Origin of the sequence: Burkholderia plantarii, from assembly GCF_001411805.1 — a bacterium.
In the GTDB taxonomy this organism is placed as follows: Bacteria; Pseudomonadota; Gammaproteobacteria; order Burkholderiales; family Burkholderiaceae; genus Burkholderia; species Burkholderia plantarii.
The window spans coordinates 4,045,070-4,101,019 of sequence record NZ_CP007212.1 but is presented as its reverse complement, the minus strand read 5'-3'; the positions used below and the strand labels follow the sequence as shown (position 1 = coordinate 4,101,019).

Below are 55,950 nucleotides of genomic sequence, written 5' to 3'. Positions count from 1 at the left end.
GGCGCGCTGATCCAGATGGCGATCTCGCGCGCCCGCGAATTCGAGGCGGACCGCGGCGGCGCGCAGATCTCGGGCGACCCGCAGGCGCTCGCGACGGCGCTCGACAAGATTCATCGTTATGCGTCGGGCATCCCGTTCCAGACGGCCGAGGCCCATCCGGCCACGGCGCAGATGATGATCATGAACCCGCTTTCGGGCGGCACCATCCAGAACCTGTTCTCGACGCACCCGGCCACCGAGGAGCGCATCGCGCGTCTCATGGACATGGCGCGCACCGGGCGTTTCGACTGAAATACCGGCGCCGCTGGGGGTTTCGCGTCCCGGCGGCGCGTCAGGAGCGGCACCCGGACGGCCCGGCGGCGCATGGCGTGCCGCCGGGCCGTCGTCGTTGTCGTTGGCGCGATGAGCTGTACCGCCCGCCGCGTCGGTTCGAACCACGGGCCGGCATGCGGCGCGTCGCGGGCCGTGGTTTTTCCGGTCGGAGCGGGACGCCCGGCGCGCTACAATGCCTGGTTTGACGCCGTGCTCGCCCGGAGCGCGGCCCGCGCCGTGCCAGTGCGCTCGCTCCCGTATCCGATGACCCAGCCCCGTCCTGCCCGCCCGTCCCGTTCCCGCCAGCCGAAGCCGTCGACGCCGCCGGCCGCTGCATCCGGCGCGCCTGCCTCGCGCGGGCCGCGCCTGTCGCCGCTGCACCTGTCGCCCGACTCGCTCGGCTTCGCGCTCGACGGCGCGGCCCGCGCGATCACGGCCGTCGCGCACGGCACCGCGCTGCCCGCCGCGCTCGCGGCGGTGCAGGCCGCGCAGCCGGGCGCCGCGCAGTCGATGTCGCGCGGTGCGATCCAGGACATCGCGTATCGCACCATGCGTCGACTCGGCACCAGTGACTGGCTGATCGGCGCGCTGGTCAGCAAGGCGCCGCCCGAGCACGTGCGCGCGCTGCTTGCCTGCGCATTCGCGCTGCTCGTCGACGATCCGGCCGAGGCGGCCTACACGCCGTTCACGGTGGTCGATCAGGCGGTGACCGCGATCGGCGCGCGGCGCGAGTCCGCGTTCGCGAAGGGGCTCGTCAACGCCGTGCTGCGCCGTTTCGTGCGCGAGCGCGAAACGCTCGTCGCGCAGGCGCGGGCCGATCGCGTCGCGCGCTGGAACTATCGTCCGTGGTGGATCGAGGCGGTCGAGCGCGCGTGGCCCGAGGCCTGGCAGTCGATCCTCGCGGCCGGCGACGTGGCCGGCCCGCTGACGCTGCGCGTGAACGCGCGGCACGCGAGCGTCGAGGCTTATCTCGCGACGCTGCGCGAACACGGCATCGAGGCGGCCGCTGCCGGCCGCCACGCGGTGCGGCTCGCGGCGCCGCTGCCGGTCGACCGGATTCCCGGTTTCGCCGACGGCGTGGTGTCGGTGCAGGACGCCGGCGCACAGCTCGCGGCCGAGTGGCTCGGCGCGACCGACGGCATGCGCGTGCTCGACGCCTGCGCGGCGCCGGGCGGCAAGACCGGGCATCTGCTCGAACTGGCCGACGTCGAGGTGGTCGCGCTCGAAAGCGACGCGTCGCGCGCCACGCGCATCGGCGAGAATCTGGCGCGCCTGAAGCTGGCCGCCGAGGTGCGCGTGGGCGACGCCGGCGCGCCCGACGCGTGGCACGACGGCCGGCCGTTCGACCGGATCCTCGCCGACGTGCCGTGCTCGGCCTCGGGCATCGTGCGGCGTCATCCCGACATCCGCTGGCTGCGCCGCGAGACCGACATCGCGGCGCTGGTCGTCGAGCAGCGCCGCATCCTGCAGGCCCTGTGGCCGCTGCTGAAGCCGGGCGGCGAGCTGCTCTACGTGACCTGCTCGATCTTCCCCGAGGAAGGCGAGGCGCAGGCGCGCTGGTTTGAAGGCGCGGTTCAAGATGCGGTACGATTGGACGCGCCCGGGCAACTGCTGCCGCGGGCCGCCGCGGGCCGGCTGCCGGATGCCGGCCACGACGAGGCCGCGCGGCAGGCCGATCACGACGGATTCTTCTACGCGCGCTTTCAGAAACGGTGACGATCTCTCGCCTCCTTCCACTTCGGTTCGCGGCCGCGCTGCTGGTCGCGATCACGCTGTGCCTCGGCGCCGCCGCGCCCGTCCATGCCGAGCCGGTCAACGTGCAGCGCGCCTCGCTGCAGTCGGACGGCAGCGGCTGGGCGCTCGACGCGCGCTTCGAGTTCGAGCTGAACGCCAACCTCGAGGACGCCGTCAACAAGGGCATCCCGCTCTACTTCACGACCGACTTCGAGCTGAGCCGCGCGCGCTGGTACTGGTTCGACGAGCAGCCGGTGTCGGTGTCGCAGACCATCCGCCTGTCGTTCCAGCCGCTCACGCGCGAGTACCGCGTCTCCACGGGCGGGCTCCAGCTCGGCTTCCCGACGCTGAAGGAGGCGCTCGCGGTGGTCCAGCACGTCACCTCGTGGCATGTGATCGACCGCAGCCAGGTGCAGGCGGGCGAAACCTACACGGCCTCGGTGCGCATGCAGCTCGACACGGCGCTGATGCCCAAGCCGTTCCAGGTCGACGCGGTGAACAACCGCGACTGGAGCCTGCTGTCCGACTGGAAGCGCTTCACGTTTACGGTGGCCGATCGTGCGAAATAGCCTGCGGCGCCTCGTGTTCGGCAGAAGCCTGATCGTCCGCGTGATCGTCCTCACGGTGGCGATCACGGCGCTGCTGCTGCTGGTGCTGCTCGCGGCCGCGAGCGCCAACACCGAGTTCTTCGATCGCTACTACTCGTGGCTCTACACGGCCAACATCCTGGTCGCGCTGGTGTTCCTGCTGGTGGTGCTGGCGCTGGTCGGGATGATCTTCGTGCGGCTGCGGCGCGGCAAGTTCGGCACGCGCCTTTTGGCCAAGCTCGCCGTGTTCTTCGCGCTGGTCGGCGTGGTGCCGGGCGGGATCATCTACATCGTCTCGTACCAGTTCGTCTCGCGCAGCATCGAGTCGTGGTTCGACGTCAACGTCGAGACCGCGCTGACGGCGGGCCTCAACCTCGGCCGCGGGATGCTCGACGCGTCGCTGTCGGACCTGCAGAACAAGGCGCGGCTGATGTCCGAGCAGCTCGCCAGCGCCGACGCCACCACCAACGGCACCACGCTCACGCTGCTGCGGCTGCGCGACCAGTTCGGCGTGCAGGACGCGACCATCGTCGAGCCGGGCCACACCGGCTCGGGCGCGGCCCCCGACCTGCACATCGTGGCGCAGGCCTCGGGCAACTTCGCCGCGCTGATCCCCGACGACATGCCCACGTCGCTGATGCTCGGCCAGGCGCGCGAGCACGGCGGCTATGCGGCGATCGAGGGCGAGGTGGACGGCGATCCGCGCGCGCGCGGCTCGAAGGGCGCGCTGCGGCTGCGCGTGGTGCAGCGCATCCCCGATTCGTCGACGGCGCTGCTGCAGCCGGTCGAGCGCTACCTGCAGCTGACCCAGCCGGTCTCGCCCTCGCTCGCGCGCAACGCCGACGCCGTGCAGCGCGCCTATCGCGAGTACCAGGAGAAGTCGCTCGGCCGCAGCGGGCTGCGCAAGATGTACATCGGCACGCTGACGCTCGCGCTGTTCCTCGCCACCTTCATCGCGATGATGATCGCGCTCGCGCTCGGCAACCAGCTCGCGCGGCCGCTGTTCCTGCTCGCGCAGGGCACCAAGGAAGTGGCCGAGGGCGACTACACGCCCAAGCGCGAGCTGAAGACGCGCGACGAGCTCGGCTTCCTCACGCAGTCGTTCAACGCGATGACGCGGCAGCTTTCCGAGGCGCGGCTCGCCGTGGAGCGCAACCGCGTCGCGCTCGAACATTCGAAAACTTATCTCGAAAGCATCCTCGCGAACCTGACGGCCGGCGTGTTCGTGCTCGACCGGCAGTTCCGGCTGACCATCGCGAACCGCGGCGCCGAGCGGATCTTCCGCCAGCCGTTCCTGGCGCAGATCGGCACCGCGCTCGACCACATCGTGGTGGTGGCCGAGTTCGGCGCGATGGTGAGGAAGGCGTTCGCCGACCGCGAGGCGGCGGGCCAGGGCGGCGGCGAGGATCGCGGCCACTGGCAGCAGCAGTTCGCGGTGGTGGTGCCGGGCGAAACCGACCCGCTCACGCTGCTGGTGCGCGGCACGCGTCTTGCGTCATCGGTGGCCGGCGAGGCCCATGATCCGCAGACTTCGGGCTACGTGGTGGTGTTCGACGACATCTCCGACGTGATCTCGGCGCAGCGCTCGGTGGCCTGGGGCGAAGTCGCGCGGCGCCTCGCGCACGAGATCAAGAATCCGCTCACGCCGATCCAGCTGTCGGCCGAGCGGCTGCAGATGAAGCTGGCCGACAAGCTGGCCGCGCCCGACGCCGAGGTGCTCAAGCGCGGCGCCACCACCATCGTCAATCAGGTGGCGGCGATGAAGCGCATGGTCGACGATTTCCGCGAATATGCGCGCACCCCGCCCGCGGTGCTCGGCAACCTGCAACTGAACGATCTCGTCAGCGAGGTGCTGACGCTGTACGGTGTGGGCGAAGGCAAGAACATGATCGTGGTCGAGCAGGGGCCGCTGCCGGTGATCCGCGGCGACGCCACGCAACTGCGCCAGGTGATCCACAACCTGCTGCAGAACGCGCAGGATTCGGTGGGCGAGGTCGCGCATCCCCGTGTGTCGCTCGAAACGAGGGCAGTAGAATATGGCGACCCCGATGCGAACGGCACGAAGCGCATCGCGGTGCGGCTGACCGTGTCCGACAACGGGCCCGGCTTCCCGGCGCGGATCCTCACGCGCGCGTTCGAGCCTTACGTGACGACCAAGGCGAAGGGCACCGGGCTCGGCCTCGCGACGGTGAAGAAGATCGTGGATGAACACGGTGCGCGGATCGATCTGCGCAACCGGATGCAGGGCGAGGTCGTCGAGGGGGCGCAGGTGTCGATCCTGTTCCTGCAACTCGCCGACGACACGACGGGCTCCGAAGGCGGAGCGAACAGCGGAACGGCACCCGCCAAGACAAAAGCAACAGTGCAGACAAGGGCAGCGTAAATGGCAACCATCCTGGTGGTAGATGATGAAATGGGCATCCGGGAATTGCTCTCGGAAATCCTCGCCGACGAAGGACATGTCGTCGAGGTGGCGGAAAACGCGCAGGCTGCGCGCGAGTATCGCCAGCGTCACGCGCCCGACCTCGTGCTGCTCGATATCTGGATGCCCGATACCGACGGCGTCACGTTGTTGAAGGAGTGGGCGAGCCACGGACAACTGACGATGCCGGTGATCATGATGTCGGGCCATGCGACGATCGACACGGCGGTCGAGGCGACCAAGATCGGCGCGCTCGATTTTCTCGAGAAACCGATCGCGTTGCAGAAGCTCCTGAAATCGGTGGAGCACGGGCTCGCGCGCGGCGCGGCGCCGGTGCTGCAGCACCCGGCCGCGAAGCCGGCCGCCGGCCCGGTGCCGGTCGCCTCGGCGGCCGCGCTGCCGTCGCTCGGCGAGGAGCCGGGCGTGCCGGTCGGGCTCGCGGGGCAGGCGGCCGCGATTCCGTTCGACATCCCGCTGCGCGAGGCGCGCGACGCGTTCGAGCGCGCCTACTTCGAGTACCACCTCGCACGCGAGAACGGCAGCATGACGCGCGTGGCGGAGAAGACCGGGCTCGAGCGCACGCACCTTTATCGCAAGCTCAAGCAGCTCGGCGTCGAGCTCGGCAAGAAGGTGCCCGAAGGCGGGCTTTGAAATTTTCTGGAAAAGGGCTTGCTCTCCATCGGGGAGCTCACTATAATCTCACTTCTTCGTTGGCCCGGTAGCTCAGTTGGTAGAGCAGCGGATTGAAAATCCGCGTGTCGTTGGTTCGATTCCGACCCAGGCCACCAAGTATTCAAAGGTCCAAAGGCTTCACGGCTTTTGGACCTTTTCCTTTTTCCGGAACGGGAAGCGGCGCGCGGGTTCCTTGCGCGAGTCGATGCGCGGCAGGCGCGCCGCGCGCGGCCTCACCCGGCGCAGGCGCGGGCCGCATGATAAAATCCCTGCCGACTCAAAGACTTGAAGGACTTGAGGACGCAGCTTTCCGGCGCCGCAAGTCCTTTTTTGTTTGGCGCCGAGCCGCCGCATACTCCGCTCACGCGGCGTCGGCCATGCTGGCGGCGCCCCCGGCATCGCGCGACGCGGGCCTCTTGATACACGGAGTACACGGTGATTCGGACAGACGCTAAGGGTGGCGCGCTCGTGCTGTTTTCCGGCGGCCAGGATTCGGCGACCTGCGTTGCCTGGGCGCTCGAACGTTACCAGACCGTCGAGACGCTCGGCTTCGACTACGGCCAGCGGCATCGCGTCGAGCTGGAGTGCCGCGAAGGCGTCCGCGAAGCGCTGCGCACGCGGTTTGCGCAGTGGGCCGGCCGGCTCGGCGACGATCACATGATCGACCTGTCGGTGCTCGGCGCGATCAGCGATACCGCGATGACGCGCTCGATCGAGATCGAGATGGCCGATAACGGGCTGCCGAACACGTTCGTGCCGGGCCGCAACCTGCTGTTCATGACGATCGCGGCGGCCGTGGCCTACCGGCGCGGGCTCAAGGTGCTGGTGGGCGGCATGTGCGAGACCGATTTCTCCGGCTATCCCGACTGCCGCGACGACACCATGAAGGCGCTGCAGGTCGCGCTCAATCTCGGCATGGACACGCGCGTGGTGCTCGAGACGCCGCTGATGTGGCTCGACAAGGCCGACACCTGGCGGCTCGCCGAGCAGCTGGGCGGCGCCGCGCTGGTCGAGCTGGTACGCGTCGAGACGCATACCTGCTACGTGGGCGAGCGCGCCGAGCTGCACGACTGGGGCTTCGGCTGCGGCGCGTGCCCGGCCTGCAAGCTGCGCCGGCGCGGCTACGAGGCGTACCGCAACGGCGAACAGGTGACCGAGGCGCCGGCCTGAGGTGCCGCTCCGGGGTGCCGCGTTGAGGATTGCCCTGGAAGCGGCGCCGGCCGGGCGGCTCTCGCGCGGGTCGCGCCCGACCAGTCGGGCATCAGTCAGTCGCGCGGGCATCCCGCGCACCAATGGAACGGGCGGCGTCGAGCCGCCGCACGAGCGATGACGTACACGGTCAAGGAAATCTTCTACACATTGCAGGGCGAGGGCGCGAACGCCGGGCGCCCGGCCGTGTTCTGCCGCTTCGCCGGCTGCAATCTGTGGACCGGCCGCGAGGCCGACCGCGACAGCGCCGTCTGCCGGTTCTGCGATACCGACTTCGTCGGCACCGACGGCGAGAACGGCGGCAAGTTCAAGACGCCCGAGCTGCTCGCCGATCAGGTCGCGGCGCTGTGGCCGGCGGGCGAGGCGCACCGCTTCGTGGTCTGCACGGGCGGCGAGCCGATGCTGCAGCTCGACCAGCCGCTCGTCGACGCGCTGCATGCGCGCGGCTTCGAGATCGCGATCGAGACCAACGGCTCGCTGCCGGTGCTCGACACGATCGACTGGATCTGCGTGAGCCCGAAGGCCGACGCGCCGCTGGTGGTGACCCGCGGGCACGAACTGAAGGTCGTGATCCCGCAGGACAACCAGCGCCTCGCCGAGTACGCGGGGCTCGATTTCGAGTACTTCCTCGTGCAGCCGATGGACGGCCCCTCGCGCGACATCAATACGAAGCTCGCGATCGACTGGTGCAAGCGCCATCCGCAATGGCGGCTGTCGATGCAGACCCACAAATACCTGAACATTCCCTGAGCCGCGAGCTTCACTCATCGTGCTGATTACCCGAAAACTCGAATTCGACGCGGGGCACCGCATCCCCGACCACCGCAGCCAGTGCCGCAACCTGCATGGCCATCGCTACGTGCTCGAAATCACGCTGCGCGGCGACCTCGTCGACGTCGAGGGCGCGCCGGACCGCGGCATGGTGATGGATTTCGCCGACGTGAAGTCGCTCGCGATGGAGCATCTGGTCGGCAAGTGGGACCACGCGTTCCTCGTCTACGCGCGCGACGAGGTGGTGCGCTCGTTCCTCGAGAAGATGGCCGACCACAAGACGGTCGTGCTCGACCGCATCCCCACCGTCGAGAACCTCGCGGCGATCGCGTTCGACATCCTCGCGAACGTCTACGACGCGCACTACGGCGTAAACCTTCGCCTTGAGCGCGTGCGGCTCTACGAGACGCCGAACTGCTGGGCCGACGTGGAGCGCGAGCCGGGCCGCTGAGAAGCGGTTGTACGAGCGCGCCGGCGGCGTTGGTGCGTGCCGGGTGCATTTACCCGCTCGTGGCGGCTCTGCCTGTCGATGCCTGTCGATGTCGTTCGGCGCAATTCATCTGGCTGTCCGGCGCGTGCGTCGCTGATGCGCGGCGTGCCGTGCTCACCGCTTTCTCCCGCCTTTGCGCGGTTTTTTCGCCGTTCCAGTTTGCCGCCGCGCTGGCGGGCGCCTTGCCCGCGGCGCCGTTGCCCGCTTCCTTTCCCCACCGTCGCGACCGCTTCGCCCGGCCGTTTCCCGCGCCGCGTCCGCGCCCGGCAGCACATTTCTGGCCGCTGTATGATCGTCGCGCGCGTGGTGCCGCGGGCCGATCCGGTCGCTCGCCGCCGCGCGCCGCCACCCGCTCGGGAGCCGGCAGCCGCCTCGCGTCGCTCACGCCTTCCCCCGATTACAACAACGACTTCGCCGCCCCGCGCGGCGAAACATCGGATCGCGCGCGCGCGGGTCGCGCGGGATCCGACGCGCGGCGGTCCGCGCGTGACGCAGGAGGAATGGACATGAACGGCTTACGGATGCGGGCGCGGCGCGCCATGCAGGAAATGCCCGCGCGTCGGCGCGTCGGCGGCGTGCTCGCGCTCGGCGTGGCGCTCGCGTGGTTCGCGGCGAACGGGCCGGCGCAGGCGGCCGATGCCGCGGCCTCGGCGCCGGCCGCCGCGGCCGCGAGCCGGCCCGCCGCGAAGGCGCCGAAACACGCCGGCAAGCCGAAAGCCTCGCGCGCGACCACCGAGTCGGCCGTCGCGGACTACAACGCGGGCGACTATCCGGCCGCGCTGGCCGGCTTCCGGCGTGAGGCGGCGCGCGGCGACCGGCTCGCGCAGTTCAACTACGCAATGATGCTGCTCAAGGGCGAGGGCACGGCCGCCAGCGTGCCGGACGGCGTGCGCTGGCTGACCGAGGCGGCCGGGGCCGGCATGACGCAAGCGCAATACGTGCTCGCGACGATGTACGACGACGGCCAGTTCGTCGCGCGCGACGCGACGGCGGCGCACGGCTGGTATCTGAAGGCGGCGCAGCAGGGCAGCGTGCAGGCCGAACTCGCGCTCGCCAACCAGTTCCTGGACGGTCGCGGCACGCCGCGCGACAACCACGAGGCGTTCGTCTGGTACCAGAGGGCGGCCGACGCCGGCGAGCCGGTCGCGCAATACGTGACCGCCTCGTTCTACGAGCACGGCGGCGACGGCGTCGCGGTGAACCTGAACATCGCGCGCGCCTATTACGCGGCGGCGGCGACGCAGGGCGACGAGGTGGCCGCGCTGAAGTATCAGGAGCTCAGCGGGATCCTGCGCGCGCAGGTGGCGGCGGCCGCTTCGCAGGCGTCGGCCGCGCAACCGGCCTCGCAGTGAACGCGCGGCGCCGCGGCCAGATCGCTGCGCCGCGGTTATCGTACGAGCGGCCGGCACGGGCGGCATGGCCGGCGCGCGGTGCGATCCGGTTGCCGCGCGTCGCGCGGTGAACCCGGCTGGCGATGCCCGCTGCGTGGCGTTGAACGGCATCGCCGGTGCCAAGACGGAAGCGATCGGCCCGGGCCGGGCCCTCGCCGTCGTCGGGCACGCCGCCCGGCGAAACGATCGCCCCGCGAACCGGCTCCTCGCGAACCGGCCCCTCGCCAACCGGTCGCCCCAATGAAAAATGCCCGCTCACGCGGGCATCCTGCACATCGACGCAAGCGGGGCCGGCCTGCTACGACTTCATCAGCCGCTTCTGCCGCCCGACGCTCATGATCAGGCCGGTCGCGACGCCGAGCGTGATCAGCGCGGTGCCGCCGTAGCTCATGAACGGCAGCGGCACGCCCACCACCGGCAACACGCCGCTGACCATCCCGACGTTGACGAACGCATAGGTGAAGAAGCCGAGCGACAGCGAGCCGGCCAGCAGGCGCCCGAACAGCGTCGAGCCCTGCGCGGCGATGATCAGCCCGCGCGTGATCAGCGCCATGTAGAGCGTGAGCAGCACGAGGCCGCCCGCGAGCCCGAATTCCTCGGAGTACACCGCGAAGATGAAGTCGGTGTGCTTCTCGGGGATGAACTCGAGGTGGGCCTGCGTGCCCTTCAGGTAGCCCTTGCCGAACGGCCCGCCCGAACCGATCGCGATCACCGCCTGGATCGTGTGGAAGCCCTTGCCGAGCGGATCGGTGGTGGGATCGAGCAGGGTGCAGACGCGGTGTTTCTGGTAGTCGTGCATCAGCGGCCAGACCACCTGCGGCTGGCAGATCTTGTCCTCGAAGGTGGCGATCGCGACCACGGCGATCACGCCGGCGACGAGCACCGGCACGATCAGCTTGAACGACAGCCCGGCCAGGTAGATCACGAACAGGCCGGCCGCCAGCACCAGCACGGCGGTGCCGAGGTCGGGCTGCTTGGCGATCAGCCCGACCGGCAGCAGCAGGATGCCGAACGCGACCAGATAGTCGTACCAGCGAATCCCGCCCTCGCGGCGCTGGTAGTACCAGGCGAGCATCAGCGGCGTGGCGATCTTGAGGATCTCCGACGGCTGGATCACGACGCCGATGTTGAGCCAGCGTTTCGCGCCCTTCTTGGTCATCCCGAACAGCGCGACGGCCACCAGCAGCGCGATGCCGAACGAGTAGAGCGGCACCGCGAAGCGCATCAGCGTCTGCGGCGGGATGTTCGCGATGATCCACATCAGCACGAACGTCAGCATGATGTTGCGAAGCTGGTCCTCGACGCGCCCGGGCATGTCGATGCTCGCGCTGTAGAGCGTGACGATGCCCACGCAGAGCAGCAGGAACACGATCAGCGCGAGCGGGCGGTCGAAGCCCGCGAACATCTGTTTGGCCTTGTCGAGCCAGGCGCGCTTGTCGAATTGCATGCCTTTCTCCGTTATTCGTCGATGCCGGCCGCGGCGGGCCGGGCGGGAGTGCGTTCGTCGCGCGCCGCGGCGGGCGCGGAGGCCGCGCTCGCGGGCGCGCGGTGCGGCCTGCGCGGCAGCCGCCGGGCGGGCGGCAGGCTGGCCTCGACGGGCGCCGCGGCGCCGGCGGAATCACCGGAGCCGGACGCGCCCGCGCCATCGGGCATGCCGCCCGAGGCTGCATCGGCCGCGCTCGCGCCGCTGGCCGCGGCGGCCGCGCTCGCGGCGGCGGGCGGCACCGGCTGCGGCAGCGCCGTGAAGCCGGCCGCGATTTCCACGGGCTGGGTGGTGTCGCCGACCACGGGCGCGCTGACGGGTGCGGTGGCCGAGGCGGCGGCGGCCACCGCGGTAGCCTCGTTGACGGGGTTCTGGCGCTCGACCAGATAGAAGTCGAGCACCTTGCGCGCGATCGGGCCGGCTGACTGCGCACCCCAGCCGCCGTTCTCGACGATCAGCGCGAGCGCGATGCGCGGATGGTCGGCCGGCGCGTAGGCGGTGAAGAGCGCGTGGTCGCGCAGCCGTTCGGCAAGCAGGTGGCCGCGGTAGTTCGAGCCCTGCAGCGAGAAAACCTGCGCCGTGCCGGTCTTGCCGGCCGCCGTGTAGGGCGCGCCGCGGAAGACCTGGTAGGCGGTGCCGGACGGGTTCTCGATCACGTTCTCCAGGCCGCGCTTGACCACGTCGATGTTGGCCTGCTTGAGCGGGATCACGGCGCTTTCCTTCGGCACGGTCAGGTGCCGCTCGCGCGTGATCGGGTCCTCGATTTCCTTGACCAGGTGGGGCTTCATCACGACGCCGTTGTCGGCCAGCGTGGCCATCGCGTGCGCGAGCTGCAGGATCGTGAACGAGTTGTAGCCCTGGCCGATCCCGAGGCTGATGGTTTCGCCGTCGTACCACTTCTGCAGCGCGGGCTTGCGGAACGTCTTGCGCTTCCATTCCGGCGACGGCAGCACGCCGCGCGCTTCGCCCTGCACGTCGATGCCGGTGATCTGGCCGAAGCCGAACGGCTTCATGAAGTTCGCGATGTTGGTCACGCCGAGGTCGCGCGCGAGCATGTAGAAGTAGGTGTCGTTCGACACCATGATCGCGCGGTTCATGTCGACCCAGCCCTGGCCCGAGCGCACGTCGTTGCGGAACGTGTGGCCGCCGAACGTGAAGTAGCCGGGATCCTGGAAGCCCCAGCCGGGCGTGCGCTTGCCCAGTTCGAGCCCGGCCAGCGCCATGAACGGCTTGTAGGTCGAGCCGGGCGGGTAGGTGCCGTGCAGCGGGCGGTTCAGCAGCGGCTTGTCGGGCGAGGTGTTGAGTTCGTCCCAGGTCTGCTGGTCGATCCCGTCGACGAACGAGTTCGGGTCGAAGCTCGGCGACGACACGAACGCGAGCACGTCGCCCGTGCTCGGCTCGATCGCCACCAGCGCGCCGCGCTTGCCGGCGAACGCCTGCTCGGCCACCTGCTGCAGCCCGATGTCGATCGACAGCACGAGATTGTCGCCGGGCGTGGCCTGGGTGCGCGACAGCGTGCGCACCGGCCGCCCACCCGCCGTCACCTCGACTTCCTCGAAACCGGTCACGCCGTGCAGCTCGGTCTCGTAGCTCTGCTCGACGCCGATCTTGCCGATGTAGTCGGTGCCCTTGTAGTTGTTGGCGTCGCGGCGCGGGTCGTAGTGCTCGGGATCGCCGTCGTTCGCTTCGCTCATCGCGTCGATGTGATCCTGGTCGCGCTTCGAGATCCGGCCGATGTAGCCGATCACGTGCGCGGCCGTCGGCCCGAGCGGGTATTGCCGGAACAGCCGCGCGCGCACCTCGACGCCGGGAAAGCGCCAGCGCTGCGCCGTGAAGCGCGCCACTTCCTCGTCGCTCAAGCGGGTGCGGATCGGCAGGCTTTCGAAATTCTTCGAATCCTCCTGCAGCTTCTTGAAGCGGCGGCGGTCGCGCGCGTCGATCGGGATCACCTCCGAGAGCGCGTTGATGGTGTTGTCGAGCGTGTCGGTCAGCTTCGACGGCGTGATTTCGAGCGTGTACGCGGAGTAATTGCGCGCCAGCACCACGCCGTTGCGGTCGGTGATGATGCCGCGGTTCGGCACGATCGGCGCGACCGAGATGCGGTTCTCGTCGGCCTGCAGCGCGTATTTGCTGTGCTGCCAGACCTGCAGGTAGAAGAAGCGGGTCGCGAGCAGCCCGAAGCAGACGAACACGAACAGCCCCGCCGCCGCGACGCGCAGGCGGAACTTCGAGAGCTGCTGTTGTGTGTCCTTGAATTCGGTCATGCGAGTCAGGAGGAAAGCGGTCGCGCCGACTGCGCGCGGGTGTCGGGGCTCGCGGCGGGGGCCGGTGGCGGGACGCTCGGCATGCGGCGGCCGGTGCGGGTCAGATCGGCCGCGTGTCGTCCGGATCGACCGGGCGGCGTTGCGGCATCAACAGCAGGAGGCTCGCGAGCGGCCAGAGCACGGCCTCCACGAACCCGTCGACGAGATAGCTCCAGCCCGGGAACGCGGCGCCCATCACGAGGCGGATCACGAACGGCACGAGCTGCGCCACCACCAGCAGCGGCGCCACGTAGAACATCTGCACGCCGAGCGAGAGCCACAGCACGCGGCGGTGGATCGTGATCGCGCCATACGACAGCAGCGTGTAAGCGAGCGCGTGCTCGCCGAGCAGCCCCGCGTCGTGGACGTCCATCAGGATCCCGAGCAGGAACGCCACGCCCATGCCGACCTTGCGCGGCTGGTGGATGTTCCAGAACAGCAGCACCACGGCGACGAAGTCGGGCACGCCGGGCAGCCGCCCCCACGGCATCAGGTTCAGCAGGAACGCGGCGGCGAGGCTGAAGACGATGAAGTACGGATTGACCGGCTGCAGGATGTATTGCGGACGGCTCATGGCTGCGCTCCGCGTGACGGGGCGGCGGCGGGGGCCGCCGGGGCCGGACGCGCGGTGGCCGGGGCCGCCGCCGTGGCGGGGCGCGGCGCCGGTCGGGCGGCGGCCGGCTCGGCGGATTTTCCGGCGGGCTTTTCAGCGGGTTTTCCGGCTGGCTGTTCCGCCGATCTGGCGCCGCTGGCCGCGGCGGCCGTGCTGGCCGGCTGGGCGGCTCCGTCGCCCTTGCCCCTGTCGGCGGTTTTCGCGCCTTTCCTGCCCTTCGCGTTCTTGTCGGCGGCCGGCTCCGGATCGACCGGACGCGGCGGCACGTCGCTCTGGTAGTGCAGCACGAGCATTTCGCGCGCGCCGCGCACGGCGGCGATCGGCATGCAGACGACGTGCGCGAACGCGGTATCGGCGAGCTTGTCGATGCGGACCACCCTGGCGACCGGCAGCCCGGGCGGATAGAGGCCGTCGAGGCCGCTCGTCACGAGCTCGTCGCCGACCATCAGGTCCGCGCTGGTCGGCACGAAGCGCAGGTCCAGCGAGTCGCCCTTCGGAGTGCCGTAGATCACGCTGCGCAGCCCGGTGCGCAGCACCTGCACGGGGATCGCGAGATCGCGGTCGGTGATCAGCGTGATCTCGGCCTGCAGCGGGAACACGCGTGTGATCTGGCCGATCACGCCGTCCTCGGTGACCACCGGCGCGCCGTTCTGGATCTCGTCGTGCGGGCCGCGGCCGATCACGACCTTCTGCGAGAACGGGTCGCTCGTGTCGTACTGGATCTCGACCGGCGTGGCCTGCGCGGCGATGCGCGCGCGCAGGCCGAGCACGGCGCGCAGGTGGGCGTTGTCGGCCGCGAGCAGGGCGGCCTGATTGGCCTGCAGCGACAGCGTCAGGTTGCGCTGGTGCAACTGCTGGTTGTCGTGGCGCAGCGACGCGTTGGTCGCGGCGAGATCGGCCGCGCCCATGAACAGGTCGCGCGGCACCAGCGCGGCCCGCTGCAGCGGGTACAGCGCGGTGCCGAGAATGCCCCGGACGATTTCGAGCGTGCTGAAGCGCGCGTCCGAGACGAGGAGCGCGATCGCCAGCGCGACGAAGAAGATCAGCCGCGCGAGCGCGGACGGACCTTGCTTGAAGAGGGGCGGCGGACTGTATTCCATGGTCGGCGCCGGGCGCTCGATCGGTTAAATGTTCCTCAGACGCGCAAAACGCGCGGCGGTTCGGCTGATCGTGACAAGCCGTGGCCTCGCGCGCGCGTTATCGGTATCTGCTGCATGCCGGGATGGGGGCGCGGTGGTCGGCCCCCGCGTGCCGGGCCGGCCGCGGCCCGGAGCGCATCACTCGTAGGAGAAGATGCTGCCGAGCTTGTCCATGCGCTCGAGCGCCATGCCCGAGCCACGCACCACGCAGGTCAGCGGGTCTTCGGCGACCAGCACCGGCAGGCCGGTTTCCTCGGCCAGCAGGCGGTCCAGGTCGCGCAGCAGCGCGCCGCCGCCCGTCAGCATCATGCCGCGCTCGGCGATGTCGGCACCCAGTTCCGGCGGCGTCTGTTCGAGGGCGATTTTCACCGACGAGACGATCTGGTTCAGCGGATCGGTCAGTGCCTCGAGGATTTCGTTGCTGGAGATCGTGAAGCTGCGCGGAATGCCTTCCGACAGGTTGCGGCCCTTCACTTCCATCTCCTTGACCTCGGAGCCCGGGAACGCGGAGCCGATTTCCTTCTTGATCGCCTCGGCGGTCTGCTCGCCGATCAGCATGCCGTAGTTGCGGCGGATGTAGTTGACGATCGCCTCGTCGAACTTGTCGCCGCCCACGCGCACCGAGCCCTTGTAGACGATGCCGCCCAGCGAGATCACGCCCACTTCGGTGGTGCCGCCGCCGATGTCGACCACCATCGAGCCGGTGGCTTCCGACACCGGCAGGCCGGCGCCGATCGCCGCGGCCATCGGCTCCTCGATCAGGTAGACCTGCGAGGCGCCGGCGCCGTGCGCGGCTTCCTTGATCGCGCGGCGCTCGACCTGGGTCGAGCCGCACGGCACGCAGATGATGATGCGCGGCGAGGGCGAGAACATCCGCGACTCGTGCGCCGTCTTGATGAACTGCTTGATCATCTGCTCGGTGACGGTGAAGTCGGCGATCACGCCGTCTTTCATCGGACGGATCGCCTCGATGTTGCCCGGCACCTTGCCGAGCATCTGCTTGGCTTCCTTGCCGACGGCCTGGATCGTCTTCTTGCCGTTGGGGCCGCCTTCCTGGCGGATCGACACGACGGACGGCTCATCGAGGACGATGCCCTTGCCGCGCATGTAGATGAGGGTGTTTGCGGTGCCGAGATCGATCGCGAGATCGTTGGAGAAGTAGCTGCGCAAAAAACCGAACATTCAGAATCCTGTCTCGCTCTGGGCCGACCCGGCGGACGGGACGCTGGGCGGGCGGCGGAAAAAATAACAGCCTCGGATCGGGCGGGGAGCGGCCGCCTCTGGACCTCGAAGCCGCGAGTGAAATCTACCGGGACCGTCGCGCGTCCCGCTTGCATCCCGCCTGGCAGGCGGCTGACTTGCAGCCGGCTTGCAGCTAACGGTGGGTCGTGCGGGAGGGTCGGTCCGGCGCTGGGTCGAACGCGTAATGATACCTTATAATTTCGGGGTATTCGAACCCAAACGGACCGTCAATTCACCGCTTCGCGCCCGAATTTTGAGGGTGCGAACGAGTCCTCCAACCCCCTGTCGCGACCCGGCTTCCAAGGCGTCGCGCAGCCCAGTTTTTCCGGTGACCGCATGGCTTTGACCCTGAACGACGTGAAACGCATCGCGCACCTCGCGCGGCTCGAGATGAACGATACCGAGGCCGGGCAGACGCTCGGCCAGCTCAACGATTTCTTCGGTCTCGTCGAGAAGATGCAGGCCGTCGATACGAACGGTATCGCCCCGCTCGCGCACCCGATCGAGCAGATCCAGGAAGTCGCGCAGCGTCTGCGCGACGACGTCGTCACCGAGACGGTCAATCGCGACGAGAATCAACGTCCGGCGCCGGCCGTCCAGGACGGCCTGTTCCTCGTGCCGAAGGTGATCGAATAAGCTTGATGGACCCAGCGCGGCCGGCAGCGGCCGGCCCCGGTCTCGCGGCCGTGCCGCGAGTACACAAGCATCCAGGAATTCTCCAGCAATGCACGCAAACAGCCTGACCGAACTGCGCGCCGCGCTCGACGCCGGCCAAACCTCGGCCGTCGAGCTCGCGCAGCTCTACCTGCAACGCATCGACGCGGCGAGCGCGCTCAATGCGTTCGTCCACGTCGACGCCGAGCTCACGCTGGCGCAGGCGCGCGAGGCCGACGCCGCGCGCGCGGCCGGCCGCGCCGGCCCGCTCGCCGGCCTGCCGATCGCGCACAAGGACGTGTTCGTCACGCGCGGCTGGCGCTCGACCGCCGGCTCGAAGATGCTCGCGAACTACACCAGCCCGTTCGACGCGACCGTGGTCGAGCGGCTCGCCGCGGCCGGCATGGTCACGCTCGGCAAGACCAACATGGACGAGTTCGCGATGGGTTCGTCCAACGAGAACTCGGCGTTCGGCGCCGTGAAGAACCCGTGGGACACGCGAGCCGTGCCGGGCGGCAGCTCGGGCGGCAGCGCGGCGGCGGTGGCCGCGCGGCTCGCGCCGGCCGCCACCGGCACCGACACCGGCGGTTCGATCCGCCAGCCGGCCTCGTTCGCCGGCGTGACGGGGATCAAGCCGACCTACGGCCGGGTGTCGCGCTACGGCATGATCGCGTTCGCCTCGTCGCTCGACCAGGGCGGCCCGATGGCGCAGAGCGCGGCCGACTGCGCGCTGCTGCTCGACGCGATGGCCGGCTTCGACACGCGCGACTCCACCAGCCTCGAGCGCGACGACGAGAACTTCGGCCGCCACCTGGGCGCGCCGTGGACGCCCGACGCGCCGGCCGGCAAGCCGCTCGCGGGCCTGCGCATCGGCCTGCCGGACGAGTATTTCGGCGCGGGTCTGGCCGACGACGTGCGCGCGGCGATCGACGCGGCGCTCAAGCAGTACGAGGCGCTCGGTGCCACGCTGGTGCCGGTGTCGCTGCCGAAGACGGAACTGTCGATCCCGGTCTACTACGTGATCGCGCCGGCCGAGGCCTCGTCGAACCTGTCGCGGTTCGACGGCGTGCGCTACGGCCATCGCGCGGCCGAGTACCGCGACCTGCTCGACATGTACAAGAAGTCGCGCGCCGAGGGTTTCGGCCCGGAAGTGAAACGCCGCATCCTGGTGGGCGCGTACGTGCTGTCGCATGGCTACTACGACGCGTACTACCTGCAGGCGCAGAAGATCCGCCGCATCATCGCGCAGGATTTCCAGAACGCGTTCGAGCGGTGCGACGTGATCATGGGGCCGGCCTCGCCCACCGTGGCCTGGGATCTCGGCGCCAAGGGCGACGATCCGCTGCAGATGTACCTGGCCGACATCTACACGCTGTCGGTCAGCCTGGCGGGGCTGCCCGGCATGAGCGTGCCGTGCGGCTTCGGCGCCGGTGCGAACGCGCGGCGCCCGGTCGGCCTGCAGATCATCGGCAACTATTTCAACGAAGCCCGGATGCTGCAGGTCGCCGACGCGTTCCAGCGCGCGACCGATTGGCATAAGCAAGTTCCGGCGGGGAGTTAAGCAATGACGCAATGGGAAGTCGTTATCGGTCTCGAGACGCACGCGCAGCTGTCGACCGCCTCGAAGATCTTCTCGGGTGCCTCGACGCAGTTCGGCGCCGAGCCCAACACCCAGGCCTGCGCGGTCGATCTGGCGCTGCCCGGCGTGCTGCCGGTGCTGAACCGCGGCGCCGTGGAGCGCGCGATCCGGCTGGGCCTCGCGGTCGACGCGACGGTCGCGCCGCGCAGCATCTTCGCGCGCAAGAATTACTTCTACCCGGATCTGCCGAAGGGCTATCAGATCAGCCAGTACGAGATTCCGGTCGTGCAGGGCGGCCGCATCACGATCCAGGTGCCCGCCAACGAGAAGACCGGCAAGGAAGCCTACGCGAAGACCATCAACCTCACGCGCGCGCACCTTGAGGAAGACGCCGGCAAGTCGCTGCACGAGGATTTTGCCGGCATGACCGGCATCGACCTGAACCGCGCCGGCACGCCGCTGCTCGAGATCGTCACCGAGCCCGAGATGCGCAGCGCGGCCGAGGCCGTGGCCTACGCCAAGGCGCTGCACGCGCTGGTGGTGTGGCTCGGCATCTGCGACGGCAACATGCAGGAAGGCTCGTTCCGCTGCGACGCGAACGTTTCGGTGCGCCCGGTCGGCCAGGAGAAATTCGGCACGCGCGCCGAGATCAAGAACCTGAACTCGTTCCGCTTCCTCGAGGACGCGATCAACCATGAAGTGCGGCGCCAGATCGAGTTGATCGAGGACGGCGGCGAGGTGGTGCAGGAAACGCGCCTGTACGATCCGGACAAGCGCGAGACGCGCTCGATGCGCAGCAAGGAAGACGCGCAGGACTACCGCTACTTCCCTGACCCTGACCTGATGCCGGTGGTGATCGATCCGAAGTGGGTCGAGCGCGTGCGCGGCGAGATGCCCGAACTGCCGGCCGCGATGCAGCAACGCTTCGCCGGGCAGTACGGCATGACGCCCTATGACGCGGTGGTGCTGACTTCCAGCAAGGCGATGGCCGCCTATTTCGAGGCGGTGGTCGCCAAGGCCGGCACCGCGAACGCGAAGACCGCCGCCAACTGGCTGATGGGCGACGTGTCGTCGCTGTTGAACCGCGAAGGCATCGAGATCGACGCCTGCCCGGTATCGGCCGCGCAGCTCGCGCTGGTGCTGCAGCGGATCGCCGACGGCACCATCTCGAACAAGATCGCCAAGGAAATCTTCCAGGCGATCTGGGACGAGAAGGCCACCGACGACGCCGCGGCCGACCGCATCATCGAGGCGAAGGGCCTCAAGCAGATTTCCGACACCGGCGCGCTCGAGGCGATCATCGACGAGGTGCTGGCCGCCAACGCGAAGTCGGTCGAGGAATTCCGCGCCGGCAAGGAGAAGGCGTTCAACGCGCTGGTCGGCCAGGCGATGAAGGCGACCAAGGGCAAGGCAAACCCGGCGCAGGTCAACGAGCTGCTGAAGAAGAAGCTCGGCTGAGCGCGGCTCCCACGCGGCGGTCGGCGGTGGTGGCCGCGTCCGCCGCTGCGGGCCGGCCGCTTGCGTTATGCTCGGCGGCTTGCGCCGCATCGCGACTTCCGAATCCCGTCCAGGAGGCATTGATGGCGAAGCAAGCGTCGCTCGACGATTTCCGCGTGCCGTACCACACCGACGAGAAGGCCGCCGCGGCGTTCCAGCTCGACGCGTTCGAGCCCGGCGCCAAGCCGTTCTCGGCCGGCTCGAAGGACACCGATCGCGCACATCTGTCCGAGCTGTCGATGCAGATCGACGCGCTGCAGGACATGCTGCATACGCAGCCGCGCAAGCGCCTGCTGCTGGTGCTGCAGGGCATGGATACCAGCGGCAAGGACGGCACCGTGCGCGCCGTGTTCCACGAGGTCGATCCGCTCGGCCTGCGCGTCGTGCCGTTCAAGGCGCCCACCGCGGTCGAGCTCGCGCACGACTTTCTCTGGCGCGTCCACGCGCAGGTGCCGGCCGCCGGCGAGCTGACGATCTTCAACCGCAGCCACTACGAGGACGTGCTGGTGCCGCGCGTAAAGGGCGGCATCGACAAGGCCGAATGCGAGCGCCGCTACCGGCAGATCCGCCAGTTCGAGGCGATGTTGTCGGAGTCCGGCACGACCATCGTCAAGTGCTTCCTGCACATCTCGAAGGACGAGCAGCGCGCGCGGCTGCAGGCGCGCGTGGACGATCCGAACAAGCACTGGAAGTTCGACCTGTCCGACATCGAGGCGCGCAAGGACTGGGACGCCTACCAGATCGCCTACCGCGACGCGCTGGCCGCCACCTCGGCGCCGCACGCGCCGTGGTACATGATCCCGGCCGACTCGAAGACGCATCGCAACGTGATGATCGCCGAGCTGCTGCTGCGCGAGCTGACGGCGATGAAGCTCGCCTATCCGCCCGCCAAGCCCGAGCTCGCGGGCGTGAAGATCGAGTGAGCGCCGCCGCGCCCGGCTTGCCTCGCCGCCGCGAAACCCATCCATCGAACCCGGAACACTGAACGGAAACACATCATGCTGCGTGTCATTACGGCGAACCTGAACGGCATCCGCTCCGCCGCGAAGAAGGGCTTCTTCGACTGGCTCGGCGACCAGCAGGCCGATTGCGTCTGCGTGCAGGAAATCAAGGTGTCGGCCGACGACCTGCCCGCCGAATTCGCGGCGCCGCACGGTTTCACCGGCTACTTCCACCATGCCCAGAAGAAGGGCTACAGCGGCGCGGGGCTCTACACGCGCCGCGAGCCCGACGACGTGATCATCGGCTACGGCAGCAGCGAGTTCGACGCCGAGGGGCGTTACGTCGAGGCGCGCTTCGGCAAGCTGTCGGTGGTGTCGGTGTACGTGCCGTCGGGCTCGAGCGGCGACGAGCGCCAGCAGGCCAAGTACCGCTTCATGGACGAATTCATGCCGCATCTGGCCGAGCTGAAGGCCAGGCGCGAGGTGATCGTCTGCGGCGACGTGAACATCGTCCACAAGGAAATCGACATCCGCAACTGGAAGAGCAACCAGAAGAATTCCGGCTGCCTGCCCGAGGAGCGCGCGTGGCTGACCAAGCTGTTCGACGACGTCGGCTACGTGGACGTGTTCCGCACGCTCGACCCGCGCCCCGACCAGTACACGTGGTGGAGCAACCGCGGCCAGGCCTACGCGAAGAACGTGGGGTGGCGGATCGATTACCAGATCGCCACGCCGGGCGTGGCGGGGACGGCGAAGGAAACCTCGATCTTCCGCGACATCAAGTTCAGCGATCATGCGCCGCTGACGGTGGATTACGACTACAAGTAAGCAGAGGCCGCCCGCCGCTTGTCGGATCCAACAAAAAAACGCCACCGGAATCGCTCCCGGTGGCGTTTTTCCTTTCCCGCCCATACCTCGCTCATGCCCGGCCCCGAAGCCGGGTAGCGACGGCGCTTACGCCGCGTCCTTCAGCGAAGCGATGTCGATCACGAAGCGGTACTTCACGTCGCTCTTGAGCATCCGTTCATACGCGTGGTTGATGTCCTGAATCCTGATCAGCTCGATGTCAGACACGATGTCGTGCTCGGCGCAGAAATCGAGCATCTCCTGCGTCTCGGCGATGCCGCCGATCAGCGAGCCGGCCAGGCGGCGGCGCTTGAGGATCAGGTTGAACACGTTCGGCGACGGATGGTCGTGCTCGGGCGCGCCCACCAGCGTCATCGTGCCGTCGCGCTTGAGCAGGTTCAGGAACGGGTTCAGGTCGTGCTGCGCGGCCACCGTGTTGACGATCAGGTCGAAGCTGTTGGCGTGCGCGTTCATCTGCGCCTCGTCCTTCGAGATCACCACTTCGTGCGCGCCCAGGCGCTTGCCGTCCTCGATCTTCGACGGCGAGGTGGTGAACAGCACCACGTGCGCGCCCATCGCGCGCGCGATCTTCACGCCCATGTGGCCAAGGCCGCCCAGGCCGACGATGCCGACCTTCTTGCCCGGGCCGGCGCCCCACTGGCGCAGCGGCGAGTAGGTGGTGATGCCGGCGCAGAGCAGCGGCGCGGCGGCGGCGAGCTCGAGCTTCTCGGGCACGCGCAGCACGAACGCCTCGTCGACGACGACCTGCGACGAGTAACCGCCGAAGGTGATGTCGCCCGTCACGCGGTCCTCGCCGTTGTAGGTGCCGACGAAACCGTTTTCGCAATATTGCTCGAGGCCTTCCGAGCAGCTCGCGCAGGTGCGGCACGAATCGACCAGGCAGCCGACGCCGACCAGGTCGCCGGCCTTGAAGCGGCTGACTTCGGGGCCGACCGCCGTGACCCGGCCGACGATCTCGTGGCCCGGCACCACCGGATAGATCGAGTTGCGCCATTCGTTGCGCGCCTGGTGCAGGTCGGAATGGCAGACGCCGCAGTAGAGGATTTCGATCTGGACGTCGAGCTCGCGCAGGTCGCGGCGTTCGATCTGGAGGGGGGCGAGCGGGCTGGTCGCGCTTTGCGCCGCGTAAGCGTAAGTCGTGCTCATTGGGAGGCTCCTTACCGTGGGATTCGAGACGATCCGCGCGCCCGCCGCAGCGGCCGGCGGCGCGAAACGGGTTCCCATACTAAGGACGGGGGCGGCGCGTCGATATACCTGAAGGTCTTGAAGCTTTGCCTTTTCCTCTTGAATTGTGCGGGCGCAGCACGCGCTGGCCGTCCGCGGTGCTAGATTGCAAGCCTGATCCTATTACCGGTAAAGGATACGAAATGAGCTTCGAACCCCTGATACCGGATGGCGACCTGCGCGTGCAGCGGCGCATGATCGCGCTGATCGACCGGCTCGCGCCGCATGACGGCTCGACCGACGCGGCGCTCGAAGGCGTGCGCTTCATGCGCGTGAGCACCACCGTGCCGCGCTGCCCGGTACTCTACGAGCCGAGCATCGTGATCGTCTGTCAAGGCCGCAAGGTCGGCTACGTCGGCGAGCGCACGTTCGTCTACGACGAGCGCCAGTATCTGGTGCTGTCGGTGCCGCTGCCGTTCGAGTGCGAAACCTACACGGCGCCGCATGGCCCGTTCCTGGCGATCTCGGTGCGCATCGACCTCGGCGTGATCGCCGAACTCGCGATGCTGCTGGAGGAAACGCACGGCGCGGCCGCGAGCGAGCCGGACAGCATCTGCTCGACGCCGCTCGGCGCGCCGCTCGCCGACGCGGTGCTGCGCCTGCTCGAAACGCTGCAGTCGCCGCACGACACACGCGTGCTCGGTCCCTCGATCATGCGCGAGATCGGCTACCGCGTGCTGACGGGCGAGCAGGGCGACGCGATCCGCGCGGCGCTCGGCCAGCGGCATCACTTCGGACGGATCGCCAAGGCGTTGCGGCGTATCCACCTCAATCTCGGCGGCGAGCATTCGATCGACGCGCTCGCGGCCGAGGCCGGCATGAGCGCCGCGGTGTTCCACACGCATTTCCGCAGCGTGACGGGCACCTCGCCGATGCAGTACGTGAAGGCCACGCGGCTGCACAACGCGCGGCTGATGATGGTGCAGGAAGGCGTCAGCGCCGGCGCGGCGGCCGCGCGCGTCGGTTATGCGAGCGCCTCGCAGTTCAGCCGCGAGTTCAAGCGCATGTTCGGCCGCAGTCCCGGCGACGAAGTACGCTGGGTGCAGGCCAACGGCCTCGTCGTGAACGGCGAGCCGGCCGAGATCAACTGACGGGTGAGGCGGGGCGGCGGCGCACCGCGCTGATGCCCGCATACGGCGGCAGCGTCTCGACGCGCTTGCCGATCGCCTTCGCGTAGACCGGCATCAGGTCGGCGAGCCGCTTCATCAGTTCCTGGCGGCGGCGCGCGTCGTAGGGATGCGAATAGATGAAGCCGTGCCGGCGGTCGCCGCGGGTGGCGGCCGCGAGCTTGTCCCACAGCGTGATCGCGGCGCGCGGATCGATGCCGGCTCGGGCCGCGATGTCGCCGCCGATCACGTCGGCCTCGGTTTCGTCGGTGCGTCCGTAGCGCAGCGTCGCGAGCCGCTCGGCGATCGCGGGCGGCGCGGGCAGCGGCTCGGCCAGACCGTACAGCGACGAGATCGGGTTCGCACCGGGCGCCGCCGCGGGCGGCATGTCCCCGAGGCCGGCGCGCGCGTGCTCGCGCAGCGCGTGCGCCATCTCGTGCGCGATCAGCACGCCGAGTTCGTTGTCGTTCAGGCGCAGCCGTTCGATGAGCCCGCTGTCGACCAGCAGCTTGCCGCCCGGCAGGCCGAGCACGCGGATCTCGCGCGCGCGCACCACGTTCAGCTCCCAGTGCCAGCCCTTCACGCGCTCGTTCCACTTGACCGCATACGGCGCGAGCCGCTCGACCAGCGCGCGCAGCCGCCTGACGCGCGCGTCGTCGGCCGCCATCAGCGTGCCGGCCTGCGCGGCCGCCTGCAGCATCCGCTGGTATTGCGCGCCGGTGATCTGCTCGAGCACCGGCGACGGGATCAGGTTGCGGAACGCGAACGCGTTGCCGTAGCCCACGCCGACGGGCGGCGGCCGGTAGGCGGCCGCATGCGCCGGCGGCGCAGGCGCGGTGGCCGAAGCGGGTGGCGCGTCGGCCGCCGCCGCGCAGGCGAGCCCGGCCGCGCCGGCCAGCAGCGCGCCGAGCGCGATGCGCGCGCGCTCAGCTCGCACGGGCGGCCTCGTCGGGCGCGCCGCCGCGCCACGGCGCGACCTTGAACAGCAGCAGCAGGCCCGGGATGCCGAGCGCGGCGCAGACCAGGAAATAGTCGAACCAGCCGATCCGCGCGACGATGAAGCCGCTCGACGCCGACGCGAGCGTGCGCGGCACCGAGGCGAGGCTCGTGAACAGCGCGAACTGCGTGGCCGTGTAGCGCGGATCGGTGGTGCTCGCGATGTAGGCGGTGAACGCGGCGAGCGTGAGGCCGGTGGCGAACGTCTCGAAGCCGTAGACGCCCGCCATCAGCACCGGATCGGCGCCGGCGCGGGCGAGCCAGGCGAAGCCGAGCGTCGAGGCGATCTGCACCACGCCGAAGATCCACAGCCCGCGCGCGATGCCGATCTTCACGAGCCAGACGCCGCCGACGATGCCGCCGGCGAGGCTGGCCCAGAACGCGGTGGTCTTCGCGATCACGCCGATCTGCGTCTTGTTGAAGCCGATGTCGAGGAAGAACGAGGTGGACAGCGTGGTGGCCATCACGTCGCCGAGCTTGTAGAGGAAGATGAAGCCGAGCACCAGTGCCGCGTTGCGCCAGCCGCCGCGCGCGAGGAATTCGCGGAACGGCAGGATCACCGCGTCGCGCAGGTTCTTCGGCGGCAGGCCATGCACCTCGGGCTCGCGCACCACCAGCGTCATCACGATGCCGGGCAGCATGAACGCGCCGGTGACGATGAACACGAGGCTCCACGGCAGGTGGTCGGACAGGATCAGCGCGAGCGAGCCGGGCACCAGCGCGGCGATCTTGTACGCGTTCACGTGCACCGCGTTGCCGAGGCCCTGCTCGGTGTCGCGCAGCAACTCGCGCCGGTACGCGTCGATCACGATGTCGGAGCTCGCGCCGAAGAACGCGACCAGCGTGGTCAGCGCGGCGACGGTCCAGATCGAGTGCTTCGGCGAGACGAAGCCGAGCGCGCCGATCGCCACCGCCACCAGCAACTGGGTGGCGAACATCCAGCCGCGCCGGCGCCCGGGGCGCCAGCCGGGCAGCCGCGGCACGAAGCGGTCCATCAGCGGCGCCCAGAGGAATTTCCAGGTGTAGGGAAACTGGATCAGCGCGAACAGGCCGATCTCCTTCAGGTTCACGCCTTCCGAGCGCAGCCAGGCCTGCACCAGGTAGACCAGCGTGAACAGCGGTAGCCCCGAGGTGAAGCCCAGGAACACGCAGATCAGCATTCGCGTGTTCAGGAAGGCCCGCCAGCCGGGATGGTCGTCGTGGGCGGCGAGCGCGGGCGCGTCGTGCGGCTCGGGTCGGGTCATTGGCTCGTCAGGGATGGCTGCGCTTCACGCGATAGACCGCAAGACTACCACGCCAGTTCGCGCCCCAACGGACCGGCTGGCCGCCGTGCAGCACGATCCGGTCGAGGATCTCGATGCCGACTTCGGGCGCCAGTGCCTCGAAATCGCGGATCGTCAGCACCCGCACGTTCGGCGTGTTGTGCCACTGGTACGGCAGCGATTTCGACACCGGCATGCGCCCCTTCAGCACCGACAGCCGGTGCGCCCAGTAGCCGAAGTTCGGGAACGACACGATGCATTCGCGGCCCACGCGCACCGTCTCGCGCAGGATCGCGGCGGTCTGGTGGATGGTCTGCAGCGTCTGCGAGAGGATCGCGAAATCGAAGCTCTGGTCCTCGAACAGGCGCAGCCCGTCCTCGAGGTTCTGCTGGATCACGTTGACGCCGTTCGTCACGCAGCCGTGGACGCCCGCGTCGTTGATCTCGATGCCGTAGCCCGACACCTCCAGCTCCTCGGCCAGCAGCGCGAGCAGCGAGCCGTCGGCGCAGCCGAGGTCGAGCACCGTCGCGCGCGGTTCGACCCAGCGCGCGATGGCGCGAAAGTCCGGCCGCGCCGAAAGCATCGTCAATGCCTGCTGGTTCATGCTCCCACCTCCGCGGCGATTCGTTCGTAATAGGCGCGCACCACGTTGTGATAGCGCGCGTCGTCGAGCAGGAACGCGTCGTGGCCGTGCGGCGCGTCGATCTCGGCATAGCTGACCTGCCGGCGGATGTCGAGCAGCGCCTTCACGAGCTCGCGCGAGCGCGCCGGCGCGAACCGCCAGTCGGTCGTGAAGCTGGCCACCAGGTACTTCGCGGTGCTGCGTTCGAGCGCGGCGCTCAGGTTGCCGCCGAACGCCTTGGCCGGATCGAAGTAGTCGAGCGCGCGCGTGATCAGCAGATAGGTGTTCGCGTCGAAGTACTCGGCGAACTTGTCGCCCTGGTAGCGCAGGTACGACTCGACCTCGAACTCGACGTCGAAATTGAAGTTGTAGGCGTCGAGCGCGCCGTCGGCGCGGCGCAGCGCGCGGCCGAATTTCTCTGCCATGTCGTCGTCGGACAGGTAGGTGATGTGGCCGATCATGCGTGCCACGCGCAGGCCGCGGCGCGGGATCACATGGTGCGCGTAGTAGTTGCCGCCGTGGAAGTCGGGGTCCGACAGGATCGCCGAGCGCGCCACCTCGTTGAACGCGATGTTCTGCGCCGAGAGTTTCGGCGTGGAGGCGATCACCATGCAGTGCGCGACGCGCTCCGGATACATCAGGCTCCAGGCCAGCGCCTGCATGCCGCCCAGGCTGCCGCCCATCACCGCGGCGAAGCGTTCGATGCCGAACGCGTCGGCCACGCGCGCCTGCGCGTTGACCCAGTCCTCGACCGTGACCATCGGGAAGCGCGCGCCGTAGGGCGTGCCGGTGGCGGGGTCGAGGCTCATCGGGCCGGTCGAGCCGAAGCACGAGCCGAGGTTGTTCACGCCGATCACGAAGAAGCGGTTGGTGTCGAGCGGCTTGCCCGGCCCGACCATGTTGTCCCACCAGCCGGTGCTGCGCGGATCGTCCGCGTAGGTGCCGGCGACGTGATGCGAGGCGTTCAGGGCATGACAGACGAGTACCGCGTTCGAGCGCGCGGCGTTCAGTTCGCCGTAGGTCTCGACGACGAGCTGGTAGCTGCCGAGCACGCTGCCGCTTTGCAGCTGCAGCGGTTCGGCGAAATGCATGGTCCGGGGAGCGACGATGCCGATCGATTCCATTCGTGGCGCCTTATGACTGGGCGGCTAGATGGTGTCGGCGATGCGCGGAAAACGGATGGCGCGGCTGACGACCTCTTTAGCCGCATTTATAGTGAACCCGGCCGGTGGTCCGGCAGGCTCGCGCGCCCGCAATCGAGTCAGCAAATCGGCGCGCTTCGTTGGCCGCCGCCGCGTGGGCGCGGCAGCGAATCGGGCAAGTATAGCGGAAATCGCCGCACGCGGAGGCGCGGCGGCGGGTGCCGCCGGCCCGCGCACTCAGCAGAGGATCAGCTGCAGCTGGACGTCGGCGTGTTCGACGGGCGACTTGCCGAAGCCGCTGCGCGCGTAACGGTGCCAGCGGCCGAGCACGTGCGTGACGAGCAGGTTGGCACGCATCGCCGGATCGTAGTCGTGCGGCAGCGGTCTCGCGCCGGCGGCGGGCGCCGCGCCGGCGTCTGGCGGCGCGGATGCCGCGAGTGCCGTGCGCAGGCACTGCCGCACCGAGGCCTCGACGCGTTCGAGCATCCGGTCGATCCGCTCGATCAGCCGCTCGTGCTCGCCCACCAGCGCCTCGCCCGTCAGCACGCGCGTCATGCCCGGGTTGCGGGCCGCGAAGTTGAGCAGCATCAGGCCGATCGCGCGCGCCTGCAGCACGCCGTCCGGCTCCTTCTCGACGATCTGGTTGACGAGCCCGAAGATCGTGGTCTCGATGAATTCGATCAGGCCTTCGAACATTTGCGCCTTGCTCGCGAAGTGGCGGTAGAGTGCCGCCTCCGAGATCTCCAGCCGGGCCGCGAGCGCGGCGGTGGTGATCTTCTCGCGCTTGGGCGCTTCCAGCATGGTGGCCAGCGTCTGCAGGATCAGCACCCGCCGCTCGCCCGGCTTCGGCCGCGCGCGCGGGCGCGGCGCGGCGCTGGCCGCCGGATGGCTGGTGCTGGCCGGGTCGGCCGGGTCGGCCGCGGCTAGGGCCGGGTCCCGCGGTTCAGTCGGCTGCATTTGCGTCGCCCCGCTCGTGTGCTCAGTCGCAGCGATTGTAGCGAAGCAATGCGACGATCGACATAGTGCGGGCGACCGATTCGCGGCAAATGGCCGGGCAGGTGCCCGGTGATCCAGATGGTGCGGATGCCGAGTCCCTTGTAGCGCTTCAGGTGGCTGCGCGTGTCCTCGACGAGGATCGCGTCGGCGAGCCTGGCGCGCGCGTCGCGCATCGCCCGGCGCAGCATCGCGGCGTCGGGCTTGGCGCGCCAGGCGCGGCGGTCGCGCATCTGTTCGATCGCGATCACGCGCTCGAACAGCCGTTCGATGCCGAGTTCGGCCAGCACCGCGCGCGCGTAGGCTTCCGGCGCGTTGGTCAGGATCAGCTTGCGCCCCGGCAGCGCCGCCACGCGGCGCGCGAGCCCGCGCTCGCCGCGCACCATCGACGGCAGGTCCGTGAAGGTATGCACGACCTTCAGGAAATCGTGCGGATCGATCGGATGATGGCGCGCGAGCCCGAGCAGGGCGGCGCCGTAGCGGTGCGTGTAGAACGTGCGCAGGTGGTCGGCGCGCGCGCGATCGACCTGCAGCGTGTCGATGATGTACTGCGTCATCGCGGCGTTGATGGCCGGGAAGATCGCGTGCGAGGCGTGGTGCAGCGTGTTGTCGAGATCGAACAGCCAGACCGGCCGGCCGGCTTGCGGCCGGACGCGGCGTGCGCGGCGCGCCGGCCGCAGCGCCGGGGCGGCCGCGGCCCGGGCCGGCTCCGGGAAAGGCGTGCGGGCGCCGCTCAATGCGAGCGGATCATCGTGCCGAACGGCTGTTCGGTCAGGATCTCGAGCAGCACCGAGTGCTCGATGCGGCCGTCGACGATGTGGACCGACTTCACGCCGCTCTTGGCCGCGTCGAGCGCCGACGAGATCTTCGGCAGCATCCCGCCCGAGATCGTGCCGTCCTCGAACAGCGCGTCGATCTCGCGCGCGGACAGGTCGGTCAGCAGGTTGCCTTCCTTGTCCATCACGCCCGGGATGTTGGTCATCATCACCAGCTTCTCGGCGTTGAGCACGGTGGCGAGCTTGCCGGCCACCAGGTCCGCGTTGATGTTGTACGACAGGCCGTCCTCGCCGAAGCCGATCGGCGAGATCACCGGGATGAACGCGTCGTCCTGCAGCGCCTTCACCACCGCCGGGTTGATCGCCTCGACCTCGCCGACCTGGCCGATGTCGATGTACTGGCCCGGATTGTCGCGGTCCGGCATCATCAGCTTGCGCGCGTGGATCAGCGCGCCGTCCTTGCCCGTCAGGCCGACCGCATGGCCGCCGAAGTGGTTGATCAGCGTGACGATGTCCTGCTGGACCTCGCCGCCGAGCACCCATTCGACGACTTCCATGGTTTCCTCGTCGGTCACGCGCATGCCCTGGATGAACGTGCCCTGCTTGCCGATCTTCTTCAGCGCCTGGTCGATCTGCGGGCCGCCGCCGTGAACGATCACCGGGTTGATGCCGACCAGCTTCAGCAGGATCACGTCGCGCGCGAAGCCCTGCTTGAGCCGCTCTTCCGTCATCGCATTGCCGCCGTACTTGATCACCACGGTCTTGCCGTGATACCGCCGAATGTACGGCAGCGCCTCCGCGAGGATTTCGGCTTTCAGCGTGGGTGCGATCTGCGAGAGGTCGAGAGGATCGGACATGGCGGAGACTCGGGTTCGGGACGATTGATTCTGGACGGGCGAAACGGGGGAATTGTACACAACTGGCGCAGTGCAGCATGGGGTTTTTGGCCATTCGGGCCAAGCTTGCGCCAGCGCGGTTTCGCTGCATTTTTAATGCGACAAAAGGGCGCGATCGTGGACAAACGGACGCGGTAGTCGACGGCCGTCGCGCTATGCTTGCAGCACGTCTTTTTGATCGTTTCATGCGCCGATGTCACCTGCCGCAACCACCGTTCCCGCGTCCCGCCGCTGCCCGCAGTGCCGGCGCGCATTCGGCTGCGGCGCGTTAGCGCCCGACGGGTTCGTTTCCGACGGGTTCGCGGCCGACGGGTTCATGACCAGGGCGGCAGCGGACGGCGCGCCGCCGCTGCGGTGCTGGTGCGCGGCCCTGCCGCCGCTGCCGGGCGGGCCGGATTGCCCGCCGCTGCCGGCCGACTGTTGCCTGTGCCCCGATTGTTACGCGCGAAGGCTCGCCGGGCAGCCGGCCGGCGGACGCGTCACGCCGACGGAGTAAACTGCGCCGATCATGCACAGAATCACGACCACCGGCCGCGTCAATCTCGGCAATCTCTTCTGGCTGCGCACGCTCGCGATCCTCGGCCAGCTCGTCACGATCGCCGCGGCCCAGGGTTTCTTCGGCGCGAACCTGCCGTTGCCGGCCATGCTCAGCGTGATCGCGCTCGAGGTCGTGTTCAACGGGCTGACCTGGCTGCGCGTGCTGCGCGCGCGCCCCGAGACCAATTTCGAGCTGATGGGCCAGCTGTGGGTGGACATCGGCGCGCTGTCCGCGCTGCTGTTCCTGTCGGGCGGCACCACCAACCCGTTCGTGTCGCTGTACCTGCCCTCGCTGGCGATCGCGGCCGCGGTGCTGCCGTGGCACCTGATGGTCTGGCTCGCGGCGTTCTCGGTGGCCTGCTATTTCACGCTCGGCTTCAATTCGGTGCCGCTCAACCTGGACAACCCGGCGAACCTGTTCGACTACTACCGCGCGGGCCAGGGCGTGAACTTTCTGGTATCGGTCGGGCTGATCGCCTGGTTCGTCGCGCGCATGTCGAACGCGCTGCGCCAGCGCGACGCCGCGCTCGGCGAGGCGCAGCAGCGGCTGCTGCGCGACGAGCGGGCGGTTGCGCTCGGCGTGCAGGCCGCCACCGTCGCGCACGAGATGGGCACGCCGCTGTCGACCATCGCGATGCTGACCGAGGAGCTGCGCGATGCCGCGCGCGCCGATCCGGGCCTCGCGCGCTACGACGCGGACCTGAAGGTGCTGGAAGAACAGATGTCGCAATGCACGTCGGCGCTCGCGCGGCTGCGCAGCCGCGCCTCGGGGCCGACGCGCGAGAGCGTCGCCGCCTGGCTCGAGACGTTCGGGCGCCACTGGCGGCTGCGCCATCCGCACGTGCAGTTCGATCAGATCGGCGAGGGGCCGTCCGGCGTCGAGCTCGTCGATTCGGTCGCCGCCGGGCAGATCCTCACGATCCTGCTCGACAACGCGGCCCGCGCGAGCCGTGATCGCGTGACGCTGCAGGCGCGGCTCACGCGCGTGTCGGATCGTGACACGATCGTGTTCGAGGTGGTCGACAACGGTCCGGGCATTCCGCCGGCACTGCGCGAATCACTCGGCACCGCGCCCGTCGACAGCACACAGGGCGGCAATGGCGTCGGGTTGTACCTGGCGTTCAGCGCCGCCGCGCGGCTGGGCGGCACGATCGAACTGAACGACGCGCAGCCGCGCGGCACGCGCGCGCTGCTGCGCTTGCCCGTAGTAAGCAGCACCATGCGGCCGGCCGAGGCGCAGCAACCGGCCGCTTAACATTCGCTGAACCGAAGGAGAAGAAAATGAGCGACAACCATTTCCTCGTGATCGATGACAACGAGGTATTTGCCGGGACGTTGGCGCGGGGCCTTGAACGTCGCGGTTATCTCGTCGAGCAGGCGCACAGCCGCGAGGCTGCCCTGAAGCTCGCGAGCGCATCGAAGTTCCAGTTCATCACCGTCGACCTGCATCTCGGCGACGATTCGGGGCTTTCGCTGATCGCGCCGCTTTGCGACCTGCAGCCCGATGCGCGGATCCTCGTGCTGACCGGCTACGCGAGCATCGCCACCGCGGTGCAGGCCGTGAAGGACGGCGCCGACAACTATCTGTCGAAGCCGGCCAACGTCGAGTCGATCCTGGCCGCGCTGCAGACCAACGCGAGCGAGGTGCAGGCCGAGGACGCGCTCGAGCATCCGGTCGTGCTGTCGGTCGACCGGCTCGAATGGGAGCACATCCAGCGCGTGCTGGCGGAGAACAACAACAACATCTCGGCGACCGCGCGCGCGCTGAACATGCATCGACGCACGCTGCAGCGCAAGCTCGCGAAGCGGCCGGTCCGGCAGTAACGGCACCGGCAACGGCACCGGGGCCGGGTTCGGCCGCCGGTGCCTTTTGCCCCGGCGCTATCGCAAAAAAGCAGAAAAACGGGCGGCCCGCCTGCGCAGGGCCGCCCGTCCGGTCCGCTTCGTATCCCGGCGAGTCGCCGCCGGCTTACAGCACGTAGCGCGACAGGTCTTCGTCCTTCGACACTTCGCCGAGCGCGCGATCGACATAACCCGCGTCGATCGTGACGCTCTGGCCCGTGTGATTGCCGGCCGCGAACGACACGTCCTCGAGCAGCTTCTCGATCACGGTATAGAGGCGCCGCGCGCCGATGTTCTCGGTCTTCTCGTTGACCGAGAACGCGATCTCGGCCAGACGCCGGATGCCGTCCTCGGCGAACTCGAGCTGCACGTCCTCGGTGGCGAGCAGCGCCTGGTATTGCTTGACGAGGCTCGCGTCGGTGGCCACCAGGATCGATTCGAAATCCCCGACCGACAGCGAGTCGAGTTCGACGCGGATCGGGAAGCGCCCCTGCAACTCGGGAATCAGGTCGCTCGGCTTGGACAGGTGGAATGCGCCGCTCGCGATGAACAGGATGTGATCGGTGCGGATCATCCCGTACTTGGTGTTCACCGTGGTGCCTTCCACGAGCGGCAGCAGATCGCGCTGCACGCCCTGGCGCGAGACTTCGCCGCCGCCGCCCTCGTGATTGCGCGAGGCGATCTTGTCGATCTCGTCGAGGAACACGATGCCGTTCTGCTCGACGTTCTGCACGGCCTTCGTCTTCACTTCCTCGTCGTTGAGCAGCTTGCCGGCTTCCTCGTCGGTCAGCAGCTTCAGCGCTTCCTTGATCTTCACCTTGCGGCGCGTTTTCTTGCCGCCGCCGATGTTCGAGAACATCGAGCGGATCTGCTCGGTCATCTCTTCCATGCCCGGCGGCGCCATGATGTCCATGCCGGCCTGCGGCTGCTCGATGTCGAGCTCGACTTCCTTGTCGTCGAGCGCGCCTTCGCGCAGCCGCTTGCGGAAGGTCTGGCGCGTCGCGTTGTTGTCCTCGTTGGCGGACTCCGCGCTCGAGCCGAAGCCCACCGCGCGCGGCTGCGGCAGCAGGATGTCGAGGATCCGGTCCTCGGCCTGGTCCTGCGCCTTCGAGCGCACCTTGCGCATTTCCGTCTCGCGCGTCTGCTTGACCGAGATCTCGATCAGGTCGCGCACGATGCTGTCCACGTCACGGCCGACATAGCCCACTTCGGTGAACTTGGTCGCCTCGATCTTGATGAACGGCGCGTCGGCGAGCTTGGCCAGGCGGCGCGCGATCTCGGTCTTGCCGACGCCGGTCGGCCCGATCATCAGGATGTTCTTCGGCGTGATTTCCTGGCGCAGCGGCTCGGCCACTTGCTGGCGGCGCCAGCGGTTGCGCAGCGCGACGGCCACGGCCTTCTTCGCCTTCGCCTGGCCGATGATGTGCTTGTCGAGTTCCGAGACGATCTCGGCAGGGGTCATGGTGCTCATGGAAGTCCTTACTCGATCGTTTCGATGATGTGGTTGTGGTTCGTGTAGATGCACATGTCGCCCGCGATCGTCAGCGCCTTGGCGACGATCTCCTGCGGCGACAGGTCGGTGTTCTCGGCCAGCGCGCGCGCGGCGGCCTGCGCATACGAGCCGCCCGAGCCGATCGCGCAGATCCCGCCCTCGGGGTCGAGCACGTCGCCGTTGCCGGTGATGACGAGCGTGGTGGTCTTGTCGGCCGTGATCAGCATCGCCTCGAGGCGGCGCAGCATGCGGTCGGTGCGCCAGTCCTTGGCCAGTTCGACGGCCGCGCGCGTGAGGTTGCCCTGGTGCTTCTCGAGCTTCGCCTCGAAGCGGTCGAGCAGCGAGAACGCATCGGCCGTGCCGCCGGCGAAGCCCACCAGCACCTGGTTGTTGTAGATGCGGCGCACCTTGCGTGCCCCGCCCTTCATGACGATATTGCCGAGCGTGACCTGGCCGTCGCCGCCCAGTGCGACCTGATCGCCGCGGCGCACCGAGACGATCGTCGTGCCGTGATATTGCTCCATCTGCGTTCCTTCAGAAATCCGGGGAGGACGCGGCGGTGCGGACACCACCGCCCTTGTGCGGCGCGCGGCGTGGCGAATGGCCCCACGCGCATTACGGACATGTTAGGGCACGCGCGACGATATCAAGAGCGGAAATCGGTCGAACCGGGACGGGATCAAGGGCGGACGAGGCGGCGGGCGCAAACGCCGGAGCGCCGCGAGCGACGGGCAAAGGAGCGCCGGACGGCGGGAGCGGGAAACGGCGCAGAAAAAAGAAAAGCGCGCGGCAAGCCGCACGCTTTGTCGAAGCAGCGTGAAGAGGCGCGGGAAGCGGCCGCGCCGGCGCGATCAGTCGCCGAACAGCTTCTGGCGCAGCTCGCGGCGCTCCTGCGCCTCGAGCGACAGCGTGGCCGTCGGCCGCGCGATCAGGCGCGGGATGCCGATCGGCTCGCCGGTTTCCTCGCACCAGCCGTAGTCGCCGGAATCGATCCGCGCGAGCGACTGCTGAACCTTCTTGAGCAGCTTGCGCTCGCGGTCGCGCGTGCGCAGTTCGAGCGCGTGTTCCTCTTCGATCGTGGCCCGATCGGCAGGATCCGGCACGATCACCGTTTCGCGAAGGTTCTCGGTCGTCTGGCCTGCGTTGCGGAGGATTTCCGCCTGCAGCTGCTCGAGTCGATTTTTGAAGAAGGCGAGCTGATCATCGTTCATGTAATCCTTGTCGCTCATCTTCAGGATTTCGGCTTCGGTCAAGAGTTTGTTCGTCATCTGCTTGCTTCTTCAATGTGCTGCAAATCGCGAGATATTGCCCGCACTTTGGGATTACCCGCAACGGCCTTTGTCATGGTTTGCCAATCATTTGCCGTGTCGGGGCCGAAAGCCTCCGGTACCGGTCGCCAGGTACCCGGTGCCGGCCCGCTCGCGCCGTTGCCTCGAAGCGAGGCCTGCCGCGTCCGGTTCGTGACCGGCCGGCGGGGGCGATGCCGGTGCGCCCGGCAGCTAATGCAAGAACCGGGCCTAATAACTGCCGTTTCCAGTGGGCACGTATTGTAACTGAATCGCTCAGCCGCTCCGCAAGCGAGGAAATTCCACGGCCGTGCCGGCTGGATATCCTAAAAATATAACCTGCAAAGCGCGAAAAAGCGATGACGCGTTCAAACCGCGTGCCCGCCGGCCGTGGGCACGGCCTGCCGCGGGCGGCACGGGCCGGCCGGCGCGGCGGATGGCGTGCTGCGGGCAGGGAGCGAGGCGCCGGTGGCGCCGCGATGCGGCCGGCCCGAGGCGCCCGGGCGACGGCACGGGCCGCCCCCGGAGCGGGACGGGGGACGCGGGCGCCTCCGTGCGGGGCACCCGCGCGACGCTTACGCGAGGCAGGCGTCGAGGCCGTCGGTGATCAGGTCCTGCGGCAGGTCGATGCCGATGAACACCATCTTGTTGGTCTTCTTCTCGGCCGGCATCCACTTCCCGGCCAGGTCGCTGCCCATCATCTGGTGGACGCCCTGGAACACCACCTTGCGATCGACGCCCTTCATGTACAGCACGCCCTTGTAGCGCAGCAGGCGCTCGCCGTAGATCTGCAGGATGCCGCCGAGGAAGTCCTCGAGCTTGGTCGGATCGAACGGGCGGTCGTTGCGGTAGACGAACGACTTGATCTTGTCGTCGTGGTGCGCGTGGTGGTGGTGGCCGTGCGCGTGATCGTGACCGTGGTCGTGATCGCAGTGGCCATGGTCGTGGTCGCAGTTCGCGTGGTCATGGCCGTGATCGTGGCCATGGTCGTGATGCGCGTGGTCGTGGTCGTCTTCGACGAGGAAGTCCGGGTCGATCTCGAGCTTGGCGTTGAGGTTGAAGCCGCGCAGGTCGAAGATTTCCTTGATGTCGGCTTCGCCGAAATTCACCTGGCGCACGGCCGCCTTCGGGTTCATGTGCAGCAGGCGGTGCTTGAGCGCGGCGAGCGCGGCTTCGTCGACGAGGTCGGCCTTGGTGATGAACAGGCGATCGGCGAAGCCGACCTGGCGCTGCACCACCTCGTGCTCGTCGAGCTGCGCGTTGGCGTGCTTGGCGTCGACCAGCGTGATGATCGCGTCGAGCAGGAATTCGTCGGCGATCTCGCTGTCGATGAAGAACGTCTGCGCCACCGGGCCCGGGTTCGCGAGGCCGGTGGTCTCGATCACGACGCGATCGAAATCGAGCTTGCCGTCGCGCTTGCGGGCGGCCAGATCGCCGAGCGCGCGCGCCAGGTCGCCGCGGATCGTGCAGCAGATGCAGCCGTTGCTCATCTGGATGATTTGCTCGTTGCTGTCCTGCACGAGGATTTCGTTGTCGATGTTCTCTTCGCCGAACTCGTTCTCGATCACGGCGATCTTCATGCCGTGCTGGTCGTTCAGGATGCGCTTGAGCAGCGTGGTCTTGCCGCTGCCGAGGAAGCCAGTGAGGATGGTGACGGGAATGGCCATGTCGATCGCCTTGGTTCGTGAAACGGGGTCAAAACGTTGCGGCTTTGCCCGCCGGGCCGCGCGCCGCCGGAGCATGCCGCGGCACGCCGGCTGGATGCCGCGCGTGCCGAACCACCTATTGAAACATAGTTGTCAAGCGCCCGCGCCCCGGCCGTTCGGCCGGCGTGCGCGCCGGAACGCCCCAGATCGGGGCGCTCAGGCGATTTGCAACAGCAGGCCCTTCAGATATTCGCCTTCCGGGAACGCGGTCAGCAGCGGGTGGTCCACCCCGGCGCCGAGCCGCTTGAGGATCCGCGCGTCGACGCGTGCGTCGGCGGCGGCGCCGGCCACGATCTTCTGGAACAGGTCCATGTCGATCGCGCCCGAGCACGAGTAGGTGAACAGCAGGCCGCCCGGGCGCAGCAGCCGGAAGCCGCTCAGGTTGATGTCCTTGTAGGCGCGCGCGGCGCGGTCCACGTGCTCGCGCGCCGGCGCGAACTTCGGCGGATCGAGCACCACCACGTCGAAGCGCTCGCCTTCGTCGGCCAGGCGGCGCAGCGTCTTGAAAGCGTCGGCATCGAGCCAGCTCGCGCGCGCCGGGTCGAGCCCGTTGGCGTTCACGTTGCGCTGCGCGAGCGCGAGCGCGTCGCCCGACGAATCGATCGAGACCACGCGGTTCGCGCCGCCGGCGAGCGCCGCCAGCGAGAAGCCGCCGGTGTAGCAGAAGCAGTTCAGCACGTCGCGCCCGTTCGACACCTGGCCGACCAGCGCGCGGTTGTCGCGCTGGTCGACGTAGAAGCCGGTCTTGTGGCCGTTGAACACGTCGACGTGATAGCGCACGCCGTTCTCGCGCGCGACCAGCGTGGCGGGCGGCGCGTCGCCCGCCAGCACGCCGGTGGTCTGCTCGAGCCCTTCCTTCTGGCGGATCGACACGTCCGAACGCTCGTAGACGTTCGGGCAGCCGGTCGCGCCGGTGAGCGCGGCGACGATCGCCTCCTTCCAGGCCTCGACGCCGGCCGCCATGAACTGGCAGACCAGCTGGCCGCGCCGCGCGCCGGCCGCCGGCGTGGTCTCGGGCGACTGGCCGGGCGGTAGCTCGTGCGGCAGGCCGTCGTCCACGTAATAGTCGACGATCAGGCCGGGCAGGCCGTCGGCCTCGCCGAACACGAGCCGCACCGCGTCGGTGCCGCTCACCATGGTCTGGCGGTGCGCGACCGCGCGCTGGATGCGCCGCTTGAAGAACGCGTGATCGACCGGCTCGGCCTCGTCGAAGCTCCAGACCCGCACGCGGATCTGCGAATGCGGGCTGTAGGCGCCGCGCGCGAGGAAGCGGCCGTCGTGCGAGCGCACCATCACGGTCGCGCCGGCGGCCGGCTTGCCCTCCACGTGCTCGATCGCGTTCGCGTAGATCCATGGATGACGGCGCAGCAGGGATTTGTCTTTCGACGGTTTGAGCGTAACGGTTTGCATGTCGGTATCAGTTCGGGGGCCGCGCGGGGCGCGGCGACAACAAAGGCTTGCGAAGGGAACGGCGGCGGGGCGGCGCGCCCGTGCCGTCAGTCGCGCTTCTTCGCGCGCGGATGCGCGCTGTCGTAGATGCGCGCGAGATGCTGGAAGTCGAGCGAGGTATAGACCTGGGTGGCCGAGATGCTGGCGTGGCCGAGCAGCTCCTGCACCGCGCGCAGGTCGCCGCTCGACTGCAGCACGTGGGTCGCGAACGAGTGGCGCAGCACGTGCGGATGGACGTTGGCGGGGATTCCGGCCACCAGCGCCGCGCGCTTGACGCGCTCGCGCACCACGCCGGGCGCCATGCGGTTGCCGCGCACCGACAGGAACAGCGGGTGGGGATCGGCGCGCACCCAGCCCTCGCGCACCGCGAGCCAGGCGTCGAGCGCCTCCAGCGCCTTGCGGCCCACCGGCACCTTGCGTTCCTTGCCGCCCTTGCCGAGGACGCTGACCTCGGCCTCGCCGCGATCGAGCCAGCCCGCCGAGCGGTAGCCGCCGGCGTTCGCGTAATGGACGTCGAGCCCGACCAGCTCCGCGAGCCGCAGCCCCGACGAATAGAACAGCTCGACGATCGCGCGATCGCGCAGCCCCTCGGGCGTGTCGGGGAACGGCGACTCCATCAGCGTGTTCGCGTCGTCCACCGACAGCGCCTTCGGCAGGGTCCGGGCGCGCTTGGGCGCGCGCACCGTGGCCACCGGGTTGGCCGGCATCTCGACACGCTGCGCGTACCAGCGGTAGAACGCGCGCCAGGCGGACAGCCGGTGCGCGATCGAGCGCGCCGACAGCCCGCCCGCGTGCGCGCGCGCCACCGCGCCGCGCATGTCGGCGGCGGTGAGGCTCGCGAGCGGCCGGCCGTTGGCGAACGCGGTCAGCGCGTCGAGTTCGTGCGCGTAGCCGCGCAGCGTGTGCTCCGACAGCTGCCTGACGTGCTGCAGGTACGACAGGTAGGCGGCGATCGGCTCGTCGGTCATGGCGCGGGCGGACGTTTCAGTGCGGCAGCAGGCGCGTGAGCGCCGCGCTCGCGAGCGTGCCGATCTGCGTCAGGAAATCGGTGCCCATGCCGTCGTGGAAGCGCCGCGAGTCCGGCGAGCCGAGCACCAGCAGCCCGAAGGCCGAGGCGCCTTCGCCGGCCTCGGGCGCACGCAGCGCGATCAGCGCGATCGAGGTGGCCACGCCGCTCGTGCTGACGGCGGCGGCCCCGTCGGCGCCGTCAGACGCCTCGGGCGCGGCCGGCACCGGCGCAAGCCATTGCGCGGCCTCGAAGCCGCTGTTGGCGCCGCAATAAGGCGTGACGAGGCTGTTCGCGAACAGCCGCACCTCCTCGCCGACGTTGCGCGCGAAATCGGCCTGCGCGTAGGCGTCGGCCACGTCCCAGATCCGCAGCGCCGTCTGCGGCACGTCGAACACGTCGGCGAGGCCGACGGCGATCGCGCGCGGCAGCGCGTGCGCGTCGCGTTCGGCGATCACGCGCGCGGTCCAGCGGCCGAACTTGGCCGCCAGTCCGTCGTTCTCGTGCCCGTAGCGCAGCAGCTCGGCCAGGCGCCGTTCGAGCAGCTTGTTCTTGTCGCGCAGCATTTCCATCTGCCGCTCCTGCAGCGAGATCGCGGCCTTGCCGTGCGGGTTCGCGAGCCGGACCGTGGCGAGCAGCTCCGCGTGCCGGGCGAAGAATTCGGGGTTGGCGAGCAGGTAGTCGGCGATGTCGCGATCGTTCATGGAGCGGTGTGGTTGGAGAGGACGGTGGGCCGAAAGGCTCAGGCGGTCAGTTCGAAAACGCCGTCGAACACCGTGACGGCGGGGCCGGCCATCGACAGCGGCGCGGCTTCGTCGCGCGCGCCGTCCCAGGCGATCGTCAGGACGCCGCCGTGGGTCTGCACGGCCACCGGCGAATCGAGCAGGCCGCGGCGAATCCCGGCGGCCACGGCCGCGCAGGCGCCGGTGCCGCAGGCGAGCGTCTCGCCGGCGCCGCGTTCGTAGACGCGCAGCTTCACCTCGTGGCGCGACACGATCTGCATGAAGCCGGCGTTCACGCGCTGCGGGAAGCGCGCATGGCGCTCGATCACGGGGCCGTCCTCGAGGACCGGGAACGCCTCGACGTCGTCCACCACCTGCACCGCGTGCGGATTGCCCATCGAGACGACCGAAATCCAGCGCGTCGCGCCGCGCACCTCGAGCGGGAACAGCGTGTCCGCGCCCTGATGGCGCGCGTCGAGGCCGGCGGCGTCGAACGGCACGCGGGCCGGCTCGAACACGGGCGAGCCCATGTCCACCACCACCTCGCCGTTCTCCTGCAGCGTCAGCGTGAGCAGCCCGTGGCTGACCTGCACGCGCACCGTCGTCTTGTCGGTCAGGCCCTTGTCGCGCACGAACTTCACGAAGCAGCGCGCGCCGTTGCCGCAATGCTCGACCTCGCCGCCGTCGCAGTTGAAGATCCGGTAACGGAAATCCGCGCCGTCGAGCGTCGGTCGCTCGACCAGCAGCAGCTGGTCGGCGCCGACGCCGAAATGGCGGTCGGCGAGCGCGCGCACGCGCTCGGGCGTGAGGCCGAGGTCGCCGGCGGTGCCGTCGAGCACGACGAAGTCGTTGCCGGCGCCATGCATCTTGGTGAACGGAAGTTTCATGGGCGTTATTGTATGCCGCGCCGGGCGCGGCTTGCGAACCCCGGCGGCGGCGGTCATCCCGGCGCCGCCGCGGCGTCCGCGATCAGTAGAAGCCCGGCTCGCCGGCCGGACGCGTCTTGAAGCGCTTGTGGACCCAGTAATACTGCTCGGGCAGCAGCGGGATCTGTTCCTCGAGGAACGCGTTCATGCGGCGCGCGTCGAGGTCGTCGTCGCCGGTCGGGTACTGCTCCCACGGCTTGAACACGCGCAGCCGGTAGCCCTTGTAGTTCGGCAGCACCTCACCGATGAACGGCACGACCTGCGCGCGGCCGGTTTTCGCGAGCCGGCCCACCGCGGTCAGCGTGCAGGTCGGGATCCCGAAGAACGGCACGAACGTGGAGTTGCGCGTGCCGTAGTCCATGTCGGCGCCGAGCATCACGGGCTTGCGGTCGCGCAGCCAGCGCAGCACGATCCGCGCGCTGTCGGCGCGGCTCGCCATCTCGGCGTCGAAGCGCGCGCGCGCGCGCTTCGCCTCGGCTTCGAGCAGCGGGTTCGAAAACGGTTGGTACAACGAACCGCAGGTGCGTTGCAGCGAGCGGTTCAGCCAGATCGAGCCGGCCTCGATGCCGACGAAATGCAGGCCGAGAAACAGCGTCGGCGGCAGGTCCGGATCGGTCAGGTCGATCGCGCTGTCGACCTCGATCAGCCGGGCCAGCTTCTTCTCCGAGCCGAACCACTGGACGCTGCGCTCGACGTAGCTGCGAATCGCATGACGAAAGTGCCGGCCGGCCACTTCCTCGCGCCGCGCCTCGCTCCACTCGGGAAAGCAGAGTTTCAGGTTCGTATGTACGATGCGCTTTCGGCGGCTCGGAATGCGGTACAGCAACCAGCCGAGCGCGTCGCCGAAACGCGCCGTCACGCCATACGGCAGCAACGCGAACAGCTTCAGCAGAAGCAGCGCGAACTGCGTGCCGAGACGGCCTAGCATGAGCGGTCTCCATGGGGCCGGAAGGCCCGCGCCTGGCGGGGGAAATTCAGGACGTAGCGGTGGGCAACCACGAATGCACCCTTGTGTGACAAGACTGGAAAGCCGCTATAATACGGGCTTCGCCGAGTTAACTGACAACTTGCGGGGCGAAGCCGGAGGGGCGCGGGATGCCTGTCCGGGTCAAGGAATCCGCTAAAGCGTCGCCACTTCATCCGGTTCCGAAGTTGGCTACGTGAATGCAACCGTAACCACCAAGGAGCTTAGCCAAGTGGCAAACGATTATCTCTTCACGTCCGAATCCGTTTCCGAAGGCCATCCGGACAAGGTCGCCGACCAGATATCCGACGCGATTCTCGATGCCATTCTCGCGCAGGACAAGTACTCCCGTGTGGCAGCCGAAACGCTGTGCAACACGGGTCTCGTCGTGCTCGCGGGTGAGATCACCACGACCGCCAACATCGACTACATCCAGATCGCGCGCGACACGATCCGCCGCATCGGCTACGACAACACCGACTACGGCATCGACTACAAGGGTTGCGCCGTGCTCGTCGCCTACGACAAGCAGTCGCCGGACATCGCGCAAGGCGTCGATCGCGCCCACGACAACAACCTCGACCAGGGCGCCGGCGACCAGGGCCTGATGTTCGGCTACGCGTGCGACGAAACGCCCGAGCTGATGCCGCTGCCGATCTACCTGTCGCACCGCCTCGTCGAGCGCCAGGCCAACCTGCGCCGCGACGGCCGCCTGAACTGGCTGCGCCCGGATGCGAAGTCGCAGGTCACGGTCCGCTACGCCGACGGCAAGCCGCACTCGATCGACACCGTCGTGCTGTCGACGCAGCACGCCCCGGAAATCGACCTGCCGCAACTGCGCGAAGCCGTGATCGAGGAGATCATCAAGCCGACGCTGCCGGCCGAACTGATCAAGGGCGACATCAAGTTCCTGGTGAATCCGACCGGCCGTTTCGTGATCGGTGGCCCGCAGGGCGACTGCGGCCTGACGGGCCGCAAGATCATCGTCGACACCTACGGCGGTGCCGCACCGCACGGCGGCGGCGCGTTCTCGGGCAAGGATCCGTCGAAGGTCGACCGCTCGGCCGCCTACGCGGGCCGCTACGTCGCCAAGAACATCGTGGCCGCGGGCCTCGCGTCGCGCGCGCTGATCCAGGTGTCGTATGCGATCGGCGTGGCCGAGCCGACCTCGGTGATGGTCAACACGTTCGGCACCGGCAAGGTCTCGGACGAGTTGATCACGAAGCTCGTGCGCGAACACTTCGACCTGCGTCCGAAGGGCATCGTACAGATGCTCGACCTGCTGCGCCCGATCTACGAGAAGACGGCGGCCTACGGTCACTTCGGCCGTGCCGAGCCGGAATTCTCGTGGGAAGCGGCCGACAAGGCGCTGGTCCTCGCGGAAGCGGCAGGCGTCACGCCGGCCGTCGCGCAACCAGCGTAAAACCGGCGCAAAACTCACATGACGTGCCGCGGTCCGGATCCGGACTGAACGGCTTGAATGAAAACCCCGGCAAGCCGGGGTTTTTTCTTGGGCGCGCGCGATGTGGCGATACGCGGGCAGTGATCGGGCGGCGTGTCGGTCGACCGACGGTGGCCCGCCTCAGCGCGCGCCGAACGCGAACCAGCCGGGGCTCGCCGACAGGCGCCGCGGGCGATTCACGCGGCGGCGCGGGCCGTTCGCGCGACGCAGCGCGAGCAGGCGCAGCGACGACGGTTTGCGCAGCAGGGCCGGCAGGCCGAGCCGGCGCGCGCCGGCATGGGCGCGCATCGCCGCGAGAAACGAATGCAGCCAGGCGCGCAGGCCGTCCAGGCGCGGCGTCGATGCCACCGCGCGCGTCGCCAGCGCCCGGGTGCGCGCCTGATGATGGCGCAGGGTGCGGACGATGCGGCGGGGTTCGAGCTGGGAAAGGCGTCGGGCGGCGCGGTGCAGGCGGGAGGTGAGACGGAAGGACATGACGATGTGACTTGGCTCGTAAAGGTGCCGGATCGGTTGCCCCACGGGCGGCCGGTGTTCGACACCTGAGTAAGGGTAGGCACCGGGCGAACGCCGTTCCGGCGTGGCAGGCCCGGTTGGCCCGCGCCGGTCGACATGACAGGCGTCGACAGCCTACCGGCGATCCATGACGCCCAGAAGTCGAGACAACCCTGAGATCGACTCCGGCGCGGCGCGCGCTTCGCGCTTCGCGGGATTAGTCATACGGGGCGTCCGGCAGTTCCGCGACGGTGGCGGAAAACGGTCGGAAGCCGGGTAACAGGCGGACGAAAAGTGGACGAAAAGCGGATGAAAACCCGCCGGCAGCCCTGCCGCGCCGGCAATCGGCCCGCGTGCCGCGAGATCCGGTCGCGGTCGTTGACAATGTTGGGTTCCGGATCGATCCGCGCCGTCTTACAATCGACGCATTCATAAAAACGACGTCGAGCCAGCCATGTCCCCACAGCATTCGGAGTTGATTCGCGCCCAGATCGACGCATTGCGCGAACACGGTTATGTGATCGTTCCGGGGCTGGTTGCGCCCGAGACCTGCGCCGAGTTGAAGGCGGTCGCCGAGCGCCAGCTTCGCGAGGCCGCCGAGCCGCTCGAATTCGAGGCGGACCTGCGCTATCCCGGCGCGCCGCAGTCGAAGGACGCGCCGGGCGGCCGCACCGTGCGCCGCCTGCTCGATGCCTACCAGCGCGCTCCCGAGTTCGCCGCGCGCGCCACCGCCCCCGAGATCGCCGCCTGGCTGCAGGCGTACTTCGGCGAGGCGGCGCTGCTTTCGCGCGCGCATCACAACTGCATGATGACGAAGCACCCGCGCTACGGCAGCCTGACCGGCTGGCACCGCGATTTCCGCTACTGGGCGTTCGAGCGCGCGGATCTGGTATCGGTCTGGCTCGCGGTCGGCGCGGAGACCGACGGCAACGGCGCGCTGTGGCTGGTGCCCGGCTCGCACAAGGCCGAACTCGGCGCCGACTGCTTCGACGAGGCGAAGTTCTTCCGCGGCGACCTGCCCGCCAACCGCGCGCTGATCGAGCGCGCGGTGTGCCCCGAACTCGCCCCCGGCGACGTGGTGTTCTTCCACTGCAACACGCTGCATTCGGCCGGCCAGAACCGCAGCGACGAGGTGAAGTTCTCGCTCGTCTACACCTATCACGGCGAGAGCAACCGGCCGGTGCCCGGTTCGCGCTCGGCGTCGAAGCCCGACGTGAGGCTCTGATCGGCGGGAGCCGGACGCGGCGTCGGGGCCGTTGGCTCCGCCCGCGCCGGTTCAAGCGTGATGAGGCGACCGCGGCTCACGCGCGACGGCTCGCGCGCGCCTCCGGCATCAGCGTCGGCCGCCCGGCATCGCGAGGCCGATCAGGCCGGCCAGCGTCGCGACCGCGCCGCCGGCGAACAGCAGGATCGTCTTGGTCGCCGGCGAGCCGGTGAAGAATCGCGACAGGCTGTCGTTGAACGAATGGAATGACTGGCCGCCGAAGTACAGCAGCACGATGCCGCCGACGATCAACGCGACCGAGATCGCTCGAGTCATGGATTGCTCCGCTATCACGCATCATCACGACGCCGCAGTGTAGGGTACCGGCGCCATGGCGTCCATCGCGCCCGGCCACGGCTGCGCGAACTCGGCCGACCCGCTACCATGGCGCGGCATGCGCTTCCCGTCCGCCCGCCGGCATCGCCCGGCGGGCGCCTTCACGACCCGACCGAGTGTACCCCGATGGCCTACGAAGCAGCTTCCCACCGTTACGCGGACATGCCGTATCGCACCTGCGGCAAGTCCGGTCTCAAACTGCCGGCGCTGTCGCTCGGCCTCTGGCACAACTTCGGCGATACCACGCCGCTCGCGACGCAGCGCGAGATCCTGCGCACCGCGTTCGATCTCGGCATCACGCATTTCGATCTCGCCAACAACTACGGGCCGCCCTACGGCAGCGCCGAGACCAACTTCGGCCGGCTGTTGAAGGACGACTTCCGCCCCTATCGCGACGAGCTGCTGATCTCGACCAAGGCTGGCTGGGACATGTGGCCGGGCCCATACGGCAGCGGCGGCGGCTCGCGCAAGTACGTGCTGGCGAGCCTCGACCAGAGCCTCGCGCGGATGGGCCTCGACTACGTCGACATCTTCTACTCGCATCGCTTCGATGCCCACACGCCGCTCGAGGAAACCGCGAGCGCGCTGGCCACCGCCGTGAAGCAGGGCAAGGCGCTCTACATCGGCGTGTCGTCGTATTCGGCCGGCAAGACGCGCGAGATCGCCGCGCTGCTCGCCGAGGAGCGCATCCCGCTGCTGATCCACCAGCCCGCCTACAACCTGCTGAACCGCTGGCCCGAGCAGGAACTGTTCGACGCGCTCGACGAGACGGGCGCGGGCAGCATCGCGTTCACGCCGCTCGCGCAGGGGCTGCTGACCTCGAAATACCTGAACGGGATTCCCGACGACGCGCGCGTCAACAAGCCGGGCGGCGGTTCGCTGAAGGCCGAGCATCTGAGCGCGCAGAACATCGAGCATGTGCGCCGACTCAACGAGATCGCCGCGCGGCGCGGCCAGAGCCTCGCGCAGATGGCGATCGCCTGGGTGCTGCGCGGCAACCGCGTGACCTCGGCGCTGATCGGCGCGAGCCGGCCCGAGCAGGTGCGCGAGAACGTCGGCGCGCTGAAGCGGCTCGACTTCACGGCCGAGGAACTGGCCGAGATCGATCGCTACGCGACCGAAGGCGGGATCAACCTGTGGGAAAAGCCGTCGACCGATCAGGCGCTGTGACGGCAGGCCCGTCACGCGGCGCGAGGCTGCATGGCGCGGGAAAAAAGAAGGACGGCGCGCGCCGCGAGCGCGCGTCGTTCACCGATGGAACCGCGGAACGCTTGCGCTAGATCAGCGCGGGCAGCCCCTCGACCAGCAGCAGCGCGACGCCCACCCCGAGCATCGCGCCGAGCACGCGCAGCACGTTGTGCCGCATGTGGTGCGTGCCGCACGGCACCGCGCCGAAGAACAGCGCGCCGGCCAGCGCCATCGGAATCAGAAGGATGAAATCGCCGATCGTGAAGTAGCTCATGTTCGTCTCCCGGCTTGATTCGACCCGCCCGTGAAGTGCGGGCGGTTGATTCAAGTATAGGTAACGAAATCGTGAATTTCGCGTTCCGGATTATTGCGAATCCGGAGAAACATCTTCCGCAACTGGTCGATGTCCGCGGCACGATGCTTCGCTTTCCGAAACATGACGGCGAGCTTTCTTTTGCCGCATCGCACGATCGGGCGCATGCCGGAACACCAGCGCGAGACCGGCGAGGATCGCGGCCATGCCGGACAGTTCGGCTAGCCCGGGCAGATGGCCGAAACCGAGCGCGTCCATCAGCGTGGTGACCACCGGCACCAGATAGAACAGGCTCGTCACGTTGACGGCATCGCCATCGCGCATCAGGCGATAGAACAGCATCTGCCCGGCCACCGAGATCACGAGGCCGAGCCAGAGCACGGCCACGACGAGCGCCCACGAGCCGTCGAACGCCAACGGCGCGTTTGACAGCGGCAGGCACAGCGCGCTCATCGCCACGCCGATCGCGGTCTGCAGCGCGAGGCCGTCGGCGGGTGCCACGCCACTGCGTTTCTGCAGCAGCGCGCCGGCGGTGATCGCCACCAGCGCGGCGAGCGCGAAGCCCGCGCCGGCCGCCGACACGCCGCCGCCGGCCAGGCCGCGCCAGACCACCAGCGCGAGGCCGAGCAGCGCGAGCAGCAGGCCGGCGCCACGCGGCGCGGACCAGCGCCGCTCGACCAGCGCGAGCGTGAGGATCGGCTGCGCGCCGAGCAGCGTGGCGAGCATGCCGGGCGTGATGCCGCGTTCGAGCGCAAGCAGATAGCCGATCGAATAGACGCCCATCAGCAGGCCGATCGCGGCCGTGACGCGCCGCCCGCCGCGCGGCGGCAGCCAGTGGCCGCGCCAGCACGCGATGGCGGCGAGCGCGAGCGAGGCGAGCGCGAAGCGCGCGATCAGGAACGCGAGCGCGGACGCATGGCGCACGCCGAGTTCGGCGAAGATCGCGCCGCTGCTCCACAGCAGCACGAACAACGAAGTGGTGAAATGCGCGGTGACCGCGCGTTGAATGGAACGCATGGTGATCCCTTGTCGATCGAGGTCGCGAACGGCCGCGCGCGCGGTCGCGCGTCGAGGATGTCGAGCACGAACGGCGGGCGGGACCGCAGGAGAAAAACGGGAAACGCGCCGGCGCGGGTCAGCCGTGCCGGGCCGCGCGATGCGGCGGCGGCGCGCCGAGGCGCGGCGGATCGACAGGGGGAGGCGGGGCCGCCTGCACGCGCACCAGCCGCCGCGCGAGGGGCGGCTGGCAATCGGCGAGGTGAGCGTGCGCGGCAGACCGCATGGTTCGGGAACCGTGGATGAGGTGACGAGCCCTCACGTTAGCGCAGGGCGGGGGCGTTCGGCAAGCGTTGCATGCGTGCGTTTGTGCATTCATGCGGGCGGGAAGCGGGGGCAGCCGGCGCCGCCCGCGCTGTGCCGCCCGGCGGCTTCGGGTCCGGGCCGGCTCAGGCCGCGCCGATGCGTTCCCGCGCGCGCAGCCAGCGCGCCGCGACGAAGCCGGCCGCGAGCAGCGCGGCAACCAGCGCCGCGACGCCGGGCCAGCCCGATGCGCTCCAGAAGTGGCCGCCGAGCGAGCCGATCACGCTCGAGCCGACGTAGTACGAGAGCAGGTACAGCGCGGCGGCCTGCCCCTTGCCCTCGGTGGCGAGCCGGCCGACCCAGCCGCTCGCGACCGAGTGGCCGGCGAAGAAGCCGAACGTCACGCAGGCGATGCCGGCCGCGATCGCGGCCACCGGCGCGAGCAGCGTGAGCGCCACGCCCGCGCCCATCATCACGATGCTCACGATCAGCACGCGGCCGCGCCCGATCGAATCGGCCATCCGCCCGGACCATGGCGAGGCGAACACGCCGACCAGATAGACCACGAAAATCGCGCCGATGGTGGCCTGGTTCATCGCGTAGGGCGGCGCGAGCAGCCGGTAGCCGATGTAGTTGTAGAGCGTGACGAAGCTGCCCATCAGCACGAAGCCCATCAGGAACAGCGCCGGCAGCTCGCGGCGCCCGGTCAGGTGCCGCGCCAGCGCGCGGCGATGATGCGCGAGGCCGAGCCCGCGGCGCGGCGTGAAATGGCGCGAGGCCGGCAGCAGCGCGCGAAACGCCAGCATCGACAGCAGCCCGAGCACGCCGATGCCGGCCACCGCGATGCGCCAGCCGAACCACTCGGCGAGCATGCCGGTGATCACGCGTCCGGCCATGCCGCCGATCGCGGTGCCGCCCACGTAAAGCCCCATCGCGAGCCCGAGCCCGTCCGGATGCACTTCCTCGGCGAGATAGGCCATCGCCACGGCCGGCACGCCGCCGAGCGACAGCCCGGTGAGCGCGCGCAGCACCAGCAACTCGTGCCAGTGCGGCACGAACGCGGCCGCGAGCGTGAACAGCGACGAGGCGGTCAGCGAGGCCGTCATCAGCCGGTGGCGGCTCAGGCCTTCGGAGACGAAGCCGGCCACGAAGATCGCGATCGCCAGCGCGGCCGTCGCGAACGACAGCGACAGGCTGCTCTGCGCGGGGCTCACGTCGAACGCGACCGAAAATTCCGGCAGCAGCGGCTGCACGTAGTAGAGCAGCGAGAAGGTGGCGTAGCCGGCGAACAGCAGCGCGATGGCCGCGTGCCAGTAGCCGCGCGTGCCGCGCTCGAGATACGGCGGCGGTGACGAGGACGACGGCTCGGATTGGGCGGGGCGGCGGCTGGCCGGCTCCGGCGATCCGGGTGATGCACTCACGCTGGGACTCCCTGCAACGAACGAAAACCGCCACGATACGCCGGTTGTCCGCTTCGCGTCGTCTGAATGGTCGTCTGGCGGTGTGGTTCGAATGCATCGCCCGAAGGCGTCGTCCGGATCGGCCGGCATGGCGCGCGCGACACGGCATCGGCGCGCGCGGCCGGCGCGTATTGGCCTGCACGCGGCCCGGAATATCGTCCTGCGGCATCGGCCGTTCGCCGCCTCGCGCAAGGCCGATGATCGTGCGTTCTGCTGAGCGTCACATCTGTCGGGTTATGATGGCATTGCGCCGGACGGGGTTCCGGCGTGGCCGAGACGTCCCGGAAAACGGGGGCGGGGCGGCCGGGTCGTATTTTCGCGGTCTTTTTATTTTCATAAACGCGATTCCCATCCACGCGGGAATCGGTTAACAATGGATGCGCGTCCAGGCCTTCGGGCAGCGCGTCCGGGTATTCGCGGCCGGGACACCGGCCGGCTTTGAGTGGGGAAACATCATGCATGTCGGTTCGATTGTCTGCACTACCCATATCGCCGTCCCGAAGGGCGCCCGGGGCATCGTCCAGCGCATTCTCGGTGACATGGCGATGGTGACCTGGTACGCCGGCGTGCCTGGCGAATCGAAGGAACTGAACACCGAGCCCTTCTTTCTCGAGGACCTGATCGACACCGGCGAATCGGTGCTGCCGGCGGGCGCCGCGATTCACTGAACGCTCGTCAAGCCGCTCCGCGCGCGGCACAATGCGGGGCATGACCGACGACCATTCCGAACCCTCCGAGGCCGGCGCGAGCGCCGGCCTGCCATTTGCAGGCCTGACGCCCGAACGCGTGCTCGACGCGCTCGACAGCGTGCTGATGCCGGCCGGCCTGCGCACCGACGGCCGCCTGCTCGCGCTGAACAGCTACGAGAACCGCGTCTACCAGGTGGGCGTCGAGGACGGGCCGCCGGTCGTCGCGAAGTTCTATCGGCCGCGGCGCTGGTCCGACGCGGCGATCCTCGAGGAGCACGCGTTCGTCGCCGAGCTCGCCGCGCGCGAGATCCCGGCGGTCCCCGCGCGCGAACTCGACGGCCACACGCTGCATGCCTTCGAAGGGTTCCGCTTCTCGGTGTTCGAACGCCGCGGCGGGCGCGCGCCCGAGCTGGACCGGCGCGACACGCTCGAATGGCTCGGCCGCTTCATCGGCCGCATCCACGCGGTGGGCGCCACCGCCGACTACGTCGAGCGGCCCACGCTCGACATCCGCAGCTTCGGCTACGATTCGCGCGACACGCTGCTGGCCGGCGGTGTCGTGCCGGACGACCTGCGTCCCGCCTACGAAACGGTGCTGGCGCTGGCGCTGGAAGGCGTCGAGGCCGCGTTCGCGCGCGCGGGCGAGGTGCGCATGCTGCGCGCGCACGGCGATTGCCACCCGAGCAACGTGCTATGGACCGACGGCGGCCCGCATTTCGTCGACTTCGACGACAGCCGGATGGCGCCCGCGATCCAGGATCTGTGGCTGCTGCTGCCGGGCGACCGCGCCGGCGCCTCGGCCGCGCTGGCCGACCTGCTGGCCGGCTACGAGGACTTCTGCGAGTTCGATCCGCGCGAGCTGCATCTGATCGAGGCGCTGCGCACGCTGCGCCTGATCCATTACTCGGCATGGCTCGCGCGGCGCTGGGACGATCCGGCCTTCCCCGCGGCGTTCCCGTGGTTCAACACGCAGCGCTACTGGGAAGAGCGCGTGCTCGAACTGCGCGAGCAGATCGGCGCGATGCAGGAAGGCCCGCTCTGGCCGGTCTGAACGAACCGGCGGCAGGCATGCGAGGGCCGTGCCGCGCGGTCTTCACGTACCACTCGCCGCGCGGCACCGGCCGTCTGGCCGCCGTGCCGCGCGTGCGGCCTCAAAACCTCAGCATCAGCTTCATCAGCGCCGCGAAGCGCCGGCCGTAGGGCGGCAGCAGCAGGTTGCGCGCGTTGAAGCGCGCCTGCGTGAGCACCGGCTTGAGCTTCGAGAACGTGACGAAGCCGTCGTAGCCGTGATACGCGCCCATCCCGCTCGCGCCGATGCCGCCGAACGGCAGCGAGCCGCAGGCGATGTGCATCAGCGTCTCGTTGATCGACACGCCGCCCGAGATCGTCTCGCGCATCACGCGATCGATGCTCGCGCGCGACTCCTCGAACAGGTACAGCGCGAGCGGCCGAGGACGCGCGTTCACGTAGGCGATCGCCTGGTCCAGCGTGTCGTAGGGCACGATCGGCAGCAGCGGCCCGAAGATCTCCTCCCGCATCAGCGTCGTGTCGTCGGGCGCGCGCGTGACGGCCAGCGGCGCGAAGCGGCGCCGCGCCGGATCGGCCGCCGCGTCGGCCAGCGGATGCAGCGCCGCGCCGCCGGCCCGGGCTTCGGCGGCCAGCCGTTCGAGCCGCGCGAAATGGCGCTCGGAGACGATCGAGGTGTAGTCGGCGTTGTTCGCGAAGTCGGGATAGAGCTTCGCGATGCGCGCGCGGGCCCGCGCGATGAATGCGTCCTCCTTGCCGCGCGGCACCAGCACGTAGTCGGGCGCGATGCAGGTCTGGCCCGCGTTCAGCGTCTTGCCGGCGACGATCGCGTCCACCGCGTTGTCGAAGCGCGCGCCCGGCCCGATGATCGCGGGCGACTTGCCGCCGAGTTCGAGCGTGACCGGCGTCAGGTGCTCGGCGGCCGCGCGCATCACGTGCCGGCCCACCTGCGTCGAGCCCGTGAACAGCAGGTGGTCGAACGGCAGCGCGCTGAACGCGGCACCCACCTCGGCGTCGCCGTTCACCACCGCGACGTGCTCGCGCGAGAAAGTCTTCGCGATCAGCGTCTCGAACAGCTCGCCGGTGCGCGGCGTCAGTTCGGACATCTTGAGGATCGCGCGGTTGCCGGCCGCGAGCGCGCAGATCAGCGGGCCGGCGGCGAGCAGCACCGGATAGTTCCACGGCGCCACGATGCCGACCACGCCGAGCGGCTGCGGGATCACGCCGGCGCGCGCCGGCATCAGCCACTTGTTCATCGCGCGGCGGCGCGGGCGCATCCAGCGCCGGCCGTGCCGCAGCGCCTCGTCGATCTCCTCCTTGGCCATCCAGATCTCGGAGAGCAGCACTTCCTGTTTCGCGCGGTGGCCGAAGTCGGCGCTGATCGCCTCGGCGAGCGCGTCGGCATGCTCGAGCAGCATGGTGCGCAGCGCGCGCAGATGGCCCGCGCGCGTGTCCCACGACGGGTACGGCGCGCGCAGGAACGCGGCGCGCTGGTCGTGCAGCAACGCGTCGAGCGTCGCGAGGCCGGGCAGGTCGTTTTTCATCTCGTCTCCTCGGAGCGGCCGGCGGCCCGGTGTCGGGCGGCCCGGGCCGCGGGTCAGGCCGGGAACGCGCGCGCCACCAGCGCGCCGTGATCGAAGCTCGCGGGCAGCGTACCGTAGACGCGTCCCGCCTCGGGGCTCGCCGCGCCAAAGCGCGTCGCGATGAACGCGTCGGCCACCTCGGCGGGCGCGTGGCGCGCCAGCAGCGCGGCCTGCGCGATCAACGCGATGCGCTGTGCGATGCGTCGCGCCGATGCCTCGCGGGCCTCGGCCGGCGCGGCCAGCGCCGCGAGCAGTTCGTCGAGCGCGCGCAGCACCTCGCGCCGCTCGCCGAGATCGGCGCGCCAGGCGGCGACGAGCGCGGCGGCCGCGTCGGGCTCGCGCTCGATCGCGCGCAGCACGTCGAGGCACATCACGTTGCCCGAACCTTCCCAGATCGAGTTGACGGGCGCCTCGCGATAGAAGCGCGCCATCGGGCCGGTCTCGACGTAGCCGTTGCCGCCCCACACCTCCATCGCCTCGCCGGTGAATTCGAGCGCGCGCTTGCAGACCCAGAACTTCGCGGCCGGCGTGACGATGCGGCGCCAGCCGCGCGCCTCGGCGTCCTGGCCGTCGTCGTGCTCGACCGCGTCGGCGAGGCGCATGAACAGCAGCGTGGCCGCTTCCGATTCGAGCGCGAGATCGGCCAGCACGTTGCGCATCAACGGCTGGTCGGCGAGCCGGCGGCCGAACGCGTGGCGGTGCCGCGTGTGGTGGATCGCCTGCACGAGCGCGGCACGCATCAGCGCGGCGCTGCCGATCACGCAGTCGAGCCGCGTCAGGTTCGCCATCTCGATGATGGTCGGCACGCCGCGGCCCTCGTCGCCCACCATTACGCCGTAGGCGTCGAGGAACTCCACCTCGCTGCTCGCGTTCGAGCGGTTGCCGAGCTTGTCCTTGAGCCGCTGGATCTGCACCGCGTTCTTCGCGCCATCGGGCGTGAAGCGCGGCACGTAGAAGCACGAGATGCCGGCGTGGTCGGCGGTGCGCGCGAGCACCAGATGCGCGTCGCATTGCGGCGCCGAGAAGAACCACTTGTGGCCCACCAGCCGGTAGGCCTCGCCGCGCCCGCCCGCGCCGAGCGCGAACGCGCGCGTCTCGTTGCTGCGCACGTCGGAGCCGCCCTGTTTCTCGGTCATGCCCATGCCGATCATCATCGAGCGCTTCGCCGCGAGCGGCACGTCGCGCGGATCGTGCTCACGCGTGTAGAGCCGCTCGCGCAGCGTCTCGAACAGGGCCGGTTCCCGTTGCAGCACGGGGATGCTCGCGAACGTCATGGTCAGCGGGCATAGCGAGCCCGATTCGAGCTGCGCGTGCAGGAAATAGCCGGCGCAGCGAGCGGCCATCGCGCCGGCGCGCGGCTCGGAAAACGGCAGCGCGTGCAGGCCCTCGCCGCGCAGCAGCGTGAGCAATTGGTGCCAGCTCGGGTGGAATTCGAGCGCGTCGAGCCGTTCGCCGCGCGGGCTGTGCGTGATGAGTTCAGGGGGGTGGCGGTTGGCGAACTCGGCCAGCGCGAGCGTATCGGGCGTGGTCAATGCCGCGCCGTGGCGCGCCAGCGCCGTTCGATGCCAGGGCGCGCCGTGCCGCTCGACGGCGGCCGCGAGCGCGAGGTCGGTTTCAAACGCGTTGTAGTCGGTGAGCGGCGGAGCCTGATTCGTGACCTGATGCGTGGCTGCCGGTGCCTGCTGATCCATGCCGGTGTCTCCCATTTCGCGGCGCGCGGAGGCGCGAAACCGCCCGCTGCCGCGCGAGGCGAATCCGGCCATCTTACGGCCGCGCGCGCCCGGCGTTTAGAGGAATCGCTCTTGATTCCGTGCGCCGCTTCACGCGTCGCGTTCCTACAATGCGCGAACATTACAGACGATGGCGCCGCTCGCCGTGCAAGGCGAAGCCGGTCACTGTTCATGACATGAAGGAGACATGACATGCAGTACGACTATCTGATCGTGGGTGGCGGATCGGGCGGCGCGAGCCTTGCCGCGCGCCTC

The 55,950-nt window shown here is 69.2% G+C and carries 52 protein-coding genes and 1 tRNA gene (2 of these 53 only partly in view); 24 read left to right on the top strand and 29 right to left on the bottom strand.

What is annotated here, in order from left to right:
- The 10 genes from htpX to bpln_RS17595 all read left to right on the top strand — a co-directional run.
- Nucleotides 1-291: the end of a zinc metalloprotease HtpX gene (gene htpX, locus bpln_RS17640; protein ID WP_055139391.1), read on the top strand. The gene continues 567 nt to the left of window position 1, outside the view; only the last 291 of its 858 coding nucleotides appear in the window; its start codon lies beyond the left edge, outside the window; its stop codon occupies nucleotides 289-291.
- Between the two features lie 285 nt (nucleotides 292-576).
- A complete protein-coding gene (rsmB, locus tag bpln_RS17635; RefSeq protein ID WP_055139570.1) occupies nucleotides 577-2,028 on the top strand; it encodes a 16S rRNA (cytosine(967)-C(5))-methyltransferase RsmB in 1,452 nt (483 codons plus the stop codon).
- Complete coding sequence (locus bpln_RS17630; RefSeq protein WP_042626304.1) at nucleotides 2,025-2,615, top strand: DUF4390 domain-containing protein; 591 nt, start codon at nucleotides 2,025-2,027, stop codon at nucleotides 2,613-2,615. Before rsmB ends, bpln_RS17630 begins: the two co-directional genes overlap by 4 nt.
- Nucleotide 2,616: 1 nt before the next feature.
- A complete protein-coding gene (esaS, locus tag bpln_RS17625) occupies nucleotides 2,617-5,016 on the top strand; it encodes a sensor histidine kinase EsaS (protein WP_420807365.1) in 2,400 nt (799 codons plus the stop codon).
- Nucleotides 5,017-5,706: a response regulator transcription factor EsaR gene (gene esaR / locus bpln_RS17620; protein WP_042626302.1), complete on the top strand. Its 690-nt coding sequence runs from the start codon at nucleotides 5,017-5,019 to the stop codon at nucleotides 5,704-5,706.
- Nucleotides 5,707-5,767: 61 nt separating this feature from the next.
- Nucleotides 5,768-5,843: transfer RNA gene (locus tag bpln_RS17615), tRNA-Phe, on the top strand.
- Nucleotides 5,844-6,162: 319 nt separating this feature from the next.
- Complete coding sequence (queC, locus tag bpln_RS17610) at nucleotides 6,163-6,897, top strand: 7-cyano-7-deazaguanine synthase QueC (RefSeq protein WP_042626301.1); 735 nt, start codon at nucleotides 6,163-6,165, stop codon at nucleotides 6,895-6,897.
- Between the two features lie 156 nt (nucleotides 6,898-7,053).
- Nucleotides 7,054-7,686 carry a 7-carboxy-7-deazaguanine synthase gene (queE, locus tag bpln_RS17605; RefSeq protein ID WP_042626300.1) on the top strand — a complete coding sequence of 211 codons (633 nt, stop codon included), beginning with the start codon at nucleotides 7,054-7,056 and terminating at the stop codon, nucleotides 7,684-7,686.
- A gap of 19 nt (nucleotides 7,687-7,705) precedes the next feature.
- Nucleotides 7,706-8,158 (top strand): 6-carboxytetrahydropterin synthase QueD, encoded by a 453-nt coding sequence (gene queD, locus bpln_RS17600; protein WP_042626299.1) that lies wholly within the window; start codon nucleotides 7,706-7,708, stop codon nucleotides 8,156-8,158.
- 545 nt (nucleotides 8,159-8,703) lie between these two features.
- Nucleotides 8,704-9,549 carry a tetratricopeptide repeat protein gene (locus tag bpln_RS17595; protein WP_082465338.1) on the top strand — a complete coding sequence of 282 codons (846 nt, stop codon included), beginning with the start codon at nucleotides 8,704-8,706 and terminating at the stop codon, nucleotides 9,547-9,549.
- A gap of 337 nt (nucleotides 9,550-9,886) precedes the next feature.
- Here the strand turns inward: bpln_RS17595 and rodA are convergent, their stop codons facing one another.
- From rodA to bpln_RS17565, 5 genes are all read right to left on the bottom strand, one after another.
- Nucleotides 9,887-11,035, bottom strand: coding sequence for a rod shape-determining protein RodA (rodA, locus tag bpln_RS17585; protein ID WP_042626297.1), 1,149 nt, complete (start codon nucleotides 11,033-11,035; stop codon nucleotides 9,887-9,889).
- 11 nt (nucleotides 11,036-11,046) lie between these two features.
- Complete coding sequence (gene mrdA, locus bpln_RS17580) at nucleotides 11,047-13,335, bottom strand: penicillin-binding protein 2 (RefSeq protein ID WP_055139388.1); 2,289 nt, start codon at nucleotides 13,333-13,335, stop codon at nucleotides 11,047-11,049.
- Between the two features lie 100 nt (nucleotides 13,336-13,435).
- Nucleotides 13,436-13,948 (bottom strand): rod shape-determining protein MreD, encoded by a 513-nt coding sequence (gene mreD / locus bpln_RS17575; RefSeq protein ID WP_042626295.1) that lies wholly within the window; start codon nucleotides 13,946-13,948, stop codon nucleotides 13,436-13,438.
- Nucleotides 13,945-15,087, bottom strand: a complete 1,143-nt coding sequence (gene mreC / locus bpln_RS17570) for a rod shape-determining protein MreC (protein WP_055139387.1) — start codon at nucleotides 15,085-15,087, stop codon at nucleotides 13,945-13,947. The genes mreD and mreC overlap by 4 nt, the downstream gene beginning before the upstream one ends.
- Before the next feature lie 177 nt (nucleotides 15,088-15,264).
- Nucleotides 15,265-16,308 carry a rod shape-determining protein gene (locus bpln_RS17565; RefSeq protein ID WP_004189550.1) on the bottom strand — a complete coding sequence of 348 codons (1,044 nt, stop codon included), beginning with the start codon at nucleotides 16,306-16,308 and terminating at the stop codon, nucleotides 15,265-15,267.
- A gap of 396 nt (nucleotides 16,309-16,704) precedes the next feature.
- Here bpln_RS17565 and gatC point away from each other — a divergent pair, with 396 nt between their 5' ends.
- The 5 genes from gatC (at nucleotide 16,705) to bpln_RS17540 (ending at nucleotide 21,867) form a co-directional block, all read left to right on the top strand.
- Nucleotides 16,705-17,004 carry an Asp-tRNA(Asn)/Glu-tRNA(Gln) amidotransferase subunit GatC gene (gene gatC, locus bpln_RS17560; protein ID WP_042626293.1) on the top strand — a complete coding sequence of 100 codons (300 nt, stop codon included), beginning with the start codon at nucleotides 16,705-16,707 and terminating at the stop codon, nucleotides 17,002-17,004.
- Nucleotides 17,005-17,092: 88 nt separating this feature from the next.
- Nucleotides 17,093-18,583 carry an Asp-tRNA(Asn)/Glu-tRNA(Gln) amidotransferase subunit GatA gene (gatA, locus tag bpln_RS17555; protein WP_055139386.1) on the top strand — a complete coding sequence of 497 codons (1,491 nt, stop codon included), beginning with the start codon at nucleotides 17,093-17,095 and terminating at the stop codon, nucleotides 18,581-18,583.
- 3 nt (nucleotides 18,584-18,586) lie between these two features.
- The gene (gene gatB / locus bpln_RS17550; protein WP_055139385.1) at nucleotides 18,587-20,059 is read left to right on the top strand and encodes an Asp-tRNA(Asn)/Glu-tRNA(Gln) amidotransferase subunit GatB; all 1,473 of its coding nucleotides are present in this window, start codon (nucleotides 18,587-18,589) and stop codon (nucleotides 20,057-20,059) included.
- 122 nt (nucleotides 20,060-20,181) lie between these two features.
- Nucleotides 20,182-21,021 carry a PPK2 family polyphosphate kinase gene (locus bpln_RS17545; RefSeq protein WP_055139384.1) on the top strand — a complete coding sequence of 280 codons (840 nt, stop codon included), beginning with the start codon at nucleotides 20,182-20,184 and terminating at the stop codon, nucleotides 21,019-21,021.
- Between the two features lie 75 nt (nucleotides 21,022-21,096).
- Nucleotides 21,097-21,867 (top strand): exodeoxyribonuclease III, encoded by a 771-nt coding sequence (locus tag bpln_RS17540; RefSeq protein WP_042626289.1) that lies wholly within the window; start codon nucleotides 21,097-21,099, stop codon nucleotides 21,865-21,867.
- Between the two features lie 126 nt (nucleotides 21,868-21,993).
- Here bpln_RS17540 and bpln_RS17535 read toward each other — a convergent pair whose 3' ends face one another.
- Complete coding sequence (locus bpln_RS17535; RefSeq protein WP_055139383.1) at nucleotides 21,994-23,052, bottom strand: NAD(P)-dependent alcohol dehydrogenase; 1,059 nt, start codon at nucleotides 23,050-23,052, stop codon at nucleotides 21,994-21,996.
- A gap of 221 nt (nucleotides 23,053-23,273) precedes the next feature.
- Between bpln_RS17535 and bpln_RS17530 the strand changes: the two genes are divergently transcribed.
- Nucleotides 23,274-24,221, top strand: a complete 948-nt coding sequence (locus tag bpln_RS17530) for an AraC family transcriptional regulator (protein WP_055139382.1) — start codon at nucleotides 23,274-23,276, stop codon at nucleotides 24,219-24,221.
- On the opposite strand, the gene bpln_RS17525 is transcribed toward bpln_RS17530, so the two are convergent.
- From bpln_RS17525 to argB, 7 genes are all read right to left on the bottom strand, one after another.
- On the bottom strand, nucleotides 24,214-25,152 hold the full coding sequence (locus bpln_RS17525) for a M48 family metallopeptidase (protein ID WP_420807364.1): 939 nt from the start codon (nucleotides 25,150-25,152) through the stop codon (nucleotides 24,214-24,216). The two genes, bpln_RS17530 and bpln_RS17525, sit on opposite strands and share 8 nt — an antisense overlap.
- 10 nt (nucleotides 25,153-25,162) lie before the next feature.
- Nucleotides 25,163-26,476 carry an AmpG family muropeptide MFS transporter gene (locus tag bpln_RS17520; RefSeq protein WP_042626285.1) on the bottom strand — a complete coding sequence of 438 codons (1,314 nt, stop codon included), beginning with the start codon at nucleotides 26,474-26,476 and terminating at the stop codon, nucleotides 25,163-25,165.
- 7 nt (nucleotides 26,477-26,483) lie between these two features.
- Nucleotides 26,484-27,098, bottom strand: a complete 615-nt coding sequence (gene metW, locus bpln_RS17515) for a methionine biosynthesis protein MetW (protein ID WP_055139380.1) — start codon at nucleotides 27,096-27,098, stop codon at nucleotides 26,484-26,486.
- On the bottom strand, nucleotides 27,095-28,240 hold the full coding sequence (gene metX, locus bpln_RS17510) for a homoserine O-succinyltransferase MetX (protein WP_042626283.1): 1,146 nt from the start codon (nucleotides 28,238-28,240) through the stop codon (nucleotides 27,095-27,097). The genes metW and metX overlap by 4 nt, the downstream gene beginning before the upstream one ends.
- A gap of 255 nt (nucleotides 28,241-28,495) precedes the next feature.
- Nucleotides 28,496-29,215: a nucleoid occlusion factor SlmA gene (slmA, locus tag bpln_RS17505; protein ID WP_055139379.1), complete on the bottom strand. Its 720-nt coding sequence runs from the start codon at nucleotides 29,213-29,215 to the stop codon at nucleotides 28,496-28,498.
- Nucleotides 29,182-29,988, bottom strand: a complete 807-nt coding sequence (locus tag bpln_RS17500) for a pyrimidine 5'-nucleotidase (protein WP_420807345.1) — start codon at nucleotides 29,986-29,988, stop codon at nucleotides 29,182-29,184. Before bpln_RS17500 ends, slmA begins: the two co-directional genes overlap by 34 nt.
- Nucleotides 29,985-30,884, bottom strand: coding sequence for an acetylglutamate kinase (gene argB / locus bpln_RS17495; protein ID WP_042626280.1), 900 nt, complete (start codon nucleotides 30,882-30,884; stop codon nucleotides 29,985-29,987). Before argB ends, bpln_RS17500 begins: the two co-directional genes overlap by 4 nt.
- A 547-nt stretch (nucleotides 30,885-31,431) precedes the next feature.
- On the opposite strand from argB, the gene bpln_RS17490 reads away from it, so the two are divergent.
- The gene (locus bpln_RS17490; protein ID WP_055139378.1) at nucleotides 31,432-32,715 is read left to right on the top strand and encodes an ATP-binding protein; all 1,284 of its coding nucleotides are present in this window, start codon (nucleotides 31,432-31,434) and stop codon (nucleotides 32,713-32,715) included.
- Between the two features lie 26 nt (nucleotides 32,716-32,741).
- Complete coding sequence (locus bpln_RS17485) at nucleotides 32,742-33,284, top strand: response regulator transcription factor (RefSeq protein ID WP_042626278.1); 543 nt, start codon at nucleotides 32,742-32,744, stop codon at nucleotides 33,282-33,284.
- Between the two features lie 145 nt (nucleotides 33,285-33,429).
- Here the strand turns inward: bpln_RS17485 and hslU are convergent, their stop codons facing one another.
- The 9 genes from hslU to bpln_RS17440 form a co-directional block, all read right to left on the bottom strand.
- Entirely contained in the window at nucleotides 33,430-34,773 is a 1,344-nt protein-coding gene (gene hslU / locus bpln_RS17480) for an ATP-dependent protease ATPase subunit HslU (protein WP_055139377.1), read from the bottom strand.
- 8 nt (nucleotides 34,774-34,781) lie between these two features.
- Nucleotides 34,782-35,318, bottom strand: coding sequence for an ATP-dependent protease subunit HslV (gene hslV, locus bpln_RS17475; protein ID WP_042626276.1), 537 nt, complete (start codon nucleotides 35,316-35,318; stop codon nucleotides 34,782-34,784).
- Between the two features lie 327 nt (nucleotides 35,319-35,645).
- The gene (gene dksA / locus bpln_RS17470; RefSeq protein ID WP_015877289.1) at nucleotides 35,646-36,062 is read right to left on the bottom strand and encodes an RNA polymerase-binding protein DksA; all 417 of its coding nucleotides are present in this window, start codon (nucleotides 36,060-36,062) and stop codon (nucleotides 35,646-35,648) included.
- A 593-nt stretch (nucleotides 36,063-36,655) separates the two neighbouring features.
- Nucleotides 36,656-37,747, bottom strand: coding sequence for a CobW family GTP-binding protein (locus bpln_RS17465; RefSeq protein WP_042626275.1), 1,092 nt, complete (start codon nucleotides 37,745-37,747; stop codon nucleotides 36,656-36,658).
- A 195-nt stretch (nucleotides 37,748-37,942) separates the two neighbouring features.
- Complete coding sequence (locus bpln_RS17460; protein WP_055139376.1) at nucleotides 37,943-39,196, bottom strand: class I SAM-dependent rRNA methyltransferase; 1,254 nt, start codon at nucleotides 39,194-39,196, stop codon at nucleotides 37,943-37,945.
- Between the two features lie 86 nt (nucleotides 39,197-39,282).
- Entirely contained in the window at nucleotides 39,283-40,203 is a 921-nt protein-coding gene (gene xerC / locus bpln_RS17455) for a tyrosine recombinase XerC (protein ID WP_042626273.1), read from the bottom strand.
- A 16-nt stretch (nucleotides 40,204-40,219) separates the two neighbouring features.
- On the bottom strand, nucleotides 40,220-40,945 hold the full coding sequence (locus tag bpln_RS17450) for a DUF484 family protein (RefSeq protein ID WP_055139375.1): 726 nt from the start codon (nucleotides 40,943-40,945) through the stop codon (nucleotides 40,220-40,222).
- A 38-nt stretch (nucleotides 40,946-40,983) separates the two neighbouring features.
- Entirely contained in the window at nucleotides 40,984-41,850 is an 867-nt protein-coding gene (gene dapF / locus bpln_RS17445) for a diaminopimelate epimerase (RefSeq protein ID WP_055139374.1), read from the bottom strand.
- Between the two features lie 82 nt (nucleotides 41,851-41,932).
- Nucleotides 41,933-42,817, bottom strand: a complete 885-nt coding sequence (locus bpln_RS17440) for a lipid A biosynthesis lauroyl acyltransferase (RefSeq protein ID WP_042626270.1) — start codon at nucleotides 42,815-42,817, stop codon at nucleotides 41,933-41,935.
- 268 nt (nucleotides 42,818-43,085) lie between these two features.
- On the opposite strand from bpln_RS17440, the gene metK reads away from it, so the two are divergent.
- The gene (metK, locus tag bpln_RS17435) at nucleotides 43,086-44,276 is read left to right on the top strand and encodes a methionine adenosyltransferase (protein WP_042626269.1); all 1,191 of its coding nucleotides are present in this window, start codon (nucleotides 43,086-43,088) and stop codon (nucleotides 44,274-44,276) included.
- A 159-nt stretch (nucleotides 44,277-44,435) separates the two neighbouring features.
- Here metK and bpln_RS17430 read toward each other — a convergent pair whose 3' ends face one another.
- Nucleotides 44,436-44,789: a hypothetical protein gene (locus bpln_RS17430; RefSeq protein WP_042626268.1), complete on the bottom strand. Its 354-nt coding sequence runs from the start codon at nucleotides 44,787-44,789 to the stop codon at nucleotides 44,436-44,438.
- Between the two features lie 472 nt (nucleotides 44,790-45,261).
- Between bpln_RS17430 and bpln_RS17425 the strand changes: the two genes are divergently transcribed.
- Nucleotides 45,262-46,032, top strand: a complete 771-nt coding sequence (locus bpln_RS17425) for a phytanoyl-CoA dioxygenase family protein (protein ID WP_042626267.1) — start codon at nucleotides 45,262-45,264, stop codon at nucleotides 46,030-46,032.
- Between the two features lie 108 nt (nucleotides 46,033-46,140).
- On the opposite strand, the gene bpln_RS17420 is transcribed toward bpln_RS17425, so the two are convergent.
- A complete protein-coding gene (locus bpln_RS17420) occupies nucleotides 46,141-46,347 on the bottom strand; it encodes a DUF3185 family protein (RefSeq protein WP_042626266.1) in 207 nt (68 codons plus the stop codon).
- 186 nt (nucleotides 46,348-46,533) lie between these two features.
- Here bpln_RS17420 and mgrA point away from each other — a divergent pair, with 186 nt between their 5' ends.
- Nucleotides 46,534-47,577, top strand: a complete 1,044-nt coding sequence (gene mgrA, locus bpln_RS17415; protein WP_042626265.1) for an L-glyceraldehyde 3-phosphate reductase — start codon at nucleotides 46,534-46,536, stop codon at nucleotides 47,575-47,577.
- A gap of 106 nt (nucleotides 47,578-47,683) precedes the next feature.
- On the opposite strand, the gene bpln_RS17410 is transcribed toward mgrA, so the two are convergent.
- From bpln_RS17410 to bpln_RS17400, 3 genes are all read right to left on the bottom strand, one after another.
- Complete coding sequence (locus bpln_RS17410) at nucleotides 47,684-47,869, bottom strand: hypothetical protein (RefSeq protein ID WP_042626264.1); 186 nt, start codon at nucleotides 47,867-47,869, stop codon at nucleotides 47,684-47,686.
- Nucleotides 47,870-47,959: 90 nt separating this feature from the next.
- Nucleotides 47,960-48,925 (bottom strand): DMT family transporter, encoded by a 966-nt coding sequence (locus bpln_RS17405; protein ID WP_055139373.1) that lies wholly within the window; start codon nucleotides 48,923-48,925, stop codon nucleotides 47,960-47,962.
- Nucleotides 48,926-49,353: 428 nt separating this feature from the next.
- Nucleotides 49,354-50,628, bottom strand: a complete 1,275-nt coding sequence (locus tag bpln_RS17400) for an MFS transporter (protein WP_055139372.1) — start codon at nucleotides 50,626-50,628, stop codon at nucleotides 49,354-49,356.
- 494 nt (nucleotides 50,629-51,122) lie between these two features.
- Here bpln_RS17400 and bpln_RS17395 point away from each other — a divergent pair, with 494 nt between their 5' ends.
- Together bpln_RS17395 and bpln_RS17390 are read left to right on the top strand one after the other, a co-directional pair.
- Nucleotides 51,123-51,335, top strand: coding sequence for a hypothetical protein (locus bpln_RS17395; RefSeq protein ID WP_006402972.1), 213 nt, complete (start codon nucleotides 51,123-51,125; stop codon nucleotides 51,333-51,335).
- A gap of 40 nt (nucleotides 51,336-51,375) precedes the next feature.
- A complete protein-coding gene (locus bpln_RS17390; RefSeq protein WP_055139567.1) occupies nucleotides 51,376-52,407 on the top strand; it encodes a serine/threonine protein kinase in 1,032 nt (343 codons plus the stop codon).
- Between the two features lie 100 nt (nucleotides 52,408-52,507).
- On the opposite strand, the gene bpln_RS17385 is transcribed toward bpln_RS17390, so the two are convergent.
- Nucleotides 52,508-53,926, bottom strand: coding sequence for a coniferyl aldehyde dehydrogenase (locus bpln_RS17385; RefSeq protein WP_042626261.1), 1,419 nt, complete (start codon nucleotides 53,924-53,926; stop codon nucleotides 52,508-52,510).
- 53 nt (nucleotides 53,927-53,979) lie between these two features.
- The gene (locus bpln_RS17380; RefSeq protein WP_055139566.1) at nucleotides 53,980-55,656 is read right to left on the bottom strand and encodes an isovaleryl-CoA dehydrogenase; all 1,677 of its coding nucleotides are present in this window, start codon (nucleotides 55,654-55,656) and stop codon (nucleotides 53,980-53,982) included.
- Between the two features lie 231 nt (nucleotides 55,657-55,887).
- Between bpln_RS17380 and bpln_RS17375 the strand changes: the two genes are divergently transcribed.
- A protein-coding gene (locus bpln_RS17375) for a GMC family oxidoreductase (protein WP_055139371.1) crosses the window boundary here: on the top strand, nucleotides 55,888-55,950 show its 5' portion. 1,614 nt of this gene lie beyond the right edge of the window; only the first 63 of its 1,677 coding nucleotides appear in the window; it begins with the start codon at nucleotides 55,888-55,890; the stop codon falls past the right edge of the window.

Bases quoted from the DNA above. Each gene is read 5' to 3' on its own strand.
- rsmB (WP_055139570.1), top strand. From the start codon at position 577: ATGACCCAGCCCCGTCCTGCCCGCCCGTCCCGTTCCCGCCAGCCGAAG.
- esaR (WP_042626302.1), top strand. From the start codon at position 5,017: ATGGCAACCATCCTGGTGGTAGATGATGAAATGGGCATCCGGGAATTG.
- queE (WP_042626300.1), top strand. From the start codon at position 7,054: ATGACGTACACGGTCAAGGAAATCTTCTACACATTGCAGGGCGAGGGC.
- bpln_RS17595 (WP_082465338.1), top strand. From the start codon at position 8,704: ATGAACGGCTTACGGATGCGGGCGCGGCGCGCCATGCAGGAAATGCCC.
- rodA (WP_042626297.1), bottom strand. From the start codon at position 11,035: ATGCAATTCGACAAGCGCGCCTGGCTCGACAAGGCCAAACAGATGTTC.
- mrdA (WP_055139388.1), bottom strand. From the start codon at position 13,335: ATGACCGAATTCAAGGACACACAACAGCAGCTCTCGAAGTTCCGCCTG.
- mreD (WP_042626295.1), bottom strand. From the start codon at position 13,948: ATGAGCCGTCCGCAATACATCCTGCAGCCGGTCAATCCGTACTTCATC.
- mreC (WP_055139387.1), bottom strand. From the start codon at position 15,087: ATGGAATACAGTCCGCCGCCCCTCTTCAAGCAAGGTCCGTCCGCGCTC.
- bpln_RS17565 (WP_004189550.1), bottom strand. From the start codon at position 16,308: ATGTTCGGTTTTTTGCGCAGCTACTTCTCCAACGATCTCGCGATCGAT.
- gatC (WP_042626293.1), top strand. From the start codon at position 16,705: ATGGCTTTGACCCTGAACGACGTGAAACGCATCGCGCACCTCGCGCGG.
- gatA (WP_055139386.1), top strand. From the start codon at position 17,093: ATGCACGCAAACAGCCTGACCGAACTGCGCGCCGCGCTCGACGCCGGC.
- gatB (WP_055139385.1), top strand. From the start codon at position 18,587: ATGACGCAATGGGAAGTCGTTATCGGTCTCGAGACGCACGCGCAGCTG.
- bpln_RS17545 (WP_055139384.1), top strand. From the start codon at position 20,182: ATGGCGAAGCAAGCGTCGCTCGACGATTTCCGCGTGCCGTACCACACC.
- bpln_RS17540 (WP_042626289.1), top strand. From the start codon at position 21,097: ATGCTGCGTGTCATTACGGCGAACCTGAACGGCATCCGCTCCGCCGCG.
- bpln_RS17535 (WP_055139383.1), bottom strand. From the start codon at position 23,052: ATGAGCACGACTTACGCTTACGCGGCGCAAAGCGCGACCAGCCCGCTC.
- bpln_RS17530 (WP_055139382.1), top strand. From the start codon at position 23,274: ATGAGCTTCGAACCCCTGATACCGGATGGCGACCTGCGCGTGCAGCGG.
- bpln_RS17520 (WP_042626285.1), bottom strand. From the start codon at position 26,476: ATGACCCGACCCGAGCCGCACGACGCGCCCGCGCTCGCCGCCCACGAC.
- metW (WP_055139380.1), bottom strand. From the start codon at position 27,098: ATGAACCAGCAGGCATTGACGATGCTTTCGGCGCGGCCGGACTTTCGC.
- metX (WP_042626283.1), bottom strand. From the start codon at position 28,240: ATGGAATCGATCGGCATCGTCGCTCCCCGGACCATGCATTTCGCCGAA.
- slmA (WP_055139379.1), bottom strand. From the start codon at position 29,215: ATGCAGCCGACTGAACCGCGGGACCCGGCCCTAGCCGCGGCCGACCCG.
- argB (WP_042626280.1), bottom strand. From the start codon at position 30,884: ATGTCCGATCCTCTCGACCTCTCGCAGATCGCACCCACGCTGAAAGCC.
- bpln_RS17490 (WP_055139378.1), top strand. From the start codon at position 31,432: ATGCACAGAATCACGACCACCGGCCGCGTCAATCTCGGCAATCTCTTC.
- bpln_RS17485 (WP_042626278.1), top strand. From the start codon at position 32,742: ATGAGCGACAACCATTTCCTCGTGATCGATGACAACGAGGTATTTGCC.
- hslU (WP_055139377.1), bottom strand. From the start codon at position 34,773: ATGAGCACCATGACCCCTGCCGAGATCGTCTCGGAACTCGACAAGCAC.
- hslV (WP_042626276.1), bottom strand. From the start codon at position 35,318: ATGGAGCAATATCACGGCACGACGATCGTCTCGGTGCGCCGCGGCGAT.
- dksA (WP_015877289.1), bottom strand. From the start codon at position 36,062: ATGACGAACAAACTCTTGACCGAAGCCGAAATCCTGAAGATGAGCGAC.
- bpln_RS17465 (WP_042626275.1), bottom strand. From the start codon at position 37,747: ATGGCCATTCCCGTCACCATCCTCACTGGCTTCCTCGGCAGCGGCAAG.
- bpln_RS17460 (WP_055139376.1), bottom strand. From the start codon at position 39,196: ATGCAAACCGTTACGCTCAAACCGTCGAAAGACAAATCCCTGCTGCGC.
- xerC (WP_042626273.1), bottom strand. From the start codon at position 40,203: ATGACCGACGAGCCGATCGCCGCCTACCTGTCGTACCTGCAGCACGTC.
- bpln_RS17450 (WP_055139375.1), bottom strand. From the start codon at position 40,945: ATGAACGATCGCGACATCGCCGACTACCTGCTCGCCAACCCCGAATTC.
- dapF (WP_055139374.1), bottom strand. From the start codon at position 41,850: ATGAAACTTCCGTTCACCAAGATGCATGGCGCCGGCAACGACTTCGTC.
- bpln_RS17440 (WP_042626270.1), bottom strand. From the start codon at position 42,817: ATGCTAGGCCGTCTCGGCACGCAGTTCGCGCTGCTTCTGCTGAAGCTG.
- bpln_RS17430 (WP_042626268.1), bottom strand. From the start codon at position 44,789: ATGTCCTTCCGTCTCACCTCCCGCCTGCACCGCGCCGCCCGACGCCTT.
- bpln_RS17425 (WP_042626267.1), top strand. From the start codon at position 45,262: ATGTCCCCACAGCATTCGGAGTTGATTCGCGCCCAGATCGACGCATTG.
- bpln_RS17420 (WP_042626266.1), bottom strand. From the start codon at position 46,347: ATGACTCGAGCGATCTCGGTCGCGTTGATCGTCGGCGGCATCGTGCTG.
- mgrA (WP_042626265.1), top strand. From the start codon at position 46,534: ATGGCCTACGAAGCAGCTTCCCACCGTTACGCGGACATGCCGTATCGC.
- bpln_RS17410 (WP_042626264.1), bottom strand. From the start codon at position 47,869: ATGAGCTACTTCACGATCGGCGATTTCATCCTTCTGATTCCGATGGCG.
- bpln_RS17405 (WP_055139373.1), bottom strand. From the start codon at position 48,925: ATGCGTTCCATTCAACGCGCGGTCACCGCGCATTTCACCACTTCGTTG.
- bpln_RS17395 (WP_006402972.1), top strand. From the start codon at position 51,123: ATGCATGTCGGTTCGATTGTCTGCACTACCCATATCGCCGTCCCGAAG.
- bpln_RS17390 (WP_055139567.1), top strand. From the start codon at position 51,376: ATGACCGACGACCATTCCGAACCCTCCGAGGCCGGCGCGAGCGCCGGC.
- bpln_RS17385 (WP_042626261.1), bottom strand. From the start codon at position 53,926: ATGAAAAACGACCTGCCCGGCCTCGCGACGCTCGACGCGTTGCTGCAC.
- bpln_RS17380 (WP_055139566.1), bottom strand. From the start codon at position 55,656: ATGGATCAGCAGGCACCGGCAGCCACGCATCAGGTCACGAATCAGGCT.